The sequence below is a fragment of the Gibbsiella greigii genome, assembly GCF_039540155.1.
Taxonomy (GTDB): domain Bacteria; phylum Pseudomonadota; class Gammaproteobacteria; order Enterobacterales; family Enterobacteriaceae; genus Gibbsiella; species Gibbsiella quercinecans.
Genome location: NZ_BAABEM010000006.1, coordinates 115344 through 172822, shown reverse-complemented (window position 1 = coordinate 172822; position 57479 = coordinate 115344). Strand labels below are relative to the sequence as shown.

The following is a 57479-nucleotide window of genomic DNA, read 5'->3' as shown; positions in this document are numbered from 1 at the left end:
CCATCAGGTCGAGGTATTGGCCCTGGTGCAGCGCCTGAGCCATCAGCGCGGGCTGACGGTGATTGCCGTGTTGCACGATATCAATATGGCGGCGCGCTATTGCGATCGGCTGGTGGCGCTGCGTGCGGGCGCGATGATCGCGCAAGGGGCGCCGCTGGAACTGATGCGTGCGCCAGTGCTTGAACAGATTTACGGCATCCCGATGGGAACGCTGCCGCACCCCAGCGGCGGGGCGCCGGTGAGCTTTGTTTATTGATGGCTGATTATCCACAAGACCCTTTGCGCCGCCGCCTGTTGGCGGCGTTGGCGCTGTCTCCGCTGTTTTATGCCTTGCCGGGGCGGAGCGACACGGCACCGGATCTGGCGCGCATTGTGGCGTTGGAATGGCTGCCGGTTGAGCTGCTTTTCGCGCTGGGCGTTATGCCGATGGCGGTGGCTGATATTCCCAACTACAACCGCTGGGTGGCTTCGCCCCGCCTGCCGGCGGCGGTGGTAAACGTCGGTATGCGCACCGAGCCCAACCTGGAATTGTTACAGCAACTGCGCCCTTCGCTGCTGCTGCTTTCGCAAGGCTATGGCCCTGCGCCGCAGGCGCTGCGGCCGATCGCCCCCAGCATGGCGTTTGGCTTTAACGATGGCAGCGGCAAGCCGTTAACCGTGGGTATGCGCTCATTGCGCGAGCTGGCGCAGCGCCTGGGGCGGGAGGCGAAGGCCGAGCAACATTTGGCGCAGTTTCATGCTTTTGTGCAAGGGGCGCGCCAACGGTTACAGGCTTATACCGAACAGCCGTTGCTGCTGTTCTCGCTGCTGGACACCCGCCATGCGCTGATCATGGGGCAAAATAGCCTATTCCAGGACGTAATGGACAGATTGGGGATCCGCAATGCCTGGCAAGGGGAAACCAACTTTTGGGGCACCGCAGTAGTGGGGATTGAACGCCTGGCCGAAGTGAAGCAGGCACGCGCCATTTATCTCGATCACCATAACCCGGCGATGTTCACGCGCGTTAGCGCCACGCCGCTCTGGCAGGCATTGCCGTTCGTGCGGCAGAATCAGCTCCGGCAGGCGCCTGCGGTATGGTTTTATGGCGCTACGCTATCCGCCATGCGTTTTTGCCGTCTGTTGCAACAGGTGCAGGAGCGCCGCCAATGAGTTCACGTTTGCGTCTGTTCCCTTTAGCTGCGCTGTTGCTGCTGCTGGCTGTTTCTGCCGGCCTGACGGTTTACAACCTGTGCCAGCAACTGCCAGTGGCGCTATGGCGGCAGGGGTTCTTTGCGCCCAATGTTGATGACATTCGCCAGATGCTGTTCCACTACAGTCTGTTGCCGCGGCTTTGTGTTTCTCTGCTGGTGGGGGCGGGATTAGGGCTGGCCGGCGTGCTGTTTCAGCAGGTATTGCGTAACCCGCTGGCAGAACCGGCAACGCTGGGCGTCTCCGCCGGCGCTCAGCTTGGCCTGACGGCTGCAACGCTGTGGCTGTTGCCGGGCGGCGAGCTCACCCGGCAATTGGCGGCGATGGTCGGTGCAGTGGTGGTGGGCGTGCTGGTGTTCGGTGTGGCCTGGGGCAAGCGGATGTCGCCGGTGACGCTGATTCTGGCCGGGCTGGTGCTGGGCCTGTATTGCGGCGCGGTAAACAGCCTGCTGGCGCTGTTTAATTACGATCAACTGCAAGGCGTATTTCTGTGGGGCACCGGCGCCCTGAACCAGCAGGATTGGTCGACGGTGGCGTTTCTGCTGCCGCGCTTGCTGATCGCACTGCTGCTGGCGTTGCTGCTGCTGCGCCCGTTAACGCTGCTTGGGCTGGACGACGGCGTGGCGCGCAATCTGGGGTTGGGGCTGAACGCCGCCCGTCTGGGCGCTCTGGCGCTGGCGATTATTTTCAGCGCCATGTTGGTGAATGCCGTTGGGGTGATTGGCTTTATCGGCCTGTTTGCGCCGCTGATGGCGAAAATGCTCGGCGCGCGCCGTTTGTTGCCCCGTATGCTGCTGACGCCGCTGCTGGGTGCGTTGCTGCTGTGGCTGACCGATCAGATCATGATCTGGCTGACGCAGGTATGGCGCGAAATCCCGACCGGTTCCGCCACTGCGTTGATCGGCGCGCCCTTGCTGCTGTGGCTACTGCCGCGCTTGCGCACCCATGCGCTTCCTGCGCCAATGGTTCTGGGTAACAACGTGCAGCAAGAACGGCGACATCTGCCGCTGTGGTGCGCCGGGGGCGCAGGGCTGCTACTGGCGACGCTGGCTTTGGCATTAACGTTGGGGCAAAACGCCGCCGGCTGGCACTGGAGCCTGGGCGCCGAGTTGGAGGCGCTGTTGCCATGGCGTTGGCCGCGCCTGGCCGCGGCGTTAGCGGCGGGCATGATGTTGGCGGTAGCCGGTATGTTGATTCAGAAGTTGACCGGCAACCCGATGTCCAGCCCGGAAGTGCTGGGCGTCAGTTCCGGCGCGGCGTTCGGCGTGGTCGTCATGCTGTTCATGGTACCGGGCGATGCCTTTGCCTGGCTTTTGCCGGCCGGCAGCCTGGGGGCGGCGGCTACGTTGCTGCTCATTATGCTGGCCGCCGGCCGCGGCGGGTTTTCAACCGAGCGGATGTTGTTGGCCGGTATTGCGCTCAGCACGGCGTTTTACGCCGCCATGTATTTGCTGCTCGCCAGTGGCGATCCGCGCCTGGGTGGGCTGTTGACCTGGCTTTCCGGTTCGACCTATAGCGTGGGTACAGCGCAAGCGCTGCGCACGCTTGGGGGGGCTGTGGTGCTGATGGTGTTGGCGCCGCTGTGCCGCCGCTGGCTGGTGATTTTGCCATTGGGCAGCTCGACGGCACGTTCACTGGGGCTGGCGTTGGCGCCGGCCCGCCTGGCAATCCTGCTGCTGGCTGCAACCTTGACCGCGATGGCCACGCTGACCGTCGGGCCGTTAAGCTTTATCGGCCTGATGGCGCCGCATATGGTGCGGATGCTGGGTTTCCGCCGCGCGATGCCGCAAATGGTCACGGCCGCATTATTGGGGGGGCTGCTGATGGTGGTGGCAGACTGGTGCGGGCGGATGATGATGTTTCCGTATCAGCTCCCAACCGGGTTGCTGGCGACGTTTATTGGCGCGCCTTATTTTGTTTATCTGCTGCGTCGACAGTCGTTTTAATGGAGAAAGGGCAGGGTGCCCGTTATCACTCGGTTTAACGGCTAATAAAAAAACAGCGGGCACTTGGCCCGCCGTTTGCGTGGTTCTTTACCGCCGCCGGGTTTACTTCAAGCCCGCCGCGTCGCGCAGCTGCGCGGCTTTGTCGGTGGCTTCCCATGGGAAGTGCTCACGGCCAAAGTGGCCATAGGCCGCCGTTTCACGGTAGATAGGCTGCAGCAGGTTCATCATCTGGATCAGGCCGTATGGGCGCAGATCGAAGAATTCACGCACCAGCAGCGTCAGCTGTTCAGTCGGCACTTTTTCCGTCCCGAAGGTTTCCACCATGATGGAGGTCGGTTCCGCCACGCCGATCGCGTAGGACACCTGAATTTCACAGCGGTCCGCCAGGCCGGCAGCAACGATGTTTTTCGCTACGTAGCGCGCCGCGTAGGCCGCTGAGCGGTCAACTTTGGACGGATCCTTACCGGAGAACGCGCCGCCGCCGTGGCGAGCCATGCCGCCGTAGGTATCGACGATGATTTTACGGCCGGTCAGGCCACAGTCGCCCATTGGGCCGCCGATGACAAAACGGCCGGTCGGGTTGATGTGATATTTGGTGCTGGCGTTCAGCCATTCAGCAGGCAGGATCGGTTTGATGATCTCTTCCATCACCGCTTCTTGCAGATCTTTCTGCGCGATGTCTTCCGCGTGCTGGGTTGAAAGCACAACGGCATCGATGCCGACGATTTTGCCGTCGTCGTACTGGAAGGTGACCTGGCTTTTCGCATCTGGGCGCAGCCACGGCAGCGTGCCGTTCTTGCGCACTTCAGACTGGCGCTGCACCAGACGGTGGGCGTAAGTGATTGGGGCTGGCATCAGCACGTCGGTTTCGTTAGTGGCGTAGCCGAACATCAGGCCCTGATCGCCGGCACCCTGTTCCAGCGGATCGGTGCGGTCAACGCCCTGGTTGATATCCGGGGATTGCTTACCGATGGCGCTCAGCACGGCGCAGGAGTTGGCGTCAAAGCCCATGTCTGAATGGACGTAGCCAATTTCACGCACGGTGTTGCGGGTGATTTCTTCGATATCCACCCAGGCGCTGGTGGTGATTTCACCGCCGACCAATACCATACCGGTTTTGACGTAGGTTTCGCAGGCGACGCGCGCTTTAGGATCCTGCTCCAGGATCGCGTCAAGAACTGCATCGGAAATCTGGTCAGCAATTTTGTCAGGATGTCCTTCAGAAACGGATTCGGACGTGAAGAGGTGTTTAGCCATTGTCTTCTTTACCTTGCATGAAACGGGTTAGAAATTACTGCACAGCGCTGGAGATCCGGGCATCAAAGCTAAGGGTCTTCCGCCGATGGCGAGATGCATCCTGCAACGCCGCTCTGGCAAAGCCGTTAAGCAGTTTAACAGTTAATCAGTATAGATGGATTAACATCTGGACGTCCATTTTAGGTCAGGGTTTAGACGGATTGCCAGCAGTTTTTTGCCGGCGAAGCGATTTGCGCACCTAAAGCGGTGCTATATTCATCGCTTGAAACGGTTAGCCACATATTTTCATTTTGCATTTTACATGGCTTACCGGTATAAACAGCGCGCGCGGTTCATTTGGCGCACTGCCCGGCGCGAAGTTGTAAAATTCTGTGACCGGTCGGTAGCGAAACCATCACCAACCGTAGGTGCCGTTGCGGCGCCGCCGCTTCATCGAACGGTCACGTTCTTACACTATATATTAGAGGCTTCGTCGTTCACTGTGGGCGGCTGGCGTGGAGGTGGTTGGATTAATGATCCGTTGTTTCCTGGTTGTTGAGTTTCAACAATATCGCCGTCCTGGCGTACATGTTTCAGCACCTTCCCATCTTGTTTCTCTACCATCCACCCGATGTTACGCACATCAGGGCGCCACTCAGGATTCCCGGGCCGGCTAATCACCGCCTGAACGAATAGGGTACCTGCAGCCTTCCTGTGGGAAGTTTCCTTGCCTGATTCACGAAGTTTGAACAGGGTGTCTTACAATAATATGCATGATCAACCGATCGCCAATCGCGAACGGCAGCAGAATACGCTGTCGCCAGGCGGGTTGCCGGGTTGTTCTTGCGCAGTGTAGCTGCGATAGTAGTTGGCTATATCGCCAACATGCGAGATGAGGCGAGTAATGTCTGATGATCCGTTGGTTCACCGTCCGTCAGCGGTGGGTGAATCTCTATCTTTGCGCTCCATGCAGGAGGTTGCCATGAATGATCGTAACGCCAGCAAGATGCTGCGTACTTATAACGTCGCCTACTGGGGCAACAACTACTACGACGTCAACGAACTGGGACACATCAGCGTTTGCCCGGATCCCGACGTTCCGCAGGCCCGTGTCGATCTGGCGAAACTGGTGAAAGAACGCCAGCAAGACGGCCAGCGTTTGCCTGCGCTGTTCTGTTTCCCACAGATCCTGCAGCATCGCCTGCGTTCGATTAACGGGGCGTTTCAACGTGCGCGTGAATCATTCGGCTATGAGGGCGGCTACTTCCTGGTTTATCCGATCAAGGTCAACCAGCACCGCCGTGTGATTGAATCCCTGATCAACTCCGGTGAACCGTTGGGGCTGGAAGCGGGTTCCAAGGCGGAGCTGATGGCGGTGCTGGCGCATGCGGGCATGACCCGTTCGGTGATCGTCTGTAACGGTTATAAAGACCGTGAATATATTCGCCTGGCGCTGATCGGCGAGAAACTGGGGCACAAAGTGTACCTGGTGATTGAAAAGATGTCGGAAATCAAGCTGGTGCTAGAAGAGGCCGAGCGGCTGAACGTGGTGCCGCGGTTGGGCGTGCGCGCGCGCCTGGCGTCGCAGGGTTCCGGTAAATGGCAGTCGAGCGGTGGCGAAAAGTCCAAATTCGGCCTAGCGGCGATGCAGGTGCTGAAACTGGTTGAAACCCTGCGCGAAGCGGGCCGCCTGGATAGTCTGCAACTGCTACATTTCCATTTGGGGTCGCAGTTGGCCAACATTCGCGATATCGCCACCGGCGTGCGCGAGTCCGCGCGTTTTTACGTTGAGCTGCACAAGCTGGGCGTCAATATCCAATGCTTCGACGTTGGCGGTGGGCTGGGCGTCGATTATGAAGGCACCCGTTCGCAGTCTGATTGTTCGGTGAACTACGGCCTGAACGAATACGCCAACAACGTGATCTGGGGCATCGGCGACGCTTGTAACGAGCATGGCCTGCCGCACCCAACGGTGATCACCGAATCCGGCCGTGCCGTGACGGCGCACCATACGGTGCTGGTATCCAACGTTATTGGCGTTGAGCGTAATGAGTTCAGCGAACCGCAGCCGCCGATGGAAGATGCGCCGCGCGCCTTGGAAAGCATGTGGGAAACCTGGCTGGAACTGAACGAGCCGGAAAATCGCCGTTCGCTGCGTGAATGGTTGCACGATAGCCAGATGGATCTGCACGATGTGCACACCCAGTACGCACACGGCATGCTCGATCTGAGCAAACGCGCTTGGGCGGAGCAGATCTACCTGAATATTTGCAACAAGATCCAGCAGCAACTGGATCCGAGCAACCGCGCCCACCGGCCGATCATTGATGAGCTGCAGGAGCGGATGGCGGATAAATTCTACGTTAACTTCTCGCTGTTCCAGTCAATGCCGGATGCCTGGGGGATTGACCAACTGTTCCCGGTGCTGCCGCTGGAAGGGCTGGATAAGCCGCCGGAAGGCCGTGCCGTGCTGCTGGATATCACCTGTGACTCCGACGGCACCATCGATCACTACGTGGACGGCGACGGCGTGGCCACCACTATGCCGATGCCGCCGTACGATCCGGAAAACCCGCCGGCGCTGGGGTTCTTTATGGTGGGCGCCTATCAGGAGATCCTCGGCAACATGCACAACCTGTTTGGTGACACCGCATCGGTCGATGTCTATGTGTTCCCCGACGGCACGGTGGAAAGCGAACTCTCCGACGAAGGGGACAGCGTTGCCGATATGCTGCAGTACGTTCAGCTTGATCCTCAGGTGCTGCTGGCACGCTTCCGCGATCAGGTGAAAGAAACCGATCTGGACGGCGTACTGCAAGAAGAATTCCTGGAAGAGTTTGAAGCCGGCCTGTATGGCTATACTTATCTGGAAGATGAGTAAGCGGTTGGCTGCCGGGTTCATCTATACGATTAGCGACCTGGCGTTGCCGGTTTGCCGCACTTGAAGCCGGATGAGAATCCGGCGATAATCTGCGCTATCGGCATTACCGTAACCTATATCAAATCAATCCCTTCCTCGTCGGGTTAACGACGCGGGAGGGATTTTTTTTGCCCTTGCCTGAGCGGTTGAGCTACAGGCAATCTGTTGATCAATGAGGTTTTTTATGAGTACCTTAGGCCATCAGTTCGATAACTCTTTAGTGTCTAACGCTTTTGGTTTCCTGCGCTTCCCGCTGAATTTCATGCCCTATGACAGCGATGCGGAATGGGTGATTACCGGTATTCCTTTCGATATGGCGACCTCCGGCCGCGCTGGCGGCCGCCACGGCCCGGCGGCCATTCGCCAGGTTTCCACCAATCTGGCCTGGGAAGGCGCCCGCTGGCCGTGGGATTTTGATCTGCGCGATCGCCTGAAGGTGGTTGACTGCGGCGACGTGGTGTTCAACTTCGGCGATGCGCAGGATCTGACCGACAAACTGCAGGCGCATGCGGAAAAACTGCTGGCCGCCGGTAAGCGTATGCTGTCGTTTGGTGGCGATCACTTTGTCACTCTGCCGCTGCTGCGCGCCCATGCCAAACACTTTGGCAAAATGGCGCTGGTGCATTTTGACGCCCATACCGACACTTACGCTAACGGCAGTAAATTCGATCACGGCACCATGTTCTACCATGCGCCGAATGAAGGCCTGATTGATCCTACCCATTCCGTGCAGATCGGTATCCGTACCGAGTTCGATCGCGACAACGGTTTTACCGTGCTGGACGCCGCACAGGTTAACGATCGCAGCGTGGACGATCTGCTGGCGCAGATCAAACAGATCGTCGGGGATATGCCGGTTTATCTGACCTTCGACATCGACTGCCTGGACCCGGCGTTTGCACCGGGAACCGGCACCCCGGTGATCGGCGGCCTGACGTCCGATCGCGCGCTGAAATTGCTGCGCGGGCTGCAACCGTTGAACATTGTCGGTATGGATCTGGTGGAAGTGGCGCCGGCTTACGATCACTCGCAGATCACGGCGCTGGCGGGCGCGACTCTGGCGCTGGAAATGCTGTACCTGCAGGCGGCGAAGAAGGGCGCGTAATCCGCTTCTTCGGGGGCAGCTTGCCGCCCGTTGCATAAAAAAGCTGTTCCGCCGGTGCCGGCGGAACAGCTTTGTCGTCTTAACCCGATCGCGGTTTATTTGCCGGCGGCAATGCGTTCGCGGATATTTTGCGCGCGGGTTTCGGAAGCCGGGTGATCGTCAAACATGCTGCTTTGGCGGCCGGTTTCCAGCTTCGCCAGCTTTTCAAAACTGCTGACCAGCCCGTTCGGATCGAGCCGGCGTTTTTTCAGCAGATCGAACGAGTAGTTATCCGCTTCTATTTCCTGCTTTTGCGAGAACTGCGCATTCACCAGTTTTTCCCCCAGATCCGCCACCTGCGATTGAGATAATGATCCCACCACGCCGCCCGTGGAGGCCGCTGCGGTGCGCAAGGCGACGGTGCCATAGGCCACCTGCATCGCTTTACGGGTGTGGCCGAGCGCTACGTGGCCCATTTCATGCCCCAGCACGCCTTCGACTTCGTTATCAGTCATCATGTCCATCAGGCCGCTGTAGACGCGGATACAGCCGTTGGCCATCGCCCAGGCGTTGACGTCTTTGGTCAGATAGACCTTATAGTTGGCCGGCGTGCCGTTGATGTTATCGCCCAGCGCCGCGGCGATTTTATTCAGGCGCTGCGTATAGGGGCTGCTGGCCGGCGCGATTTGTGCCTTGCTGTCCATCTCGGCGCAGGATTTATCACTTAAGGTTTTTACGTCGCTATCGCTGAGCGTGGCGGCCTGGTAGGCCTGTGCCCCAGACTGCATCAGCGTATTGGTGTCAAGATTCTGGCAGCCGCTTAACAGGCCGGTAATACTCAACATAATCAAAGAAGTACGGAATTTCATAAGGCTATCTTCCTGTGATAGTAACAAGGGAAAAGGGCAATCTTAAATAAAACAAATTGGCAGTGAGAGCCTAGTTTACGTTGTCTGGCGCCGAAACGGCGTTATTCCGAAAAATGGGCCGATCGTGCTCATAAGTTGTGAACTGGCTCTCATTTGGCATTAGGGATTGCCGTTTTAATGCGGAGTCTGAGAAAATGGTAATCTTGACCGATTTTTTAATCCGACCTGGAGTAAAACATGTCCTCTCGTAAAGAGCTTGCCAACGCGATCCGCGCACTCAGCATGGACGCCGTGCAAAAAGCAAAATCCGGCCACCCGGGCGCGCCTATGGGGATGGCGGACATCGCCGAAGTCCTGTGGCGTGATTACCTTAACCATAACCCCGCCAACCCGCACTGGGCCGACCGCGACCGCTTCGTGCTCTCCAACGGCCACGGCTCGATGCTGATTTACAGCCTGCTGCACCTCACCGGCTACGACCTGCCGATGAGCGAGCTGGAAAACTTCCGCCAGCTGCATTCCAAAACCCCGGGGCACCCGGAATACGGCTACACCCCGGGCGTGGAAACCACCACCGGCCCGCTGGGCCAGGGCATCGCCAACGGCGTCGGCTTCGCCATCGCCGAACGCACCCTGGCGGCGCAGTTCAACCGCCCGGGCCATGACATCGTCGACCACCACACCTACGTGTTCATGGGCGACGGCTGCATGATGGAAGGTATCTCCCACGAAGTCTGCTCGCTGGCCGGCACCCTCAAGCTCGGTAAGCTGACCGCCTTCTATGATGACAACGGCATTTCCATCGACGGCCACACCGACGGCTGGTTCACCGACGACACCGCCAAACGTTTTGAAGCCTACGGCTGGCACGTGGTGCGCGGCGTGGACGGCCACGACAGCGCGGCTATCAAGGCGGCGATTGAAGAAGCCCGCCAGGTGACCGACAAGCCGTCGCTGCTGATGTGCAAGACCGTGATTGGCTTCGGCTCGCCGAACAAGGCCGGCTCGCACGATGCGCACGGCGCCCCGCTGGGTGATGCCGAAGTGGCCGCCACCCGTAAAAAACTGGGCTGGAATTATCCGCCGTTCGTTATCCCGCAGGACATCTACGCCCAGTGGGACGCCAAAGAAGCCGGCAAGGCCCGTGAAGCCGCCTGGAACGCCAAATTCGCCGCCTATGCACAAGCCTTCCCGGAACAGGCCGCCGAGTTCAAACGCCGCATGAGCGGCGAGCTGCCGGCCAACTGGCAGGCGGACGCCAAAGCCTTTGTGGAAAAACTGCAGGCCAACCCGGCCAGCATCGCCAGCCGCAAGGCCTCGCAGAATACGCTGGAAGCGTTCGGCAAGGTGCTGCCGGAATTCCTCGGCGGCTCCGCCGACCTGGCGCCGAGCAACCTGACGATGTGGTCCGGCTCCAAAGCCATCAACGAAGACCTGGCCGGCAACTACATCCACTACGGGGTGCGCGAGTTCGGCATGACCGCCATCACCAACGGCATTGCGCTGCACGGCGGCTTCCTGCCGTATTCGGCCACCTTCCTGATGTTTGTGGAATATGCCCGCAACGCGGTGCGCATGGCGGCGCTGATGAAGCTGCGTAACGTGTTTGTCTACACCCACGATTCCATCGGCCTGGGTGAAGACGGCCCGACCCACCAGCCGGTCGAGCAGTTGGCCAGCCTGCGGGTGACGCCGAACATGAGCACCTGGCGACCGTGCGACCAGGTGGAATCGGCGGTGGCCTGGCAGTACGGCATCGAGCGCAACGACGGCCCGACGGCGCTAATTTTCTCGCGCCAGAACCTGGCCCAGCAGCCGCGCACGGCGGAACAGCTGGCCAACGTATACCGCGGCGGCTACGTGCTGAAAGACAGCGACGGGCAGCCGGAGCTGATCCTGATCGCCACCGGTTCGGAAGTGGAGCTGGCGGTTGCCGCCTATGAGCAACTGACGGCGGAAGGGCGCCGGGTGCGCGTGGTTTCCATGCCGTCGACCGATGCGTTCGACAAACAGGATGCGGCCTACCGCGAAGCGGTGCTGCCGGCGGCGGTCAGCGCGCGGGTGGCGGTGGAAGCGGGTATCGCGGACTACTGGTACAAGTACGTGGGCCTGAACGGCGCGGTTGTGGGCATGACCACCTTCGGTGAGTCGGCGCCGGCGGATCTGCTGTTCAAAGAATTCGGCTTTACGGTAGAAAACGTGGTCGCCAAAGCGAAAGCATTGCTGAAATAACAGTAACGGCGGGAATGCGGCTTGCCGCATTCCCGCTTTTGGTCTTTCCTTCCTGCTGGGCAAGCACCTGTGCTCAGCGGCATATTTCTTGCCCCTTTCTTTTGCTTATCTCAGTTATCCCGGCCGTAATCGGCTACGTTCGATGACAATAAATCCGCAATGGCTTGCCCCACCTGTTGGGTAGAGGCACTGCCACGCAGATCCGGCGTGCGCGGCCCATCGGCAAGGGTTTTCTCGATTGCCGACAGGATGCCGTCGTGCGCCTGCCGGTAACGTTGGTCGCCGTTGCCGAGAAAATCGAGCATCAACGCACCGGACCAGATCATGGCGATCGGGTTGGCGATATTCCGGCCGAAAATATCCGGCGCGGAACCATGCACCGGCTCAAACAGCGAAGGCAAGTGGCGCTCCGGGTTCAGGTTGGCGGATGGCGCGATGCCGATGGTGCCGGCGCAGGCTGGGCCAAGATCGGAAAGAATGTCGCCGAACAGGTTGGAGGCCACCACCACATCGAAACGTTCCGGGTTCAGTACAAAGCGGGCGCACAGGATATCAATATGCTGTTTGTCCCAGGCGATGTCCGGGTAGTGCTGCGCCATCGCGGCGACGCGCTCATCCCAGAACGGCATAGTGACCGCCATGCCGTTGGATTTGGTGGCGGCGGTGAGCGTCTTGCGCGGGCGCCGCTGCGCCAGCTCAAACGCATATTTCAAGATGCGGTCCACCCCGTGGCGGGTAAAGACCGATTCCTGGATCACCACCTCTCGATCGGTGCCTTCGAACATGCGGCCGCCGAGCGGGGAATATTCGCCTTCGGTGTTCTCGCGCACCACGAAGAAATCGATATCTCCCGGCGCTTTATTTGCCAGCGGGCAGGGTACACCGGGAAACAGGCGGACTGGGCGCAGGTTGACGTACTGATCAAAATCACGGCGGAATTTTAGCAGGGAGCCCCACAGCGAAATATGGTCCGGCACTTTATCCGGCCAGCCTACGGCGCCGAAGTAAATCGCATCGAACCCTTTCAGTTGCTCAAACCAATCATCCGGCATCATTTGGCCGTGCTGTAGGTAGTAGTCGCAGTTGGCCCATGCAAAGGTTTCAAACTGCAGGTCAAGCGACCAGCGCTCGGCCGCCGCGTGTAGCACACGCAGGCCTTCCGGCAGCACTTCTTGCCCGATACCGTCACCTGCGATGGCCGCAATTTTGTAGGTTTTGTTCATTATAGGTCTCACTTAGGGAAAGAGGGATTGACTTCCCTACCATCCTATAATTGACTGAATGTTAATCAATCGCGCAATTGGTGAAACATAAAACACGAATCATGAATAATCTTCCTGTACTAAACGATTTGCGGGTGTTTGTGCTGGTGGCGCGCCGGGCCGGTTTTGCCGCCGCCGCAGAGGAGATGGGCGTTTCGCCGGCCTATGTCAGCAAGCGCATCGCGTTATTGGAAAATACCCTGAATGTTTCCCTGTTGCACCGTACCACGCGGCGGGTCGCCATTACCGCCGATGGTGAGCGCATCTACGAGTGGGCGCAGCGTATCCTGAACGATGTCGATCGGATGATGGATGAAGTGGCGGATCTGCGGCAGGCGCCGCAGGGCACGCTACGGATCGTCACCAGCTTTGGCTTTGGCCGGCGTTTTGTCGCGCAGGCAGTGGCCGCGCTGGCGCAGCAGTATCCCGGGCTGGAGCTGCGGCTGGATGTGTCCGAACGCCTGGTCGATTTGGCCAGCGAAGGTTACGATCTGGATATCCGCGTGGGCGATGACATTGCGCCAAATCTGGTGGCCCGCAAGCTGGCGCCTAACCACCGCGTTTTATGCGCCGCGCCCGAGTATTTGCAGCGTTACGGCACGCCAAAGGCGCTCAACGATCTCTGCGGCCGCCATTGTCTGGTGATCAAAGAGCGGGATCTTGCGTTCGGCGTTTGGCGGCTGCAAGGCCCGGCAGGGGAGGAAACGGTTAAGGTGACCGGCGCGCTGGCGTCTAACCACGGCGAAATTGTGCACCAGTGGTGTTTACAGGGGCAGGGGGTGGCGCTGCGTTCATTCTGGGATGTGAAAAACAGCATTGCTAATGGGCGGTTGGTGCAAATTCTGCCGGAGTATACTCAGCCGGCCAATATTTGGGCGGTGTATATTCCACGTTTGGCGACGTCAGCCAAGATTCGCGTCGCGCTGGCGTTCCTGCGTGATTATTTCCAGGCCAACGTGGGGGCGGTTGCGCCGCTGGCGGAGTATTTGTCGCGGCGTTGAGAAGCGGCAGGGCACGCGGCGGTGCCCTGCGTTGGCAGCTTACAGCTGCGTCAGTTTTTTCACTTCCAGGCTTTCCAACTTCCCATCCAGTTCGGCCAGGAAGGCATCGTGGTAAGGCATTGCCATGTGTTCCTTCAACGCCTGCTCTGATTTCCAGCGTTCGATAAAGACGAATGCGCCCGGCGCACCTTGTTCTTCGTGCAGATCGTATTGAATACAACCGGGCTCGGAACGGCTTGGGGCGACCATGGCGCGCACGGCTTTATCCACTGCGGCGCGGTGTTCGGGGGTGGCTTTGATTAAGGCTACAACTTTAACTTCGCTCATTGGTACTCCTTGTATGGCCATATTGCCTATGGACGGATGTCGTTAAAGATAGGGATTAAGCGCTTGTGAAAATGTGCGCTAGATCATTTTATTTTCGCAAAATACCGCTTGGTTAACCGCTTGGCTCTCGGAGCTGTTCCCTTTCAGAAAGCTTTGGTTTATCCTCGGCTGAAGCGTTTCAGTTGGAGTATATCCAAGCGAAATGCCGGAGTGAGTAGTTGCTGTGGGCAATAGGATTTTATCCATGACGCCACTTGGCGGTTCACAGCGGGCCACGCTCTCAGTATTCTATGCAGGTTAGCACGATAACCAGTCAGCGCCAGCCGGCCCGGTGAGAATACCGGCGCGGAAGGCCCTTTTTCAGGGAGCAGCATGACCATTCGCATAGCGATAAACGGCTTTGGCCGCATTGGCCGCAGCGTGTTACGCGCATTGTATGAATCAGGGAAACGCGCAGAGATTTCCGTGATTGCAATCAACGAGCTGGCCAATGCCGATGGGATGGTTCACCTGTTGAAGTTTGACTCTAGCCACGGGCGCTTTGGCTGGGATGTGCGCCAGGAATGCGACACGCTGATTGTCGGCAACGATAGCATTCGTTTGCTGCATCAGCCGGAAATCGCGCAGTTGCCCTGGGGCGAACTGGCGGTGGATGTCGTGCTGGATTGCAGCGGGGCGTATGGCAGCCGGGCAGACGGCGAGGCGCATCTTGCCGCCGGTGCGAAGAAGGTGTTGTTCGCCCACCCAGGCGGGAACGATCTGGATGCCACCGTGGTGTTTGGCGTCAATCACCAGGCGCTGCAGGCGCAGCACCGCATCGTTTCCAACGCTTCCTGTACCACCAACTGCATTATTCCGGTTATCAAGCTGTTGGATGACGCTTTCAGCATTGAATCCGGCACCGTGACCACTATCCACTCATCAATGAACGATCAGCCGGTGATAGATGCCTATCATCAGGATTTGCGGCGCACCCGTGCGGCGAGCCAGTCGATTATTCCGGTCGACACCAAGCTGGCTGCCGGCATTACCCGCATCTTCCCGCAGTTTTGCGATCGTTTTGAAGCGATTTCAGTGCGTGTGCCGACTATCAACGTAACGGCCATTGATTTAAGCGTCAGCGTGCGCTCGGCGGTGCAAGTGGCTGAGGTCAACCAGCTACTGCAAAAGGCCGCACAGGGTGCATTTCGTGGTATAGTTGACTATACGGAACTGCCGCTAGTCTCGATAGATTTTAACCATGACCCGCACAGCGCCATCGTGGATGGCACGCAAACCCGGGTCAGTGGGCAACACCTGATAAAGACGTTGGTCTGGTGTGATAACGAATGGGGCTTTGCCAACAGGATGTTGGATACAACCCGGGCAATGGCCGCAAGTGGTTTCTAGCTCGGCGGCATCGTGTTGATGCGCCGCTCAGGCAATTTTTAAAGAGAATCAACTAAGAGGGTTCACCATGTCTGTAATTAAGATGACCGATCTGGATCTGGCAGGTAAACGTGTTCTGATCCGTTCTGATCTGAACGTTCCAGTGAAAGGCGGTAAAGTGACTTCCGATGCACGTATCCGTGCTTCCCTGCCGACTATCGAAGCAGCGCTGAAACAAGGCGCTCGTGTTATGGTCACGTCCCACCTGGGCCGCCCGACCGAAGGCGAATACAACGAAGAATTCTCTCTGCTGCCGGTAGTAAACTACCTGAAAGATCATCTGAAAAACCCAGTGCGTCTGGCGAAAGATTATCTGGACGGCGTTGACGTTGCCGAAGGCGAACTGGTGGTGCTGGAAAACGTTCGCTTCAACAAAGGCGAAAAGAAAGACGACGAAGCGCTGTCTAAAAAATACGCAGCATTGTGCGACGTGTATGTGATGGATGCTTTCGGCACCGCACACCGTGCGCAGGCTTCTACCCATGGCGTGGGTAAATTCGCACCGGTTGCCTGCGCAGGCCCGCTGCTTTCTGCCGAGCTTGAAGCGCTGGGTAAAGCACTGAAAGAACCTGCTCGCCCAATGGTCGCCATCGTTGGTGGTTCTAAAGTTTCTACCAAACTGACCGTGCTGGATTCCCTGTCCAAAATTGCCGATCAGCTGATCGTGGGCGGCGGTATCGCCAACACCTTCGTTGCCGCTCAAGGGCACAACGTTGGTCAGTCTCTGTATGAAGCCGATCTGATCCCTAACGCCAAAAAACTGCTGGAAACTTGCGACATCCCGGTTCCGACCGACGTGCGTGTTGCTACGGAGTTTTCTGAAAGTGCTGCGGCAACGGTGAAACAAGTCTCTGAAATCAAAGACAACGAGCAAATTCTGGATATCGGTGACGTTTCAGCCCAGCGTCTGGCTGATATCCTGAAGAACGCCAAAACCATTCTGTGGAATGGTCCGGTTGGCGTATTCGAGTTCCCTAACTTCCGTAAGGGGACCGAAATTGTTGCGCGCGCCATCGCCGATAGCGAAGGTTTCTCTATCGCGGGTGGCGGTGATACGCTGGCGGCAATCGACCTGTTCGGCATTGCTGACAAAATCTCCTACATTTCTACCGGCGGCGGTGCGTTCCTGGAATTCGTTGAAGGGAAACAGCTGCCAGCGGTAGTGATGCTGGAAGAGCGCGCTAAGCAGTAATTCAAACAACGGGAGGCGAAAGCCGCCCGTTTGTTTTATTCCGCACCCGGCTGGGTGCGGAGTGTGAGAATCGATTTACATCCATCTACGGCCGACGAAACGGGACAACTTAACATGTCTAAAATTTTTGATTTCGTAAAACCGGGTGTCATCACGGGTGATGACGTTCAGAAAGTATTCGCAGTAGCAAAAGAAAACAACTTTGCTCTGCCAGCGGTAAACTGCGTGGGTACCGACTCCATCAACGCCGTTCTGGAAGCAGCAGCAAAAGTTCGTGCACCTGTTATCGTTCAGTTCTCTAACGGCGGCGCTGCGTTCATCGCAGGTAAAGGCGTGAAAACTGACGTTCCTCAGGGTGCTGCGATTCTGGGCGCAATCTCCGGCGCACACCATGTTCACCAGATGGCTGAACATTACGGCGTGCCGGTTATCCTGCATACCGACCACTGTGCGAAAAAACTGCTGCCTTGGATTGACGGCCTGCTGGACGCCGGTGAAAAACATTTCGCTGCAACCGGTAAACCGCTGTTCTCTTCTCACATGATCGATCTGTCTGAAGAATCCCTGGAAGAAAACATCGAAATCAGCAGCAAATACCTGGCCCGTATGGCTAAAATGGGTATGACGCTGGAAATCGAACTGGGTTGCACCGGTGGCGAAGAAGACGGTGTGGACAACAGCCACATGGACGCTTCCGCCCTGTACACTCAGCCGCAAGACGTGGCATACGCTTACGAAAAACTGAATGCGATCAGCCCACGTTTCACCATCGCGGCTTCCTTCGGTAACGTACACGGTGTGTACAAACCAGGTAACGTGAAACTGACCCCGACTATCCTGCGTGATTCTCAGGACTACGTTTCCAAAAAATACAACCTGCCGCACAACAGCCTGAACTTCGTGTTCCACGGCGGTTCTGGTTCTAGCGATGCAGAAATCAAAGAATCCGTCGGCTACGGCGTGATCAAAATGAACATCGATACCGATACCCAATGGGCAACCTGGGAAGGTATCCTGAAATACTACAAAGAAAACGAAGGCTACCTGCAGAGCCAGCTGGGCAACCCTAAAGGCGCCGATCAGCCGAACAAAAAATACTACGATCCACGCGTATGGCTGCGTGCTGCGCAGACCAGCATGGTGACCCGTCTGGAAAAAGCATTCAAAGAACTGAACGCTATCGACGTGCTGTAATCTCGGCTAACCGCTGTTATCAAGGCTCCCTTCGGGGAGCCTTTTTTTATGCTCTAGCTCAGCAGGCCCGCGCCGACGTTGATCGATAGCCCCAGAATGACCAGGTTGAAGACAAAGGAAATGACCGACTGCAGCAGGGCGACTTTGCGGACTTCCGCCGTGCCAACCGCCACATCGGCGGTTTGCGATGCCACCGCGATGGTGAAAGAGAAATAAGCGAAATCCCAATAGGTCGGTTGTTTTAGATTGCCGGGGAACAGCAACGGCAAAGGATCCTGCTGCGCGCCCTGGCGATAAAACTGATGGGCATAGTGCATGGTAAAGGCCGTCGGCAGCAGCAGCCAGGATACCACCAGCGTGGCGCCGGTCAGCGCTAAATGGAGCGTTTTCAGCGGATCGCTGACCTGCCTGGCGGTACTCAATTCAAACAATATCGCGAGAATGCTGACCAGGCAGCCGATGCTGACCAGCGCCAGCACCATGCCGGCGCTCTCATCTTGCGCGCGGGCGAGTTGGCGGATGTGCTTTGGCGTACTGACCAGCATCAGCCGCCAGAGCGACAGCAGATAGCACCAGGCCAGCACGTTCCAGCCGAGCATCAATCTTTGCAATTCATTAAGTTGACTCGGCAGCAGCAGGTAACATAGGATGCCCGCGCCGATGGAAAGCAACAGCCGCGGGCGAACCTGCCAATAGTGTTTAATCGACGATATAAAATGCATGGCGGGTGAATTCCTTCTCCTGAAAAGGCGATAGCGCTTTGTTCAGCATAGAAGAAGCGAAGCCGTTGTTTTGGTTATTTTTACCGCTTACGGTTGGCATGCTGCGGGAATGTTGGTTAACCTTAGGCGGTGGTTTCCAACTGATGCAGACGTCAGTGTATTTTTTTGCGAATTTATCCCATTAGGGAAAGTTAGGATGGCAAGAATGAAAGATCTCAACGTAGTGGATGGTATTAACAATGCCAGCAGTTGGTTGGTGAATAACCAGGATTTATTGATTCAGTATGCGGTGAACATTGTCGCCGCCATCGTTATTTTTATCATTGGTTCGATCATTGCCCGTATCGTCAGCAATGCGGTGAACCGCGTGATGAAGCTGCGGGGTATTGATGCCACCGTAACCAATTTCCTGGCGGCGATGGTGCGTTACGGTATCCTGGCATTCACCTTTATCGCCGTGCTCGGGCGCGTCGGCGTGCAGACCACGTCGGTGATTGCCGTATTGGGTGCCGCAGGTTTAGCCGTCGGTTTGGCGTTGCAGGGCTCACTGTCCAACTTTGCCGCGGGTGTGCTGCTGGTGGCTTTCCGTCCGCTGCGTGCCGGTGAGTATGTCGATCTGGGCGGCGTGGCCGGTACCGTCGATCAAGTGCAGATTTTCTCTACCACGCTGCGCACCTCAGACAATAAAACCATCGTGGTGCCGAACGGCAAAGTGATTGCCGGCAATATCATCAACTATTCCCGCGAGCCAAACCGCCGCGTGGATATCGTCGTGGGCGTTGCCTATGATGCGGATATCGATCTGGTGAAGAAGGTGCTGGGCGATGTGATCGCCGCCGATCAGCGTATCCAACACGATAAAGGGGTGACCGTGCGCCTGAATGAGATGGCGGCCTCTTCCCTGAACTTCGTGACCCGAGCCTGGACCACCAATGCCGAATACTGGAACGTGTATTTCGATCTGATGGAAAACTTCAAACGCCAATTGGATGCCCACAACATCGGTATTCCATACCCGCAGATGGATGTTCATCTGCACCGCGTTGATAACCCAACCGCCAAAGCGGAATAACGGCAAACGATCGCCAGCCGGTAGCCAGTCAGCCATCTGACTGGCTTTTTTGTTTCCGCTTTTCACACCCAGGCCAGGGCCGCCGTTTTCCGTCTGGATGCATGACGGCCATTAATTTGGCTAATTAAATATTAGAATTATCCATTTCACCTAATAATTTTATCTCCCTATGATGCTCCTGCTGCAACGCGTGCGCCACCGTCGGCGCTATTTTATAGGGGAACACCATGTTAGCCGTTTTTCTGCAGGGATTTGCCCTGAGCGCCGCGATGATCCTACCGCTCGGGCCGCAAAATGTGTTTGTCATGAATCAGGGCATCCGCCGCCAATACCACCTGATGATCGCCGCACTGTGTGCCTTCAGCGACATCATCCTGATCTGCGGCGGCATTTTTGGCGGCAGCGAATTGCTGGTGCGTTCGCCCGTTCTGCTGGCATTGGTGACCTGGGGGGGCGTCGCGTTCCTGCTGTGGTATGGTTGGAGCGCGCTGCGCACCGCGTTTAGCCGGCATATCGAATTGGCGCAAGCGGAAGAAATGCAGCAGAGCCGCTGGCGTATCGTGGTGACCATGTTGGCAGTAACCTGGCTGAATCCGCATGTTTATCTGGATACTTTCGTGGTACTGGGCAGCCTGGGCGGGCAACTGGCGGCGGATGTGCGCTCTTGGTTCGCGTTGGGCGCGGTGAGCGCTTCCATCCTGTGGTTCTTTGCCCTGGCGCTGTTAGCCGCCTGGCTGGCGCCGCTGCTGAAAACCCAACGGGCGCAGCGGGTGATTAACGTGTTGGTCGGCATGGTGATGTGGGGCATTGCGCTGAGGCTGGCCTGGCAGGGGGCTAACCTATGAGAATTTGTCACTAATCCGAGTTTAAAAACCTGGTGGTTATGCTACGGTTTAGCGGTAGTTATCGGTGATTCCTGCTGCCGTTTTACTGCGATTTGAGTCAATAGGTCCATGATAGTTTACGTTGCAGGCAAAGCGAACGCATGTAACAGGAAGCTGGAAAGATACGGACTTAGGGGGGCGCAGGCGGGGAATAACCGATGAATCAGATACCAACTGTCATTAAGGAGATACAGTGAAGCTTAAAGCATTGGCGATGGCCGCCTTGGTTGGATTAGGAACATTACCTCTGGCGCTGCAGGCAGCGGAAGTCCCGCAGGGGCCTCATGTAGTGACCTCGGGCACGTCAAGCGTCGACGCGGTGCCGGATATCGCCACGCTGGCGATTGAAGTCAACGTATCGTCCAAAGACGCCACCCAGGCGAAAAAACAGGTGGATGACCGTGTAGCGCAATATTTTGATTTTCTGCAAAAAAACGGCATAGAGAAAAAAGATATCAGCGCGGCCAATTTGCGTACGCAGCCCGAATACGATTACCTGAAAACCGGTGAATCGGTTTTGAAAGGCTACCGGGCGGTGCGCCAGGTGCAGGTAACGCTGCGCCAGTTGGATAAACTGAATGAACTGCTGGACGGTGCGTTAAAATCCGGCCTGAATGAGATCCGCGCCGTTGAGCTTGGTGTGGCAAACCCGGATGTTTACCGCGATCGGGCGCGCCAGAAGGCGATCGAAAACGCCACTCAACAGGCGGCTTCGCTGGCACAGGGCTTTAAAGCCAAGCTGGGGCCGGTTTACAGCATCCGTTATCACGTTGCCAATTATCAGCCGATGCCGGTAGCGCGTATGTATACCGCCGCCGCGGCCGCGCCGCAAAATGACGCTGCGCAAACCTACGAGCAGCAGAGCATTCACTTTGACGATCAGGTTGATGTGGTGTTCGAGCTCGATCGCGGCGCGCAGTAATCGCTGCCATATCCGCATCTGAACTCCGGCGGTGGCGCCTTGTGGCGCTACCGTTGTGTTTGCCGCAGCCAAGCCTGCCGCACGCTTTTCCCTTCTTATCTCCCGCCGTCAGATTTGGCGCAGAACCTGCCGCCCATGCGACAGCAGCGCGTCGGTGACCTTGCGCATCATGCGGCTTTCCGGGGCGAAACGGTGCCAATACAGCATCCGGCGCTGGAGCAGCCCGGGCGTCAGGTTGATCAGTTCCCCCTCTTCCAACTCTCTTTCAATCTGCAGGTGTGGGATCATACAGCAGGTAGTGCCTTGGCGAGCCAACTGCACGAAGGCTTCTGAGGAGTTGACGATATGGCAGGGAACGCTGCCCGGGGAAAGATCAAAATTCTGCTGCAGGAACGCTTGGTGCATGTCGTCGAGATGATCAAAAGCCACCGCCGGTGCTTTCAGCAACGCGGCACGGGTCACCCCGTTGGGGAAGTAGCGCTCGGCAAAGGGTTTGGACGCGACAAACAGGTAGTCCAGGGCGCCCAGTTGGTCCACCAGGCAGCTTGGTAATGGCTGGGGTTGAATACTGACGGCGCCCACCACCTCGCCGCGGCGCAGGCGCTCCTGAGTGCGGGTTTCATCTTCAACTTGCAGATTCAAACGAATAGGCGAATCCGCCAACACGGATTTCAACGCAGGCAGCAGCCAGGTGGCCAGGCTGTCGGCGTTGACCGCCAATGAAAGCAACAGCGGCGTGTCTGCTCCGTTATCGTTTCCTAGCCACTCTTCTTCCAGTAGCTCCACCTGGTGCAACAGCGCCAAGAGTTTTTGCCCCTGCTCGGTAGGGCGCGGCGGAATGGTACGAACCAGCAACGGCTGGCCGAACAGGTTTTCCAACTGTTTAATGCGCTGGGATACCGCCGATTGGGTGATGCAAAGTTTTTGTGCTGCGCGCTCAAAACCGCGCTCCCGAACCACCGCATCCAGAGCTTGCAGCGTCCGATAGTCAGGGCGTTTCATCGGAGAGGATATCCATTACGTTAAATTGATAATATTGGCACTATGCCACATTTTTAGTTTTTTTCGGGGGAAAAAAACTCGGGCCAATACCGGCCTGATGTCAAGGAAAGTGCGATGTGGGGCAAATAAGTGCGATACGGTCTGCGTGGCAGCATGCAATTTACCCTATAATACGCACACGTTTTCGTACATAGGCACAGAACATACCATGACGCAGGATGAACTGAAAAAAGCGGTGGGTTGGGCCGCTTTGGATTACGTCAAGCCAGGTACTATTGTGGGCGTGGGCACCGGCTCTACCGCCTCACACTTTATTGACGCGCTGGCTACCATGAAGAACCAGATTGAAGGCGCGGTTTCCAGCTCCGAGGCTTCCACCGTCAAGCTACAGAGCCTGGGGATCCATGTGTTCGACAGCAATGAAGTGGATTTGCTGGATATTTATGTCGATGGCGCGGACGAAATCAACGGCCATATGCAGATGATCAAAGGCGGCGGTGCGGCCTTGACCCGTGAAAAAGTGATCGCGGCGATCGCCCGGCAGTTCATCTGTATTGTCGATGCCAGCAAGCAGGTTGACGTGTTGGGCAAATTCCCGCTGCCGGTGGAAGTGATCCCGATGGCGCGTTCCTACGTGGCGCGCGAGCTGGTAAAGCTCGGCGGCCAACCAGAGTATCGCCAGAATGTTGTGACCGATAACGGCAACGTTATTTTGGATGTACACAACCTGCAGATCCTGGACGCGGTAGCGTTGGAAAACACTATCAACGGTATCCCCGGCGTCGTTACCGTTGGGTTGTTCGCCAACCGTGGCGCCGATGTCGCGTTGGTCGGCACGCCGGATGGCGTGAAAGTCGTTAAGTAATGCGTTAACGCGGGCGTGATCCAGCGCCCGCCGAAGCAGGGCATAGCCTGCGCTGATGGGGTGTTGGCTCGCAAACCTCACATAATTCTCGTTATAAAACATCTTTTCTTGAAAAACGCCAAATTTAGTGACATCTGTCACATTCTTGCGAAGAGTCGCAGTATGGTGCTGAATATTGATGCCCAGCTGGTGTTTTTATCTGTGGATGCCCGGTGTGGTTAGGGCGTTAGCCAGGAACAGGGCAATCGTTTGTATTGCCGGGCGCGTTATTTTTGTTATGTTGGAGGGCGTGCTGTTTCTAACAGCCGCTTCTGAAGTCTGAATAATTAGGGTCGGGTAAATGGCAAAAGTATCATTGGAGAAAGACAGGATTAAGTTCCTGCTGGTCGAAGGGGTTCATCAGAGCGCGGTCGATAATTTGCGTTCTGCCGGTTATACCAATATTGAATATCACAAGGGTGCTCTGGATACGGAGTCGCTGAAGGAGTCCATCCGTGATGCGCACTTCGTCGGTATTCGCTCGCGTACGCACCTGACTGAAGAAGTCTTTGCCGCCGCAGAAAAACTGGTGGCGGTGGGCTGTTTCTGTATCGGTACCAACCAGGTTGATTTGAAAGCAGCGACCAAACGCGGTATTCCGGTGTTTAACGCACCGTTCTCCAATACCCGATCCGTAGCTGAAATGGTGCTGGGCGAACTGCTGCTGATGATGCGCGGCATCCCGGCCGCCAATGCCAAAGCACACCGCGGCGTGTGGAACAAACTGGCCGTCGGCTCCCATGAAGCGCGCGGCAAAAAGTTGGGCATCATTGGCTACGGTCACATTGGTACCCAGTTGGGCATCCTGGCCGAAGGCGTGGGCATGAAGGTGTCGTTTTACGACATTGAGAGCAAGCTGCCGCTGGGCAATGCGCATCAAATCCAGCAGTTGTCTGAACTGTTGGCTAACAGCGACGTTGTCAGCCTGCACGTGCCGGAAACCCCGAGCACCCAAAATATGATCGGTAAAGCAGAACTGGCGCAGATGAAGCCGGGCGCTATGCTGATCAACGCTTCGCGCGGCACGGTGGTGGATATTCCTGCACTGTGTGAAGCGCTGGCCAGCGAGCACCTTGCCGGGGCGGCGATAGACGTCTTCCCGGAAGAGCCCGCCAGCAACAAAGAGCCGTTCCATTCACCGCTGTGTGAATTTGACAACGTGCTGCTGACGCCGCATATCGGGGGTTCCACCCAGGAAGCGCAAGAAAACATTGGTGATGAAGTCGCCGGTAAACTGGTGAAATACTCCGACAACGGTTCTACGCTGTCTGCGGTGAACTTCCCGGAAGCCTCGCTGCCGGTGCATGGCCCGCGCGCCAGCCGCCTGCTGCACATCCACGAAAACCGCCCGGGCATTCTGACGCAAATCAACAATATTTTTGCCGACGAAGGGGTGAACATCGCCGCTCAGTACCTGCAGACCAGCCCGGAAATCGGCTATGTGGTTATTGATATCGAAGCGGAAACCGAAAGCGCCGATGCTGCACTGCAGCGCATGAAGGCGATTCCGGGCACCATCCGCGCTCGCCTGCTGTACTAAACGCATGTATTGGGGTTCATTGCCCCAATATGCAGGGCATAAAACACGGGGTTGGCAATGCCAACCCCGTGTTTTTTCTTGGCGATAAACCGGGCGCCCTACTGAGCGTTGCTTACTCCTCTTCGCCAATCGGCCAGGCAAAGGTCTGTGACGGCGTGATGATCTCCGGCAGCGGAATATCCCACTGTTCGATCGGTAACGCCGCCACCTGTTGGCAATCATGCGCCAGCCCAATCGGGTAGGGGCCGGTATGCCGCCAGTTTTGCAACGTGCGATCATAGAACCCGCCGCCCATGCCCAGCCGTTGCCCATGATCGTCAAAGGCGACCAGCGGCGTCAGCATCACATCTAATTGGCCGCGTGGCAAGACGGCGCGCACGTCCAGCGCGGGTTCCTGAATATTAAAGCGATTGCGCACCAGGGGGGTATCGGCTGCATAGTGCAGGAAGAGCAGGTTGCCCGGGCTGAATGGGTGCAGCACCGGCAGGTAAACCTGTTTGCCTAACCGCCACAGCGTTTCAATCAGCGGCCTGGTGTTCAGCTCACCGTCAAATGAAAGGAACGCGGCAACGCGCTGCGCGGCCTGAATACGTGGGTGCGCGGCAATGCGCTCGCTGGCACGCAATGCATCGGCGTGTTGTTGCTGCGCGGAGAGGGCTTTGCGGCGTTGGCGTATCTGGTTGCGGATGTGTTGCCGTTGTTCGGCGAATTTGGGCTGGAAAGACATAGTACAATCTGCGTAGGTGATGGGGGGGATGGCCCATAAACGCGGGAAGGGAATCTCCGAGATGCCGTCGCAGGCTGTAACCCTTGAACCCATGGTTCAAGGTGAACGTGCCGTCGCAATCTTAAGGCTTCTCGACAAGCGAGCATGCGCACCGATCACGGAGCAACACATTCTGTTTGTACTAAATATCGGCTCAGGGGACTGGCCCGCTGACGAACATCTCAGAGAAATTTTGTACTCATTGCTGAAGCGTTAACCTTCAGCAACTTATGTTATTCGAATTGTGCATCCTGACGTTCAGAGATGCGACCTTGTTCAAGCAATGCCTGTTCAATGGTCTGTTGCAGCATACGGATGCGTTGTTCCATATTGGCCGCATAGTCACGCGTTTTCAAGCGCTCTTGTGCAAGTTCATGGCAAACGTTCAACGCTGCGATGAAAACTAGCTGCTCAGTATTTGTGACTCTAGTGCGAACTTTAAGATCTTGCAACCGTTGGTTAAGATCGTCCGCCGCCATGTTCAACGCATCTTGCTGTTCTGGCGGGCAATTGACTCTTAACGAGCGGCCAAAAATTTGAATATCTACCGGTTGTGCAGACATGCCACCTTCCTGCCTAAATTTCGCGACTGCTTCAGCTTGCCATGCCGGGTTGCCAAAGCGGGCGCCACTATATATACCTCGATACCAAGATACAACCCCTTTTCAGTACTTGGTTGTAATCTACTGTGTATGGCGCGTGCCGTCAAAACGGGCTCTGCCATATTCCTTGCGCGTGCGTTAACAAACGCTCTTGCCGCCCGTTTAACGGTTGGTCAAAGGCTGGCCGATGTTGCGCCCGCCTGACACGCAGTGATTATAACGCGTTGCTGAAGGGGCGTGCTTATCTGGTATAACCACGGACCTTGGTGGTAGCATAACACGAACTTATCCTGCCAACGATGACGAATGCGCATGTCTACACAGAATACATTTCCAAGTTACCAGTCTTTGACCGCGGCCCTCAACCAGCAGGCCGTCGCACTCACCGCCGCCGAAATGCACGGTTTGATCAGCGGTATGCTGTGTGGCGGCAACCGCGACGCCAGTTGGCAGACGCTGATGCACGATCTGACCAATGAAGGGGTGGCTTTCCCTCTGGCGCTCAGCCAGCCGTTGCAGCAGTTGTATGACGCCACCCGGGATACGCTGGACGAGGACGAATTCATGTTCCAGTTGATGATGCCCGAAGGCGAAACGGTTAGCGTGTTCGAGCGTGCCGATGCGCTGGCCGGCTGGGTCAACCATTTCCTGCTGGGCCTGGGCATGATGCAGCCGAAACTGGCGCAGGTGAAGGATGACGTAGGCGAAGCGATCGACGATCTGCGCAACATTGCTCAACTGGGCTATGACGAAGACGAAGACCAGGAAGAGCTTGAACAGTCGCTGGAGGAAGTGGTGGAGTATGTCCGTGTGGCGGCACTCCTGTGCTATGGCGAGTTCGCCCGCCGGCAGCCGACGGCGCCGGAAGTGAAAAAGCCGACGCTGCACTAAGCGCTTTGGCACCGGCCATATTGCCGTATGCTTAGAAGATACCGGGCGGCATCGCAGGAAAGCTGTTACAGGAAAACTGATTTCAGGAGAAGGTCATGACTCAGCAGGAATTCCATAATCGCCGGCAGGCGTTATTAGCGAAAATGGCTCCGGCCAGCGCGGCGGTTATTTTTGCTGCGCCGGAAGCAACCCGCAACGCAGATTCAGAATATCCTTACCGCCAGAGCAGTGATTTCTGGTACCTGACCGGTTTCAATGAGCCGGAAGCGGTGCTGATCCTGGTAAAAAGCGATGAGACGCACAATCACAGCGTCTTGTTTAACCGGGTGCGCGATTTAACGGCCGAAATCTGGTTCGGCCGCCGCCTGGGGCAGGAGGCGGCGCCGGCCAGGCTGGGTGTGGACCGGGCCTTACCCTTCGATGAAATCAACGAACACCTGTACCTGTTGCTCAATGGGCTGAACGTGGTGTACCACGCGCAGGGGGAATACGCCTATGCGGACGCCATCTTGTATGGCGCGCTGGAAAAGCTGCGCAAGGGGTTCCGCCAAAATCTGCAGGCGCCGGCCACCGTGACCGATTGGCGCCCGTGGCTGCATGACATGCGTCTGTTTAAATCACCGGAAGAAATCGGCGTGATGCGCCGTGCCGGCGAAATCACCGCGCTGGCGCATACCCGTGCGATGGAAACCTGCCGCCCGGGGATGTTTGAGTACCAACTGGAAGCGGAGATCCACCACGAATTCGCGCGCCATGGCGCGCGCTATCCTTCCTATAACACGATTGTCGGCAGCGGCGAAAATGGCTGTATTTTGCACTACACCGAAAACGCCAGCCAAATGCGTGACGGCGATCTGGTGCTGATCGATGCCGGCTGTGAATACCAGGGCTATGCCGGCGATATCACCCGCACTTTCCCGGTGAACGGTACGTTTAGCGCGGCGCAGCGCGCGGTGTACGATATCGTGTTGGCTTCGCTGTACAAGGCGTTAGCGCTGTTCCGGCCTGGCACCAGCATTCGCGAAGTCACCGAGGACGTGGTGCGCGTGATGGTCAGCGGGCTGGTTAAGCTGGGTGTGATGCACGGCGAAGTTGAGCAACTGATTGCCGACCAGGCGCACCGCCAGTTCTTTATGCACGGCCTGAGCCATTGGCTGGGGCTGGATGTGCATGACGTCGGCCATTACGGCACGCCAAGCCGTGAGCGGCTGCTGGAGCCGGGAATGGTGCTGACGGTTGAGCCGGGGTTGTATATTGCGCCGAATGCCGACGTGCCGCCGGAATATCGCGGGATTGGCATCCGCATTGAGGATGATATTTTGATCACCGCCGACGGCAACGAAAACCTGACGGCTGGCGTAGTGAAAGACGCCGATGATATAGAAGCGCTGATGGCGGCGGCCAGGGCGGTTAAATAGCATGAGCGTCATTATTGTCGGCGGCGGCATGGCCGGCGCCACCCTGGCATTGGCCATCTCTACGTTGACCCACGGGAAAGTACTGGTTGATGTGATCGAAGCGGTGCGCCCGGGCGATCGCGCGCATCCGGGGTTTGATGCACGGGCGATCGCATTGGCGCAGGGCACTTGCCAACAGCTAAGCCACATTGGTGTTTGGCCGGCGCTGCGCGATTGCGCCACGGCGATAACCCATGTGCACGTCAGCGATCGCGGCCACGCTGTCTTTGTTAATATCCGGGCGCAGGATTACCAGGTTGACGCGCTTGGCCAGGTGATCGAGCTGCATGATGCCGGCCTGCGGCTGTTCAGCCTGTTGGCAAAGGCGCCGGGGGTAACGTTACATTGCCCGGCCAAAGTGATCGATGTGCAGCGCACCGCCGAGCGCGCCGAGGTGCTGTTGGATAATCACCAGCGCCTGAGCGGCCAACTGCTGGTGGCCGCGGATGGCTCACACTCCGCGCTGGCGCAGGCTTGCCATGTACAGTGGCAGCAAAAAGACTACCCGCAGTGCGCCATCATCGCCAATATCACGACGGCGGAAGATCCGCAGGGGCGGGCTTTTGAGCGCTTTACCGGCCAGGGGCCGCTGGCGCTGTTGCCGATGTCGCAAGGGCGCAGCTCCCTGGTGTGGTGCCATGCGCAGGCGGAGCAACAGCAGGTGGCTGGCTGGGATGACGAACGCTTTCTCAACGAACTGCAGCAGGCTTTCGGCTGGCGTCTGGGGCGTATGCTCAAAGCCGGCAAGCGCCACAGTTATCCCCTGCGGCTGCTGACGGCGCGGCAACATGTCAGCCACCGGCTGGCGCTGGTGGGCAATGCCGCCCAGACGCTGCACCCAATCGCCGGGCAGGGCTTCAACCTGGGCCTGAGGGATGTGATGTCGTTGGCGGAAACGCTGGCGGAAGGGGCGGTTCTGGGAGAAGATCTGGGCGCTTATCCTCTGTTGAGCCGCTACCAACAACGGCGGCAGAAAGATCAACAGGCGACGATCGGCGTGACCGATGGGCTGATCTCGCTGTTTGCCAACCGTTATGCGCCTTTGGTGGTTGGGCGCAATTTGGGCCTGATGGCGATGGAGCAACTGCCGCCGCTGCGTGATGCGTTTGCCAAACGCACGCTGGGCTGGGTTGAACGTTAAACGACGGTTTTATCGGGCGTGGCCTGGCGTTGCGCTTGGGGTTATCGGCGCACACCCTGTGGCGCGAACGGGGTCACTGAAAGGAATTTAAGCAGCATGCAATCATTTGACGTGGTTATCGCCGGTGGCGGTATGGTAGGGCTGGCCGTTGCCTGTGGTCTGCAAGGCAGCGGTTTGCGCGTGGCGGTGCTGGAACACCGCCAGCCGGAGCATACGCCGTTGCCGGCACAGCCGGCGCTGCGCGTTTCCGCCATCAATGCCGCCAGTGAACGCCTGCTGCAGCATATCGGCGTGTGGGACGAGATTGTGCAACTACGCGCCAGCGCATACCGCGCGATGGAAGTGTGGGATCGCGATAGCTTCGGCAAAATCGCTTTTCATGCGGACGAATGTGGCTTTAGCCATCTAGGCCATATTATTGAAAATGATGTCATTCAGCAGGCCCTGTGGAAAAAAGCGCAAACGCTCCCAGAGGTCACGTTACTGACGCCTGCGGCGCTCAAACAGGTAGCCTGGGGGGAAAATGACACCTTTATCACGCTGGAAGACGGCCAAATGTTGACTGCCCGGCTGGTGGTGGGCGCGGATGGCGCTAATTCCTGGCTGCGCCAGCATGCGGATATCCCATTGACCTTCTGGGATTACCGCCACAGCGCTTTAGTGGCGACCATCCGCACGGAACTCCCGCACCAGGCCACCGCCAGGCAGGTGTTCCATGGCGACGGTATCCTGGCATTCCTGCCGTTTGACGATCCTCATCTGTGCTCGATCGTCTGGTCTGTGGCGCCGGAGGAGGCTGAACGGCTGATGCAACTGGCGCCGGCGCATTTTAACCGCGAACTGGGCATGGTGTTTGATATGCGCCTTGGCCACTGCCAGTTGGAAAGCGAACGGCAGGTCTTCCCGTTGACCGGGCGCTATGCGCGCAGCTTTGCCGCCCACCGGCTGGCGCTGGTTGGCGATGCGGCGCACACCGTGCACCCGCTGGCAGGGCAGGGCGTCAATCTGGGCTTTATGGACGCCGCCGAACTGATCGCCGAGCTTAAACGCCTGCAGCGCCAGGGCAAGGACATTGGCCAGCACCTGTATCTGCGCCGCTATGAACGCCGCCGTAAACACGGTGCGGCGGTTATGCTGGCCAGCATGCAGGGCTTCCGCGAGCTGTTTGACGGCGTTAACCCGGCGAAAAAACTGCTGCGTGACGTTGGCCTGCGGCTGGCAGACACGCTGCCCGGCCTGAAGCCGAAGCTGGTGCGCCAGGCGATGGGGCTGAATGATTTGCCGGATTGGTTATCATAGCTCATTTCTGATAGTTTGCCCCGGCACGTCCGCTGCGATGCGCCGGGGTTTATCGTTTCTCCTTCCCTAATAGTCTCTAGTTATTCTGCATACGCGCCTGTGTTAGCGGCGAAGCCATAATTTTTTCTTATATCCCTCTTCATTTGAAATAATCTAATTTTTGCCCGATTTTACCATTACTTTTTCTAATCCTTATCGGAAAAGCCAAAAGTAGAAACTCCGCTGGTTTTTCCCTGTTGTCTCTACAAAATAATAATTTTGATATTTTTATTGTGGTTTTTATGTATTAAATCGCATTTTTTTAGTGAAAAAATCGGCAAGATGATCCGGCAATTCATTGCCCATCGGCTATGTTATGAATATTTTTACTTATGGTTAATGTGGGCGTTCGGTGCTAACGTCGAAGGAAAGGTATCGTTTGCGCCGCGGCGGCGGGCCGTATTTTCAGGTGGTTTTCTGCGCGGCATTTCTGTTTGGCGAGCCGGTGTGCGTACCTCATCGTTGGCGATTGATGAGCGGCGCGCATGCTATCTCCGGCAAAGAAAGAGGGAAAAGATGGCAAAGCAAACCCCGTTGTACGATCAGCATGTGGCATGCGGCGCGCGGATGGTGGATTTCCACGGTTGGATGATGCCGCTGCATTATGGTTCCCAGCTTGATGAGCACCGTGCGGTGCGCCAGGATGCGGGCATGTTTGATGTCTCACATATGACTATTGTGGATTTGCAAGGCGCCCGGACCCGCGAATTCCTGCGTTACCTGTTAGCCAATGATGTGGCCAAACTGACCCAACCCGGCAAGGCGTTGTATACCGGGATGTTGAATGCTTCGGGCGGCGTAATTGACGATCTGATCGTGTATTTCTTTAGCGAAGACAACTTCCGCCTGGTGGTGAACTCCGCCACCCGTGAAAAAGATCTGGCCTGGATTGAAGAGCACGCCGCACCTTATGGCGTTCAACTGACGGTGCGTGACGATCTGTCATTGATCGCAATCCAGGGGCCACAGGCGCAGGCGCGCGCCGCCACGCTGTTTACCGCCGAACAGCGACAGGCGGTGGCAGGCATGAAGCCGTTTTTTGGCGTGCAGGCCGGCGATCTGTTCATTGCGACCACCGGTTACACCGGTGAGGCCGGCTATGAAGTTGCCCTGCCAAACGCGCAGGCGGCTGATTTCTGGCAGCGACTGTTGGCGGCCGGGGTGAAACCGGCCGGGCTGGGCGCGCGCGATACGCTGCGTTTGGAAGCCGGCATGAACCTGTATGGCCAGGAGATGGACGAAGGCGTTTCGCCGTTGGCGGCCAATATGGGATGGACTATCGCCTGGGAGCCGCAGGATCGCCAGTTTATCGGCCGTGACGCGCTGGAGCAGCAGCGTAGCCGCGGCACGGAACAGTTGGTGGGTTTGATCATGACGGAAAAAGGCGTATTACGTAATGGGTTGCCGGTCAGCTTTACCGATGCCAGCGGCCAGGCGCAGCAAGGGGTGATCACCAGCGGTTCTTTCTCGCCCACCCTGGGCTTCAGTATTGCGCTGGCGCGGGTGCCGCAGGGGATCGGCGAACAGGCGATTGTGCAAATCCGTAATCGTGAAGTGCCGGTGAAGGTGACCAAACCCGGGGTCGTCCGCGCCGGTAAATCACTGATTAATTAATTTGTGTTGATGCGACACCCCTGGTTTTCGGGCCGCGGCCTGGAAGTTCGGGGGCGATAATTTCTTCGAAGGAGAAGCAGGCCATGAGCAATGTGCCAACAGAATTGAAGTATGCGGCATCCCACGAATGGGTGCGTGACGAGGGCAACGGTGAATATCTGGTGGGCATTACCGAGCATGCGCAGGAACTGCTGGGCGATATGGTATTTGTCGATCTGCCGGAAGTGGGCACCGTTGTCGCGGCCGGCGATGACTGCGCGGTGGCAGAATCGGTAAAGGCCGCTTCCGACATCTATGCCCCGCTGAGCGGTGAAATTATCGCCGTGAACGCGGCATTGGACGGTTCGCCGGAACTGGTGAACAGCGATCCTTACAGCGAAGGCTGGCTGTTTCGCATTAAAGCGAGCGACAGTGCCGAGCTGGATAAACTGCTGAACGCCGACGAGTATCAGGCCTCTATCGAAGAGTAAGCCTGCGCAGCAAGCCGCCATTCCCTCCCGCTCAGGGAGGGATACGGTGAACGTATGTCCCCCAGTCCCATGTTAGCACTCAGGAATTTGGAGCAATGACCCAGACACTCAGCCAACTTGAAAACAGCGACGCGTTCATCGAACGCCATATCGGCCCTTCAGCGCAACAGCAGCAACAGATGCTGGCAACGGTGGGCGCCAGCTCGCTTGGCGCGCTGATCCAGCAGATTGTACCGGCGGATATCCAACTGCCGGGGCCGCCGGCGGTAGGGGATGCAGCCACCGAGCATCAGGCGCTGGCGGAGCTGAAGGCGATGGCGGCGCTGAATCAGTGCTACAAATCCTATATCGGCATGGGCTACAGCGCAGTGCTGACGCCGCCGGTGATCCTGCGCAACATGCTGGAAAACCCGGGCTGGTACACGGCCTATACGCCGTATCAGCCGGAAGTGTCGCAGGGCCGCCTTGAGGCGCTGCTGAATTTCCAGACGCTGACGTTGGATCTGACCGGGCTGGATCTGGCCTCGGCCTCGTTGCTGGATGAAGCCACTGCCGCCGCCGAAGCGATGGCGCTGGCCAAACGTGCCAGCAAACTGAAAGACGCCAACCGCTTCTTCGTGGCGAACGATGTGCATCCGCAAACGCTGGATGTGGTGCGCACCCGTGCGCAAACCTTCGGCTTTGAAGTGATTGTCGATCGGGCGGAGAAGGTGCTGGATCTGCAGGGGGTGTTTGGCGTGCTGTTGCAGCAGGTGGGCAGCACCGGTGAAGTGCATGACTACAGCGCCCTGTTGGCCGAGCTGAAAAACCGCAAGATCGTTACCAGCGTGGCGGCGGATATCATGGCGTTGGTGTTGCTGGCCGCGCCGGGCAAACAAGGGGCGGATGTGGTATTCGGCTCCGCCCAACGCTTTGGCGTGCCGATGGGGTACGGCGGCCCGCACGCGGCATTTTTCGCCTGCCGCGATGAATTCAAACGCGCTATGCCGGGCCGCATTATCGGCGTTTCGCGCGATGCCGCGGGCAAGACCGCGCTGCGTATGGCGATGCAGACCCGTGAACAGCATATTCGCCGAGAGAAAGCCAACTCCAATATTTGTACCTCACAGGTGCTGTTGGCCAACATCGCCAGCCTGTACGCGGTATACCATGGGCCGCAGGGGCTGCAGCGTATCGCCGGGCGCATTCACCGCCTGACGGATATTTTGGCCGCCGGGTTACAGCAGGCGGGCCTGACGCTGCGCCACTCAACCTGGTTCGATACCCTGACGGTGGAAGTGAAAGACAAGGCCGCCGTGCTGGAGCGCGCATTGGGCTTTGGTATCAACCTGCGCACCGATATCCACGGCGCGGTCGGCATTACGCTGGATGAAGCCACCAGCCGCGAAGACGTGCAAACGCTGTTTGCGGTATTGGCCGGCGACGATCACGGGTTGGACATCGCCGCGCTGGATGCGCAAGTGAGCCAGAGCAGCGCGTCGATCCCGGCGGCGATGCGGCGTACGGATCCGATCCTGACCCATCCGGTGTTCAATCGCTATCACAGCGAAACCGAGATGATGCGCTATATGCACCGCCTTGAACGTAAGGATCTGGCGCTGAATCAGGCGATGATCCCGCTGGGCTCCTGCACCATGAAGCTCAACGCGGCGGCGGAAATGATCCCGATCACCTGGCCGGAATTTGCCGAGCTGCATCCGTTCTGCCCGCCGGAACAGGCGGTGGGGTATCAACAGATGATCGGCCAGCTTTCCCGTTGGCTGGTGCAATTGACCGGTTACGATGCGCTGTGCATGCAGCCCAACTCTGGCGCGCAGGGGGAATACGCCGGCCTGCTGTCGATTCGCCGCTATCACGAAAGCCGCAATGAGGGCGGGCGCCATGTCTGCCTGATCCCAAGCTCCGCGCATGGCACTAACCCGGCCTCTGCCCATATGGCGGGGATGAGCGTGGTGGTGGTGGCCTGCGATAAAAACGGCAATATCGATCTGCACGATCTGCGCGCCAAGGCGGAGCAGGCCGGGGATACGCTCTCCTGTATTATGGTGACCTACCCGTCGACGCACGGGGTTTATGAGGAAACCATTCGTGAAGTCTGCCAGATCGTTCATCAGTATGGCGGGCAGGTTTATCTGGACGGCGCCAATATGAACGCGCAGGTCGGCATTACCACGCCGGGCTATATCGGCGCGGATGTGTCGCACCTTAACCTGCACAAAACTTTTTGTATTCCGCACGGCGGCGGCGGCCCAGGCATGGGGCCGATTGGCGTGAAGGCGCATCTGGCGCCATTTGTGCCGGGCCACAGCGTGGTGCAGATTGAAGATCAGATCACCCAGCAGGGTGCCGTATCCGCCGCGCCGTTCGGCAGCGCGTCGATCCTGCCCATTAGCTGGATGTATATCCGCATGATGGGGGCGGAAGGGTTGAAGCAGGCCAGCCAGGTGGCGATCCTGAACGCCAACTATATCGCGACCCGCCTGAAAGCGGCTTATCCGGTGCTGTATACCGGGCGCGATCATCGGGTGGCGCACGAATGTATCCTGGATCTGCGGCCGCTGAAAGAGGCGAGCGGTATCAGTGAAATGGACATCGCCAAACGCCTGATCGATTACGGCTTCCATGCGCCGACCATGTCGTTCCCGGTTGCCGGTACCTTGATGGTTGAGCCTACCGAGTCTGAAAGCCAGGAGGAGTTGGATCGCTTTATTGACGCCATGCTGGCGATCCGTGGCGAAATCGAACGGGTTATCAGCGGCGAATGGCCGTTGGCCGACAATCCGCTGGTAAACGCGCCGCACGTCCAGGAAGAATTGGTCGGCGAGTGGCAGCATGCCTACAGCCGCGAACTGGCCGTGTTCCCGTCCGCCGCGGTGCGTGAGAATAAATACTGGCCGACCGTCAAGCGCCTGGATGACGTTTACGGCGACCGCAACCTGTTCTGTTCCTGCGCGCCAATCAGCGAATACTAAGCGGTAGGCAACGGTATGAAAGCAGCGCACATGCGCTGCTTTTTTATGGCGAAAACGCTTACTTCAACCAGCCTTTGCGCTGCGCTTCCTGCAGGTGTTGCAGCAGGTAGTGCCACAGTTCCGGGTAGGTTTCGCCGATCATGGCGTTGCGCGCCACTACCTGTTCCAGGCTGATGTTATTTTCCTCCCAGCTTTGGCCGCCATTGTGCAGGTTCATCAGCATCGGCATGGTGCGATCCAGCACCAGCGCGAAACGCGCATCGGGCGTTTCGTTATCTTCATATTCTTGCCATAAGGCGGTGAAATACTCACGCTGGGCTTCCGGCAAGATGCCGAACAAGCGGCGCGCCGCCGCGACTTCCTGATCGTGAATGGCCGCACGCGCCGCCAAATCGTAAACCAGCACGTCGCCGGCATCGATCTCGACGATATCGTGTAGCAACGCCATCTGGATCACGCGTTGGATATCCACGCCTTCACCGGCGTAGGGTGCCATGCTCATTGCGGCGACGGCGAAGTGCCAGCTATGTTCAGCGGAGTTTTCATGACGCTGGCTATCAAGCACTTTGGTGCGGCGTTGGACGCCTTTCAGCTTGTCGATTTCCATCAAAAACGCAACGGTTTGGGTCATGGAGCCAAAATCTAACGCGGGTACAGCGGATGACATGAGCAACCTCAGGGTGGAGTTATGAAAGGTGAACCCGGGAATTGTAGACCACTGCCGCGGGGATTTCGACGTTTACACCGGGGATACATTTTTTCACCGTTTTATTTTTGGCTTACACGTGTACACTGGAATTATTCTCAGTTAAGCTGTTTGCGGCAATTTCGAACAGTTATTGGCGTTTCAGAGGTATCCATGATGGTAAAAGCAGGTGTCGTAAAGGCCAGGGCAGAAAAGAATGTGGTTTCAGCCTATCCCTGGGCTGAGGAAATTGCGAACAGCATCAGCCATGGCATTGGTTTTATCTTTGGTATCGTGGGGCTGGTGATGCTGCTGGTGCAGGCGGTGAACAGCGGCGCGGGCGCCACGGCCATTACCAGCTACAGCCTGTATGGCGGCAGTATGATCCTGCTGTTCCTGGCTTCCACGTTGTATCACGCTATCCCACATCAGAAGGCCAAGCACTGGCTGAAGAAATTTGATCACTGCGCCATTTATCTACTGATTGCCGGCACCTATACGCCATTCCTGTTGGTCGGGCTGGATTCCGCGTTGGCGCGGGGCCTGATGGTGGTTATCTGGAGCATTGCGCTGTTCGGTGTGATTTTCAAACTGGCGTTTGCCCACCGCTTTGAGGTGCTTTCGTTGGTCACCTATCTGACCATGGGATGGCTGTCGTTGATCGTTATCTACCAGTTGGCAACCCGCTTGGACGCCGGCGGCGTCACGCTGCTGGCGGTCGGCGGCGTGGTGTATACGTTGGGTGTGATTTTCTATGCGTCGAAGCGTATTCGTTTCGGCCACGCCATTTGGCACGGCTTTGTACTGGGCGGCTGTTTTTGCCATTTCCTGGCGATTTATCTGTACGTCTAACCACCATTTCAGGGCCGCAGGCGCGCGGCCCTGGCTGATGATTACTCTTCCACCAGTGAATACGGCAGTGGCTTGATGGCCAACTGGCTGCCGGCATCGTCGCGCACGCGCAAAACGCTGTCCGGTGCGAGATCGTTATTTAGCACGGCCTGCACCCACAGCGTGCCGTCGGCAAGCTTGCTGGCCGCCAGCACGGTGCCGGTACGGCGCCAGTTTTCACCCAGCTTCAATTCCAGATCTTCCGCCGCCGCCGGCGTGCGGCCCGCTTGGCCGGCCAGCCAGTATAACGCGCGTTTATTGGCGCCGCGGAATTTTGCGCGGGCGACCATTTCCTGCCCGGTGTAGCAGCCCTTGCTGAAGCTGATGCCGCCGGCCAGCGCCTGCAGGTTGGTAGCCTGCGGGATGAGCTGTTCGCAGTTTGGCGCGTCGATGATCGGGTAACCGGCTTCGATATCCAGCGTTAGCCATTGCTGGCTGTCATTCAGTTCGGCCTGCTCGTGCAGTTTGGCAACCAACTGCTCGGCGGTTGCCGTGCGGGTGACCAATAAAAAGCGCTCGGCCGGCAATGCGAAGTGCAGCAGCGTGGTTTCGCCTTCCTGCACCACTTGGTTCTGGGCATCCGGCAGCGTTGTGAAGACGCTGGCCAACGCCGCCCGCGCCTGGAAGCCGGCGATCCCCAACAGCACGGCATCGTTATCCGCCGCAATGGTTACTTTGGAAAACACCGCGTATTTTTTGATTTCCGCCAGCTGGTTTTCCAGCACGCTGCGGCGCACCAGATAGTTGAACCCTTCATCGCGGCGGAACAAGCGCAGGTTGCTCCACATTTTGCCTTTGGCGTCGCAATGGCCGCACAATACGTGCTGGGCGGTGAGCTTATCGATATCGGCCGTTACCTGGCCCTGAAGGTATTTTTCGGTATCGGGCCCGTTCAGCGCCACCAGCGCCCAATCTTCCAGCGAGATCAGAGTCAGGGGCAAATGGGTGGATGCAGAGGGCTGAAGGGGCGGAAAGGGGATATTGAACGCCATAAATATGTACCTGCTTAACGTTGCGCCGAAAGTATTGCCACCATGGTAAGAGAGGGAGCAGCCTTTGCAAACAGTTATTCGGCGACTGCGCTTTTTTTGCCATTTTTTTCTTTTGCCGCAGAAGCGCCTTCCCGCCGAGTATGTCAAATTGTTACTCTATACTGTACGCATGCAGTTTTGGCCCCGAGGCCCGACAATGGTTGTTTTAGGGAATTATCTTACACAAGCGTTGCCTTACAGAATGTCGTTTGAGTACAGCCCCGCTGAAAGAGGTGAGTTATAACAACATGGACATTAATAATAAAGCACGTATTCATTGGGCATGCCGCCGTGGGATGCGTGAGCTGGATATATCGATCATGCCGTTTTTCGAATACGAATACGACACGTTGAGCGATGCGGACAAGGCGCTCTTTATCCGCCTGCTTGAGAGTGATGATCCCGATCTGTTTAACTGGTTGATGAATCATGGCGCTCCGCAGGATGCTGAACTGCAGAGGATGGTGAGATTGATCCAGACGCGAAATAAAGACCGTGGCCCAGTGGCGATGTGATGTCCGTATCTCCTGGCGCACCCAGTTACTTTCGCTGCTGTTGCACGGTGCTCTTATCCTGCTGATTTTGGGTTCGCCCTGGCCGGATGGTTATGGCGCAGTCTGGCTGGCGTTGCTGACGCTGGTGGTCTTCGAATGTATTCGCAGCCAGCGGCGCATCGCGCTATGCCGTGGTGAACTGCGTCTGCAGGCCGATCGGCACGTCAGTTGGCACGGCAAGGAGTGGCTGTTGGTGAAGAAACCCTGGTTGCAGCCCTATGGGGTTATGCTGTCGCTGCGCCAGGTTCAGGGGAAAAAGCGCCGCCGTTTGTGGCTGGCTTCCGACAGTATGGATAAAGCGGAGTGGCGCCAACTGCGCCAGCGGTTAAATTTCCCGCCGGCCGGGGACGGCAAAGATCAATGGCGCAGCTAACCGGCGGCCGCGCCGCTGTGATTACAGCAAGGGCTCCATTTCCAGCAGGATTTGTTCGCACCACTGCTGCAGGCGCTCTTCGCTTAACTCGTATTGATTGACCTCGTCCAGCGCCAGGCCGACGAAATGTTGGCCGTCGGCGCTGAGCGGTTTCGGACTGGTAAACTCATAGCCTTCCGTCGGCCAAAAACCGATAAACTGCACGCCGCGCGGCGCCAGTTGGTCGTGCAGCATGCCAAGCGCATCCAGGAACCATTCGCCGTAGCCAAGCTGATCCCCCATGCCGTACAACGCCACGATTTTACCTTTCAGATCGAGCGACGCCAATTGCGACCAGATGGCCTCCCAGTCTTCCTGCAGTTCGCCGAAGTCCCAGGTGGGGATACCGAGGATCAGTACCGCGTAATCTTCCATCAGCTTCGGGGACTCGTCTTTCAGATTGTGCAGATCGACCAGGTCTTCACCCAGAATCTCACGGATTTTTTCCGCCGCCATTTCGGTGTAACAGGTGCTGGAGCCGTAAAATAAACCAATCTTCATCTTTAAACCGTTTTGTACTCTTCGTGGAATTGCAACGAGTGTACCATAAGGCATAATGCCGGGGTGTCATGGATACGAACCGAAGCCGGCGGGCGGCGTGAACAGGCCGCAGCGTGTGGCTTCTAAGAGAGGTGAGCTTGCAACAGCAAGAAAGCGCGCTGATAGAGCAATTTCTGGATGCGTTATGGCTTGAGCGCAATCTGGCGGAAAACACGCTGGCCTCTTATCGGTTGGATTTGCAGGCGCTGGCCGGTTGGCTGGCGCAGAATAACAGCAGTCTGCTACGGGCGCAGGCGGTGGATTTGCAGGCCTTCCTCGCCGATCGCATTGAGGGCGGTTATAAGGCCACCAGCTCCGCGCGCCTGTTGAGCGCCATGCGGCGCCTGTTCCAATACCTTTACCGCGAAAAGCAGCGTGTTGACGATCCTACCGCGCAGTTGGCTTCGCCGAAGCTGCCCCAGCGGCTGCCGAAAGATCTGAGTGAAGCGCAGGTCGAGGCGCTGTTGCAAGCGCCTTGTATCGATCAGCCGCTGGAGCTGCGCGACAAAGCTATGCTGGAGGTGTTATACGCCACCGGCCTGCGCGTATCCGAACTGGTGGGGTTGGCTATCAGCGATGTCAGCCTGCGTCAGGGCGTGGTGCGCGTGATCGGCAAGGGCAATAAGGAACGGCTGGTGCCGCTGGGGGAAGAGGCGGTGTACTGGGTTGAGTATTATCTTGAGCACGGCCGCCCGTGGCTGGTGAACGGGCAGGCGCTGGACGTGATGTTCCCGAGCCAGCGCTGCCAGCAGATGACCCGGCAGACGTTCTGGCATCGCATCAAACACTATGCGATCCTTGCCGGCATTGACAGCGAACGCCTGTCGCCGCATGTGCTGCGCCACGCATTTGCGACGCACCTGCTGAACCACGGGGCGGATCTCCGTGTCGTACAGATGTTATTAGGGCATAGCGATCTCTCAACCACGCAAATTTATACGCATGTAGCGACTGAACGGCTGAAACAGCTACATCAACAGCATCACCCGCGTGCCTGATGCACGGGGTTTAAAAGGATTAAAGGATGAAAAAAGGTTTAATGCTGCTCTCTGCGCTGATGGCTTCGCTCATCGGCAGCGCCCACGCTGACGACGCGGCGATCCAAAAGGCGCTTGGCGGGCTGGGCATCCAGCAGGCAGACGTGCAGCCATCGCCAGTCGCCGGTTTGAAAACCGTGCTGACCGAAAGCGGCGTGCTGTACGTTTCTGAAGACGGCAAACACATTTTGCAGGGGCCGCTGTACGACGTGAGCGGCGGCGAACCCGTGAACGTGACCAACAAACTGCTGAGCGCCCGGCTGGATGCGCTGCAGGATCAGATGATCGTTTACAAGGCCCCGCAGGAAAAACAGGTGATCACTGTGTTTACCGACATCACCTGCGGCTATTGCCACAAACTGCACCAGCAGATGAAAGAATATAACGCGCAGGGGATTACCGTGCGCTATCTGGCGTTCCCGCGCCAGGGGCTGAATTCCGAGGCGGAAAAAAACATGCAGTCCATCTGGTGCACCGCCGACAAGGCCAAGGCCTTTGACGCCGCCATGAAGGGCGATGCTATCTCGCCGGCCACTTGTAAAACCGACATCAGCAAGCACTATGCGCTCGGCGTGCAGTTCGGCATCCAGGGCACACCAGCGATCATTTTGCAAAACGGTATGATGATCCCGGGTTACCAGGGGCCAAAAGAGCTGGCCGCTATACTGAATGCGCATCAGGCCGCCATGAAAACCGGTGGTTGATCGCCGGTGATAATCAAAACCCAATTACGCCGCCGTGAGGCGGTGGATGACAGCACGTTGCCCGCCAGCCTGCACCCGTTGCTGCGCCGTTTGTACGCGCTGCGCGGCGTGAAAGGCGAGCAGGAATTGGAGCGCAGCGTTAAAGGCATGCTGCCGTGGCAGCAGTTGGACGGCATCGACGCCGCGGTCGATTTGCTGCAACAGGCGCTGGCCGATCGCCGCCGCATTATGGTGGTGGGCGATTTTGACGCCGATGGTGCTACCAGCACGGCGCTGACGGTGCTGGCGCTGCGCAGTATGGGCGGCGGCGACGTTAATTATTTGGTGCCGAACCGTTTTGATGACGGCTACGGGCTAAGCCCGGAAGTGGTTGAACAGGCGTACGCGCGCGGCGCCGAACTGATCGTCACCGTCGATAACGGCATTTCCTCCCATGCCGGGGTAGAGGTGGCGCACGCCAAAGGGATGCAGGTGCTGGTGACCGATCACCACCTGCCAGGCGACACGCTGCCGGCGGCGGAGGCGATCATCAATCCGAACCTGCACGGCTGCGCGTTCCCCTCGAAGGCGTTGGCCGGCGTTGGTGTGGCGTTTTATCTGATGCTGGCGCTGCGCGCCCGGCTGCGTGACAGCGGCTGGTTTGAACAGCGCGGGTTGGCGATGCCGAACCTGGCGGATCTGCTCGATCTGGTGGCGTTGGGCACGGTGGCGGATGTGGTGCCGCTTGATGCCAATAACCGCATTCTGGTGTATCAGGGGCTGAACCGCATTCGCGCCGGCAAGTGCCGCCCTGGTATCCGGGCGCTGCTGGAAGTGGCGAACCGCGATGCGCGCCAACTGGTTGCAAGCGATTTGGGGTTTGCCCTTGGGCCGCGCCTGAATGCCGCCGGGCGGTTGGATGATATGTCGATCGGTGTGGCGTTGCTGTTAAGCGACGACATTGCGCAAGCGCGGATGCTGGCCAACGATCTGGATGCGCTTAACCAGACGCGGCGCGAGATTGAGCAAGGTATGCAACTGGAAGCGCTACAGCTGTGCGATCAGTTGGAGCGCAGCAGCACGGCGTTGCCTTGCGGGCTGGCGATGTATCACCCGGAATGGCACCAGGGCGTGGTGGGGATTTTGGCTTCGCGCATTAAAGAACGCTTCCACCGGCCGGTGATCGCGTTTGCCCCGGCGGGGGAAGGCATCCTGAAAGGCTCCGGGCGGTCGGTTGCCGGGCTGCACATGCGCGATGCGCTGGAACGGCTGGATACGCTGCACCCGGGCCTGATGATGAAGTTCGGCGGCCACGCGATGGCGGCGGGGCTTTCGCTGGAGGCGGCGCGCTTTGACGAATTTCGCCAGCGTTTTGGCGAACTGGTCGGGGAGTGGCTTGATCCGGCGCTGCTGGAGGGCGTTGTCTGGTCTGACGGCGAGCTGAGCCAGCAAGAGCTGACGCTGGAAATGGCCGAGCTGTTACGCAGCGGCGGCCCGTGGGGGCAAGCCTTCCCGGAGCCGACGTTTGACGGCCGGTTCCGTATCCTGCAGCAGCGGCTGGTGGGCGAGAAACACCTGAAGCTGATGGTGGAGCCGCTGGGCGGCGGCCCCTTGCTCGACGGCATTGCCTTTAATATCGATACCAGCCAGTGGCCGGACAACAGCGTGCGCGAAGTGGAGCTGGCTTACCGGTTGGATGTTAATGAATTCCGCGGCAACCGCAGTGTGCAACTGCTGATCCAGCACCTGTGGCCATATTGAGCGTGGCCACGGGTGTGTTGCAGCACGCTATCTCCGGCGCTGCAAGGCCATAAGAAGGGCGCCGCCCGGCGCCCTTGCCATCACCACGAAAAAAACGCCTGCTTGCGATACCCAACATAATTCAAGTTGCGGTTAATACACCTGCAACTTGAAGTATGACGGGTATATAAACTGGCGCCCAGATCCGCTAGAATTACCGGCTCTATGCCCAATATTTCAAATTGCAGGCAGGCGGCAAACGAAAGATAAATTTGCCGGGAGCAGTTTTGAACGCAGTTGGCGGCGGCCCGGTAGGGGCGAAGAAGAAAGCCAATATGCCTGCAACTTGAAACATGATGGGGATATGGCATCCCGCCACCGACGACATCTAACGTAAGAACGTAAAAAACCATGTTTGAAATTAATCCGGTAAAAAACCGAATTCAGGACCTGTCTGAGCGGACGGCCGTTCTTAGGGGGTATCTTTGACTATGATGCCAAGCAGGAACGCCTTGAAGAAGTAAACGCCGAGCTGGAACAGCCGGACGTTTGGAACGAACCTGAGCGTGCACAGGCGCTGGGGAAAGAGCGTTCCGCACTGGAAGCGATTGTTGAAACCATCGATAGCCTGACTCAGGGCGCGGAAGACGTCACCGGCCTGCTGGAGCTGGCGGTAGAGGCTGATGATGAAGAAACCTTCAACGAAGCCGTGGCCGAGTTGGATCAACTGATCGCTAACCTTGAGAAACTTGAGTTCCGCCGCATGTTTTCCGGCGAGTACGACAGCGCGGATTGCTACCTGGATATCCAGGCCGGCTCCGGCGGCACCGAAGCCCAAGACTGGGCCAGCATGCTGCTGCGCATGTACCTGCGCTGGGCGGAATCCAAGGGCTTTAAAACCGAAGTTATCGAAGAATCCGATGGCGAAGTCGCCGGCCTGAAATCCGCCACCATCAAGATTATGGGCGATTACGCGTTTGGTTGGTTGCGTACCGAAACCGGCGTTCACCGCCTGGTGCGCAAAAGCCCGTTCGATTCCGGCGGCCGCCGCCACACCTCATTCAGTTCGGTGTTTGTTTACCCGGAAGTGGATGACGATATTGATATCGATATCAACCCGGCAGATCTGCGTATCGACGTTTACCGCGCTTCCGGCGCCGGTGGGCAGCACGTTAACAAAACCGAATCTGCGGTGCGTATTACCCACTTGCCAACCAATATCGTGGTGCAATGTCAGAACGACCGTTCTCAGCATAAAAATAAGGATCAAGCCTTCAAACAGCTGCGTGCCAAGCTGTATGAGTTTGAGATGCAAAAGAAAAATGCTGATAAACAGGCGCTGGAAGACAACAAATCCGATATCGGCTGGGGGAGCCAGATCCGCTCTTACGTGCTGGACGACTCCCGCATCAAGGATTTGCGCACCAACGTTGAAACGCGTAACACTCAGGCCGTACTTGATGGCGACCTGGATAAATTCATTGAGGCAAGTTTGAAAGCCGGGTTATGAGGAACAAAAATGTCTGAGCAACAACCACAGGGCGCTGAACACGCGTCAGAACTCAATAACGAGCTGCAGGCTCGCCGGGAAAAACTGGCGCTGCTGCGCGAGAAGGGCATTGCGTTCCCGAACGATTTCCGCCGTGACAGCATTTCTGACAAGCTGCATGCCGAATACGACGGCAAAGATAACGAAGAGCTGGAAGCGCTGGGCATCGAAGTTACCGTTGCCGGCCGCATGATGACGCGCCGTATCATGGGCAAGGCATCGTTTGTTACCTTGCAGGACGTTGGCGGCCGTATTCAGCTTTACGTTGCGCGTGACGATCTGGCCGAAGGCATTTACAACGAACAGTTTAAAAAATGGGATTTAGGCGACATTCTGGGCGCCCGCGGCAAACTGTTTAAAACCAAAACCGGCGAGCTGTCTGTGCACTGCACGGAACTGCGCCTGTTGACCAAAGCGCTGCGCCCGCTGCCGGACAAATTCCACGGCCTGGCGGACCAGGAAACCCGCTATCGCCAGCGCTACCTGGATCTGATTGCTAACGACGAATCACGCAACACGTTCAAAGTGCGTTCGCAAATCATGGCCGGCATCCGTAGCTTTATGGTTGGCCGCGGGTTTATGGAAGTAGAAACGCCGATGATGCAGGTGATCCCAGGCGGCGCATCTGCACGCCCATTCATCACCCACCACAATGCGCTGGATATCGACATGTATCTGCGTATTGCGCCGGAACTGTATCTGAAGCGTCTGGTGGTCGGCGGCTTTGAGCGCGTATTCGAAATCAACCGTAACTTCCGCAATGAAGGCGTTTCCCCACGCCACAACCCAGAGTTCACCATGATGGAACTCTATATGGCGTATGCGGATTACAAAGATTTGATCGAACTGACCGAAACCCTGTTCCGCACGCTGGCGCAAGACGTATTGGGCACGCCGCAGGTGCAGTATGGCGAAGAGGTGTTCGACTTCAGCAAGCCATTTGAAAAGCTGACCATGAAAGAGGCGATTAAAAAGTATCGCCCGGAAACCGATCTGGCCGATCTGGACGACATGGCGAAAACCGTTGCCATTGCTGAATCTATCGGCATCAACGTCGAAAAAAGCTGGGGCCTGGGCCGCGTTGTTACCGAGATCTTCGAAGAAGTGGCGGAAAGCCATCTGATTCAGCCGACCTTCATTACCGAATATCCGGCGGAAGTTTCCCCGCTGGCGCGCCGTAATGACGTTAACCCGGAAATCACCGATCGCTTTGAGTTCTTCATCGGCGGCCGTGAAATCGGCAACGGTTTCTCTGAGCTGAATGATGCGGAAGACCAGGCGCAGCGCTTTGCCGATCAGGTTGCGGCGAAGGATGCGGGCGATGACGAAGCGATGTTCTATGACGAAGATTACGTTACCGCGCTGGAGCACGGCCTGCCGCCAACCGCAGGGTTGGGTATCGGTATCGACCGTATGGTGATGCTGTTTACCAACAGCCACACCATCCGCGACGTGATTCTGTTCCCGGCGATGCGCCCAAGTAAGTAAGCGCAGCCTTTCGTCCTGGATAAAAACCGATATGGCGCGCCGTATCGGTTTTTTTATGTGCAGCCAAGCACAAGATTTGCTAACCGCCTAAATTATCGGCAGTTAAGTGTTATCTTCGCTTGCCCGGCGCAGATAACCGGTTATAATGCCAAGCGCACACCCAAGCGGGCGTAGTTCAATGGTAGAACGAGAGCTTCCCAAGCTCTATACGAGGGTTCGATTCCCTTCGCCCGCTCCAAAAAAAACCTTCCTCGAGTTCCTATTAGTTACGTTACCCTGCAAAGCAGTTACAACTTTAGCCATCCATTGTACTACGCCCACACCTGTCGCGTGTGTGGTCAGTGGTATACCGGGAGCAAACCACCACGCTGGCAGTCGTTCCATCGTTTATACTGCGATAGCCTAATATGAACAACAGATGCCTTTACCAAGGCTTAAAACCTCTCCCAAACAGCGGCGCTTACGATGACCCTAGCGCGGGATAAACAGGCGATATGATGGGATTCCTAACCCGTCTGGGAAAGGGGCTGGCTCTACTCCATTTAGTGTATACGATAATGCACACCTGACTCACTGATTGTTACCGCTGAAAATCTGATGCTACGCCTAACGGCGCTGATCGATGGGTGTACCTATCACGGCGCTTCATGGCTTTTATTGTCTAGATGCTGACCGCTTGATGAAGAAGAGCAGCAGACAATTCTTATGTTGAGATTGGGGCGACGCGCTATGATTAGTAAAGTTTATCTTTGAGGTGATCAGGTATGGATACAGTAGAGGAACTCAACGGCACGTATTTTTACGGGGGGCTGATCAACCTTTCAGCGGGGGCGCTGTTCTTTTGGATCATGGTGGATGTGACCGCTGAGCATTTCACCGGGGCAAAAGACGTTATAGCGGCGGCCGCTGTTTATAGTGGACAGAACACGATTCCAGTGCGGGGCAAATTTGCCAAGGCAACGCCGGGAACCAGCTATGCATCTAAATACTCTCGAAAACTGCTAAACCGGTACATGCTGCCGTTCCAGCTTCCGACATGGATACAGTCACCCGTAAACCCGTTCAAAGTTAAGCGGATTATGACCTTTAAACTAGGCACCTTTGTAGGGCGGAGTATTCCTGTTATCGGCTGGATGGTTTTGGCGGTAGACGTGGCACAAATCAGTTACGAGTCAATGGTACGCTATAACCGGATTGTTAAGCCGGAGGATAGGGTATGGTAGACAAACACGCAGAGATAGAGCGGGCTGTCTGGGAATTAGTCGGAGAGTATAACGGGCGACGGCTTTTCACGTTTAAACCGTACCCGCTCAAGCTTGATACTGATCTAAATGAAGACTTCCGAATGGATCCGCTTGATGCTTACGAGCTAATGGAGCGGTACGTAGAAAAGTTCAACGTTGAGCCGTCAGATATCGATTTTGGAAAGTATTTCCCCGAGGATTTCAGTAAAAATCACCCACCGCTAACCGTAGGTATGCTGATTGAATCCGCCAAGGCTGGTCGCTGGCTTTATGATTGACCGGATCATTACCTGATTCATGGGGGACAATCCCCCATCCCAGCGTCGCAGAGGCGACGTTAGCGCCAAGCGCTAACCCGCGTTAAAGCGGGATGCAACCAGCCTGCATACACCAGCTAATGACCAACAACGACAAACGCGACGGCCTGCAATCACATTCGTTGCTACTCCTGTGAAAATCTGATGCTACACCTAACGGCGCTGATCGATGGATGTACCCATCACGTCACTTTATGGGGAGTATCGCTAGTTTTTTGGGGGGATTACCGTCACATTATGCTTCTTGCTCATCAATACGCTCATAAGGCTCTGCCTTGATACGCTGAGTGACGTCTGGTGTTTCACAGGCGGCTACATCAAATAATCAGTCAAGACCGATAATTCTAAACAAATCGTCACTGAAGCGAGATTTTAACTTTACTCAAATAATTGAATGACTATAATGAGCTAAAATTAAAACAGGAGAAATGTGTTGGACAGTCACCCTTACTTAAACATCAAGGCAAGCTGACGCTATTTCCCCTGCGCTGCTTGCCAAAACGGCGGGCAGCAATCTCCTTATACAGACGATTGCATCCCATAAATATAAACACAGCATGGCTGTGAGGATAATCGTCATGTTCATGTTTAAAAATACATTATTCCCTCCGCCTTCAACACGACGTTAATCGCCTCTCCGGCGACAATTTGTCGTGTGCTTAATAAAGCACGTACTTAATTCTTCCAGCAAAAATGGAGGAACGTATGTTGATGTATCCTTATATCGTAAACTTACTCGCAGCGATGTTATTGGGTGCGCTGATTGGCGCCGAAAGGCAATGGCGCCAGCGTATGGCTGGTCTACGCACTAATGCGTTGGTCGCAACCGGCGCAGCGGTTTTTATTCTGAGTTCAATTTCAACATCGCCGGATAGTTCGGGGCGTATTGCGGCGCAGGTAGTCTCAGGAATTGGCTTCCTTGGCGCGGGCGTCATCATGCGTGAAGGCATGAACGTACGCGGCTTGAATACTGCCGCCACGCTGTGGTGCTCTGCGGCGATTGGCGTGCTGTGCGGGTTGGGCCAGTTCTGGCAAGCGGCGGCGGCAACGCTGATAATCTTATGCGCTAATATTTTGCTGCGCGAAGCGGCACAGCGTATTAATCAGATCCCCTGTGCGACAGAAGAAGAGAAGTGCTACGTCCTGAATATCATCTGTAATAGCGAACATGAAAACGCAATTCGTCAGTTATTACTGAATATCAGTAAAGAGATGGCGCTCGGCTTGCAGGGGCTGGCCTCAATTGCAGCGAAAGAACAAGGGCATAAAGAAATCCGCATCGAGCTGGTCGGCAATGCCGATTTTCGCAAGGCTCGAGACCTTATTATGGCAAGAATTGGCGGTCAAGAAAATATTACATCAGTCCGCTGGCGCGTCGAGGGGAGTTAATCTCCTTGATATTCTACTATTGGAATGCGTTACATAAGGAGGGAATTATGGATGTTCCCAGGAAATTAAAGATATAAACGCTTAATAGCGTAAAGATAAATTATGCATAAATATTTTATGCAGGGATAACAACGTCTTTAATTTGAGGATAAATCATGACTGACATGAAAATAGAACACCGGAAAGTAAACCGGTCTGCGTCAGAAAATGATAAACAGCATAAAAAAAGCTTCGCCATTGAAACTGAGGCTTTTAACAGCCCAGACCATACGCTGGCGCGGCTAAACAGTAGTCGCCAGGGGCTAACAACTGAGGATGCGCTTGAACGGCTGGAGGAATATGGCCGTAATGAAGTGGCGCATGAGCAGGCTCCCCCTGCGCTAATCCAACTTTTGCAGGCATTCAATAACCCGTTTATTTATGTCCTGATGGCGCTGGCTACCGTTAGCTTCGTTACCGATTACTGGCTACCGCTGCGTAACGGTGAAGAGACCGATCTGACAGGGATTATCATCATTGTGACGATGGTCAGCCTGAGCGGGTTATTGCGTTTCTGGCAGGAATTTCGTACCAACAAAGCGGCGCATGCGTTGAAATCAATGGTCCGCACCACGGCGACGGTGCTGCGGCGCGGCCCCGGCGATGTCGGCCCTGTGCAGGAAGAAATTGCGATTGAAGCGCTGGTGCCAGGGGACATCATCTTCCTGGCGGCGGGCGACCTGGTTCCGGCGGACGTTCGCTTGCTGGAGTCCCGGGACCTGTTTGTCAGCCAGTCGATACTCAGCGGAGAGTCGCTGCCGGTTGAAAAGTATGACGTGATGGCCAGCGTTTCCGGCAAAGGCAGCGACCGGCTTCCTGAGCCAAACAAGAGCAATAGCCTGCTTGAGATGGGCAATATCTGCCTGATGGGAACCAACGTGACCAGCGGCAGGGCGCAGGCGGTGGTCGTGGCTACCGGAAACCGCACCTGGTTTGGCTCGCTGGCGAAGTCGATCGTTGGCACGCGTACCCAGACGGCGTTCGATCGCGGGGTGAACAGCGTTAGCTGGTTGTTGATTCGTTTTATGCTGGTGATGGTACCGATTGTGCTGCTGATTAACGGCTTCAGCAAAGGCGACTGGGTAGAGGCATCGTTGTTTGCCCTAGCGGTAGCGGTTGGCCTGACGCCGGAGATGCTGCCGATGATCGTCAGCTCAAACCTGGCGAAAGGCGCTATCGCGATGTCGCGGCGCAAAGTGATCGTCAAACGCCTGAATGCGATTCAGAACTTTGGCGCCATGGACGTGTTGTGTACCGATAAAACCGGCACGCTGACTCAGGACAATATCATTCTTGAGCATCATCTTGACGTGAGCGGTACCGAGAGCGACCGGGTGCTGACGCTGGCATGGCTCAACAGCAGCAGCCAGAGTGGGGCGCGCAACCTGATGGATAGAGCGGTGCTGCGTTTTGGCGAGGGGCGGATTGCACCATCGACGAAAGAGCGCTTTGTGAAGCTTGATGAACTGCCGTTCGACTTTGTGCGCCGTCGGGTGTCGGTCTCCGTGGAAGATGTACGCCACGGCGATAAGAGCCTGATCTGCAAGGGCGCGGTCGAAGAGATGCTGATGGTGGCGACCCACCTGCGCGAAGGCGACAACGTGGTCGCGCTGGATGAAACCCGCCGCGATCAGCTGTTAGCTAAAACCGAGGACTATAACGCTCAGGGGTTCCGCGTACTGCTGGTGGCGAGCCGCAAACTGGATGACTCAGCCTTGATAACCCCGCTCAGCACCGCCGACGAGCAGGGGCTGACGGTCGAAGGGATGCTGACCTTCCTTGATCCGCCGAAAGAGAGCGCTGGAAAAGCGATTACTGCGCTACGCGATAACGGCGTGGCGGTGAAAGTCCTGACTGGCGATAATCCGGTGGTTACGGCGCGCATTTGCCTTGAAGTGGGCATTGATGCCCACGGCATCCTGACCGGGGCGCAGATTGAAGCGATGTCGGATCGCGAACTGGAGCGCGAAGTGGAAACACGTTCGGTGTTCGCTAAGCTGACGCCGCTACAGAAGTCACGCATTTTGAAAACGTTGCAGAAAAATGGTCATACCGTCGGCTTCCTCGGCGATGGCATCAACGATGCCCCGGCGTTGCGCGATGCGGACGTGGGGATATCCGTCGACAGCGCGGCGGATATCCCCAAAGAAGCATCCGATATCATCCTGCTGGAAAAGGATCTGATGGTGCTGGAAGAGGGGGTGATCAAAGGACGTGAGACCTTCGGCAATATCATTAAGTACCTGAACATGACCGCCAGCTCTAACTTCGGCAACGTCTTTTCGGTGCTGGTGGCCAGCGCGTTTATTCCGTTCCTGCCGATGCTGGCGATCCATCTGCTGATCCAGAACCTGATGTACGATCTCTCTCAGCTCTCGTTGCCGTGGGATAAGATGGACAAAGAGTTTCTGCGCAAACCGCGCAAGTGGGATGCCAAAAACATCGGCCGCTTTATGCTGTGGATTGGCCCCACGTCGTCCATTTTTGATATCACCACCTTTGCGCTGATGTGGTACGTGTTTGCGGCGAATAACGTCGAAGCGCAGGCGCTGTTCCAGTCCGGGTGGTTTATTGAAGGGCTGCTGTCGCAGACGCTGGTGGTGCATATGCTGAGAACGCAGAAAATTCCGTTTATCCAGAGCTGTGCGACGCTGCCGGTATTGCTCACCACTGCGCTGATTATGGCGATAGGGATCTACATTCCGTTCTCGCCGCTGGGAGCGGTGGTCGGGCTGGAGCCGTTGCCGCTGAGCTACTTCCCATGGCTGGTTGCGACGCTGCTCAGTTACTGCCTGGTGGCGCAGGGAATGAAGCGTTTCTATATCAAACGTTTCGGCCAGTGGTTCTGATGATAAGGAGGCGCAGAGATGAATCGTTCTCCGGACACCATCATCGCGCTGATATTTTTCCTGATGGGGTTGCTGGTGCTGCTGTGGGCTATCTGGCAAATCCTGTGCTGAAAAGGGGGGCTCGATGCGTAAAGGATCGCTGGATAACATCTTTATTCAGGTTGTGATTATTGCGGCCATCATTATTCTACTGACTATCTGGATAAGATAAGAGGAGCCCGGGCCTGTGGCCCGGGATTTCAAGTCGTGATGTGATGGGTATCCCTCCTGCGGGAGCTTGTACCGCATTCCGTGTAAATGCCTTTTTTCCGTAGTGGCCGTCCTGGCGGTCAACGAACTGGGTAATAAATCGGCATACCCCCATGTTGGCGCCGCGGTAAGCGGCTATGCCTTATTGCCTTGCCGGCGGTGAGCGGCCAGCAGCAGTTTCAGCATGGTTTCGGCGGCGGGCGATAAAGGGCGCGAGCCATGGGTGACTGCGTAATGTTTCACTTCCCAACGCGGCGTGCCCGGCACTTCCTGCAAGGGGAGCTCAGGGCGCAGCCGTTCAGCATAGTGGGTTGGCAGAATGCCGACATATTGCCCGGTGGCAATCAGCATCGCTACGGCCTCAATCCCATTCGCTTCCGGGCCACGCCGGTAACCCAGGCGGGCAATGCTCTCTTCAACAAAAGCCTGCTGACGACGGAAAACCACAGGGCGTTTTTCACCCGGTAATTCGGAAGCGATGAAATAAAGTTGATGGCTTTCACTGTACAACTCAATATAACGTAAAGATATGACCTTCTGGTGTTCCATAATACCTTTAACCGCAATATCCAGCTTGCGGTCGAGCAATGCCTGAATAAGCTGCGGCGCCGTCAGAGTATGCAACGATAAATTTACCAGCGGGGCTATGTGGTGTAATTCTTTTAGTGCCAGATGTAAAAAACTGCCGGGATTACCAATAGTATTATCAGAAAAACCTATGGATAAATCACCGGAGATAATTTCACGGCTGGCATCAATGGCCGGGAAAATACGATCGAGCGCATCCAGCGCCTCTTGGGCGTAAACCAGCGCGGCCTTGCCCGCTTCGGTGAGCTCGAAGCCCTGCGGGCCGCGGCTACAGAGTTTGGCCCCCAGCGTTTCCTCAACGGATTTAATCTGCCGGCTGATGGTGGTTTTCGTCATGTTCAGTTTATTTTCCGCCGCGGAAAAACCGCCGGCCTGCGCCGCCACGCAAAATATTCGCAGCGCTCTTAAATCACGTTCATTCAGTACTCGGGGCTTCATGGTTGTTTTTCCTGCAACGATGATTGCATAAAAAGTCTATTTTCGGTGCGGGCGAGCATTAATACAATCGCCGGTAACACATTTGCCACACCAGGGAAATATACCATGTCAGAAATATTGACCGTTGCACCAAAAACAAATCATAAATCTCTGTTATTTTCTGAATTAGCGTTGGATCTGGATAACCTGCAGGCGCATTTTGCCGTATTAGGCATGCCATATGGCGCGGCTTATACCCCGCAGGACTACAATAATGATCAAACCAATGCGCCAACGGCGATCCGCCAGGCCTCCGATCGGGTGATCCGCAGCCCGGAACGTTATGATTTTGATATTGATGGCCCGCTATTACAGGGGCGGAAGGATGTGCGCTTTGTCGATTGTGGTGATGTGCCTGCCGATCTGAACGAACCGCGCGGCCACTTTAAACGCGCCGAGCTGGCAACGCGCAAAATCCTGGCGGCGGGCGCCATTCCTATCGTGCTGGGCGGCGATCACGGTATTACTAACCCCATTCTGCGCGCTTTTGACGAGCAGGGGCCTATCACCATTATTCACCTGGATGCGCATCTTGATTGGCGCGACGAGGTGAACGGCGTTAAGGACGGGCTCTCCAGCCCGATGCGCCGGGCTTCGGAACTGTCGTATGTGAAACAGATTATTCAGATCGGCATGCGTGCATCGGGCAGTGCGCGCCAGGAAGAGGCAGACTATGCGCGGCAATGGGGCGCCGAAATCATTACCGCTTATGAATTACATGATATCGGTATGGACGCGGTGCTGGCGCGGATCCCTGATGGGGGGCGCTATTACCTGACTATCGATGCTGATGGCCTCGATCCCTCCTGTATGCCAGCCGTGGCCGGGCCGGCACCTGGTGGCGTTACCTTCGTTCAGGCACGGAAATTGATACATGGGCTGGTGAAGAAAGGCCGCGTGGTGGGAATGGACTTTGTGGAAATTCAGCCAGCCAAAGATATTCACCAACACTCCTGCATGATCGCTGGCCGTTTGATCCTCAATTTCATCGGAGCTGCGATCCGCGCTGGCTATTGTGATACCGCTCGTTAATTAACCGGGGAAATGCTGATGAAACTGAAAACATTACTGATCACGCTTTGTATGCCAGCGATCCTGTATTTCGGCAACAGTATGGCCGCCGAGCCGATACGCGTCGCCATCGATCCTACCTTCCCGCCGATGGAATACATGCAGCAGGGGAAACGCGTCGGCTTTGATATCGATCTGGCCGAAGCGCTGGCGGAAAAACTGGGTCGCCCGCTGGAATATACCGATATGGATTTTAAAGCGATGGTGCCTTCGGTGCTGGCCGGCCGTTCCGATATAATCTTATCGGCGATTTACATTACGGATGACCGCAAAAAAGTCGTCGACTTTACCGAACCTTATTTTTCCGCCGGTTTGGTCATTTTAGTCAATAAAGACAACACCAGCATTAAAGGCCCGGCCGATCTTGCCGGCAAACGGGTCGCGGTTCAGGTAGGCACCAAATCGGTGAGCGTATTGAACAGCGAGTACCCGACGGCGAAGCTAATTGAGGTGGAAAAGAATGAGGAGATGTTTAACTCACTGACTTCCGGCCGGGCAGATGCAGTGGTTACCGGCAAGCCGGCTGCGCTGTTGTTCGCGAAAGTGCGCGGCACCAGCAAAGTGTTGGCGGAACCTGTCACGCATGAAGATTATGGCATTGCCGTCAGCAAACGTGAACCGGAGCTGCGCGCGGCGCTGAATAAAGCACTGGAACAAATTCGCGCAGACGGGAGTTGGCAGCGTATTTACGATAAGTGGTTTGGCGCCGCCGGTAACTAAGGGAGCATCGCGAATATGCTCACTTTTGATTTTTCACCCGCTCTGGCAGGTTGGCGAGAGTTGCTCGCAGGCGCACTAGTGACGATAGAAGTGACGCTATGCGCCATGCTGTTGAGCTGTATCCTCGGCACGCTAATCGGCCTGGCGCGCGTTAATCCCGCGCGTAAAGCCTTGTGGCTGGCCGGTAACACCTATGTCGTGTTGGTCCGCGGCACGCCGTTGCTGGTGCAACTGTTTATCCTCTATTTCGGCCTGCCTTACTTCGGCATTGTGATCCCGGCCTTCGTTTGCGGGGTGATTGGCATGGGCTGTTACTCTGCGGCCTATGTGTCTGAACTGGTGCGCGGCGCCATTTTGTCTATCGATCGCGGCCAGATGGAGGCGGGGCGTTCGATGGGGATGTCATCCGGGCAGGCGATGCGTTGGGTCATTATGCCGCAAGCGCTGGTGCGGATGGTGCCGCCGATGGCGAACGAGTTTATCGCGCTGACCAAAAATTCGGCCCTGGTGTCATTGGTGACCATTCACGATGTGATGCATGAGGGGCAGAAGATTATCAGCGTTTCTTACCGCTCGCTGGAGGTTTATATCGTGATTGCCTTTATCTATCTGATATTGACCAGCGCCACGATGCTGGCGTTACGGCAACTGGAGCGCAAGCTGCGCGCCGGGGGGATGGTGCAATGAGCCAGGGTATTATTCAGGTTAGCGATCTGCACAAATCCTTTGGCGCCAACCGCATTCTTAATGGCATCAGCCTTGAGGTGAAACGCGGTGAGGTGGTGGTGATTATCGGGCCGAGTGGCTCCGGGAAAAGCACTTTTTTGCGTTGTTGCAATGGTCTTGAGCAGGCGGAGAGCGGCTCGATTCGTATTTGCGGCGAGCGGTTGCTGGACAAGGGCATCATGCTGGAGGATATACGGCTGAATGCGTTACGAACGCATGTGGGCATGGTATTCCAGTCGTTTAATTTATTTCCCCACCTGACGATTTTACAAAACGTGGCTATTGGCCCACGCAAAATCTTGCAGCAGCCAAAAGCGCACGCCGAGCAGTTGGCGATGCAATTGTTGGATAAAGTTGGTTTGGGGCATAAAGCGGATGCGATGCCGGCCAGCCTTTCCGGTGGGCAGAAGCAGCGCGTCGCCATCGCGCGTGCGCTGGCATTGCAGCCAGAGGTGATGCTGTTTGATGAACCTACCTCCGCGCTGGATCCGGAGTTGGTTGATGAAGTGTTGGCTGTCATGAAGCAGTTAGCGCGCGAAGGGATGACCATGCTGGTGGTGACTCACGAGATGAGCTTCGCCAGAGAGATGGCGGATACGCTGGTGGTGATGGAGGAAGGGCGCATTGTGGAAGCGGGGCCGGCCGCGGCGATTTTCGCTCGCCCGGCGCACGCCAGAACACAGGCATTGCTTAGAAAAATCAGTTGAAGGGCGCTAGAAGATGACCAATATGCGTGGGATCGATCGGGTTAACCGTGCCTTTACCGGAATCGCCACCTTTCTGCGCGTCGATTACTGTGATGATCTCGCGCAGCTAGAGGCGCAGATGGCGGTATTTGGCGTACCGCTGGATGAAGCCTCGCCTTTTATGCCGGGATCGCGCATGGCACCGCGCAGTATCCGCGAACATTCGATGCGGTTTTCCCCCAGCGGCTTTTACGATATCGCCCGCCAGCAACATTTTCTCGCCAATGAAATTACCAGTGGAAAAATTCAAGATGTGGGGGATGTGGATATTCTGC

The 57479-nt window shown here is 56.8% G+C and carries 54 protein-coding genes, 1 tRNA gene and 1 other RNA gene (2 of these 56 cut by a window edge); 43 read left to right on the top strand and 13 right to left on the bottom strand.

Translation table 11 applies throughout. The annotated features are described in order from the left end of the window. The 3 genes in view from fhuC to fhuB are tightly spaced (each overlapping or abutting the next) and all read left to right on the top strand, a layout consistent with a single transcriptional unit that may run on beyond the window. Window positions 1-256: the 3' portion of an ATP-binding cassette domain-containing protein gene (fhuC, locus tag AC559G_RS04065; RefSeq protein ID WP_498911493.1), read on the top strand. The gene continues 539 nt to the left of window position 1, outside the view; the window shows 256 of its 795 coding nt (coding positions 540-795); its start codon lies beyond the left edge, outside the window; its stop codon occupies window positions 254-256. Further along, window positions 256-1152, top strand: coding sequence for a TroA family protein (gene fhuD / locus AC559G_RS04060; protein WP_498911491.1), 897 nt, complete (start codon window positions 256-258; stop codon window positions 1150-1152). Before fhuC ends, fhuD begins: the two co-directional genes overlap by 1 nt. After that, the gene (fhuB, locus tag AC559G_RS04055) at window positions 1149-3137 is read left to right on the top strand and encodes an iron ABC transporter permease (RefSeq protein ID WP_498911489.1); all 1989 of its coding nucleotides are present in this window, start codon (window positions 1149-1151) and stop codon (window positions 3135-3137) included. The genes fhuD and fhuB overlap by 4 nt, the downstream gene beginning before the upstream one ends. Before the next feature lie 102 nt (window positions 3138-3239). Here the strand turns inward: fhuB and metK are convergent, their stop codons facing one another. After that, on the bottom strand, window positions 3240-4394 hold the full coding sequence (metK, locus tag AC559G_RS04050) for a methionine adenosyltransferase (RefSeq protein ID WP_438599753.1): 1155 nt from the start codon (window positions 4392-4394) through the stop codon (window positions 3240-3242). A 512-nt stretch (window positions 4395-4906) separates the two neighbouring features. Here metK and yqgG point away from each other — a divergent pair. The 3 genes from yqgG (at window position 4907) to speB (ending at window position 8398) form a co-directional block, all read left to right on the top strand. After that, the gene (gene yqgG / locus AC559G_RS04045; RefSeq protein ID WP_498911487.1) at window positions 4907-5050 is read left to right on the top strand and encodes a small protein YqgG; all 144 of its coding nucleotides are present in this window, start codon (window positions 4907-4909) and stop codon (window positions 5048-5050) included. Window positions 5051-5265: 215 nt separating this feature from the next. After that, entirely contained in the window at window positions 5266-7254 is a 1989-nt protein-coding gene (speA, locus tag AC559G_RS04040; RefSeq protein ID WP_498911485.1) for a biosynthetic arginine decarboxylase, read from the top strand. 223 nt (window positions 7255-7477) lie between these two features. Next, on the top strand, window positions 7478-8398 hold the full coding sequence (speB, locus tag AC559G_RS04035; protein ID WP_279024826.1) for an agmatinase: 921 nt from the start codon (window positions 7478-7480) through the stop codon (window positions 8396-8398). 95 nt (window positions 8399-8493) lie between these two features. Here speB and loiP read toward each other — a convergent pair whose 3' ends face one another. Beyond that, window positions 8494-9246, bottom strand: coding sequence for a M48 family metallopeptidase (loiP, locus tag AC559G_RS04030; protein WP_498911483.1), 753 nt, complete (start codon window positions 9244-9246; stop codon window positions 8494-8496). Window positions 9247-9483: 237 nt separating this feature from the next. Between loiP and tkt the strand changes: the two genes are divergently transcribed. Then, on the top strand, window positions 9484-11478 hold the full coding sequence (tkt, locus tag AC559G_RS04025; RefSeq protein ID WP_498911481.1) for a transketolase family protein: 1995 nt from the start codon (window positions 9484-9486) through the stop codon (window positions 11476-11478). A gap of 110 nt (window positions 11479-11588) precedes the next feature. On the opposite strand, the gene AC559G_RS04020 is transcribed toward tkt, so the two are convergent. Next, window positions 11589-12701: an isocitrate/isopropylmalate dehydrogenase family protein gene (locus AC559G_RS04020; RefSeq protein ID WP_498911479.1), complete on the bottom strand. Its 1113-nt coding sequence runs from the start codon at window positions 12699-12701 to the stop codon at window positions 11589-11591. A 101-nt stretch (window positions 12702-12802) separates the two neighbouring features. Between AC559G_RS04020 and AC559G_RS04015 the strand changes: the two genes are divergently transcribed. Further along, window positions 12803-13741 carry a LysR substrate-binding domain-containing protein gene (locus tag AC559G_RS04015; RefSeq protein ID WP_498911477.1) on the top strand — a complete coding sequence of 313 codons (939 nt, stop codon included), beginning with the start codon at window positions 12803-12805 and terminating at the stop codon, window positions 13739-13741. Between the two features lie 39 nt (window positions 13742-13780). Here the strand turns inward: AC559G_RS04015 and AC559G_RS04010 are convergent, their stop codons facing one another. Next, window positions 13781-14068 (bottom strand): putative quinol monooxygenase, encoded by a 288-nt coding sequence (locus AC559G_RS04010; protein WP_438597642.1) that lies wholly within the window; start codon window positions 14066-14068, stop codon window positions 13781-13783. A gap of 372 nt (window positions 14069-14440) precedes the next feature. Between AC559G_RS04010 and epd the strand changes: the two genes are divergently transcribed. The 3 genes from epd to fbaA all read left to right on the top strand — a co-directional run bounded on the left by epd (window position 14441) and on the right by fbaA (window position 17882). Continuing rightward, window positions 14441-15457: an erythrose-4-phosphate dehydrogenase gene (gene epd, locus AC559G_RS04005; protein WP_498911475.1), complete on the top strand. Its 1017-nt coding sequence runs from the start codon at window positions 14441-14443 to the stop codon at window positions 15455-15457. Window positions 15458-15524: 67 nt separating this feature from the next. Further along, entirely contained in the window at window positions 15525-16688 is a 1164-nt protein-coding gene (gene pgk / locus AC559G_RS04000; RefSeq protein ID WP_438597644.1) for a phosphoglycerate kinase, read from the top strand. A gap of 114 nt (window positions 16689-16802) precedes the next feature. Next, window positions 16803-17882 (top strand): class II fructose-bisphosphate aldolase, encoded by a 1080-nt coding sequence (fbaA, locus tag AC559G_RS03995; RefSeq protein ID WP_438597645.1) that lies wholly within the window; start codon window positions 16803-16805, stop codon window positions 17880-17882. A gap of 53 nt (window positions 17883-17935) precedes the next feature. On the opposite strand, the gene AC559G_RS03990 is transcribed toward fbaA, so the two are convergent. Further along, the gene (locus tag AC559G_RS03990; RefSeq protein ID WP_438597646.1) at window positions 17936-18604 is read right to left on the bottom strand and encodes a DUF1345 domain-containing protein; all 669 of its coding nucleotides are present in this window, start codon (window positions 18602-18604) and stop codon (window positions 17936-17938) included. Between the two features lie 205 nt (window positions 18605-18809). Here AC559G_RS03990 and mscS point away from each other — a divergent pair, with 205 nt between their 5' ends. The 3 genes from mscS to AC559G_RS03975 all read left to right on the top strand — a co-directional run bounded on the left by mscS (window position 18810) and on the right by AC559G_RS03975 (window position 21482). Then, window positions 18810-19676, top strand: a complete 867-nt coding sequence (gene mscS / locus AC559G_RS03985) for a small-conductance mechanosensitive channel MscS (protein ID WP_438597654.1) — start codon at window positions 18810-18812, stop codon at window positions 19674-19676. Between the two features lie 227 nt (window positions 19677-19903). After that, on the top strand, window positions 19904-20521 hold the full coding sequence (argO, locus tag AC559G_RS03980; RefSeq protein WP_416260877.1) for an arginine exporter ArgO: 618 nt from the start codon (window positions 19904-19906) through the stop codon (window positions 20519-20521). A 232-nt stretch (window positions 20522-20753) separates the two neighbouring features. Further along, complete coding sequence (locus tag AC559G_RS03975) at window positions 20754-21482, top strand: oxidative stress defense protein (RefSeq protein ID WP_498911472.1); 729 nt, start codon at window positions 20754-20756, stop codon at window positions 21480-21482. Window positions 21483-21590: 108 nt separating this feature from the next. Here the strand turns inward: AC559G_RS03975 and AC559G_RS03970 are convergent, their stop codons facing one another. After that, window positions 21591-22484 carry a LysR family transcriptional regulator ArgP gene (locus tag AC559G_RS03970; protein WP_095847336.1) on the bottom strand — a complete coding sequence of 298 codons (894 nt, stop codon included), beginning with the start codon at window positions 22482-22484 and terminating at the stop codon, window positions 21591-21593. Between the two features lie 208 nt (window positions 22485-22692). Here AC559G_RS03970 and rpiA point away from each other — a divergent pair, with 208 nt between their 5' ends. After that, window positions 22693-23349 (top strand): ribose-5-phosphate isomerase A, encoded by a 657-nt coding sequence (rpiA, locus tag AC559G_RS03965; RefSeq protein WP_498911470.1) that lies wholly within the window; start codon window positions 22693-22695, stop codon window positions 23347-23349. 340 nt (window positions 23350-23689) lie between these two features. Beyond that, on the top strand, window positions 23690-24928 hold the full coding sequence (serA, locus tag AC559G_RS03960) for a phosphoglycerate dehydrogenase (RefSeq protein ID WP_498911468.1): 1239 nt from the start codon (window positions 23690-23692) through the stop codon (window positions 24926-24928). A gap of 112 nt (window positions 24929-25040) precedes the next feature. Here the strand turns inward: serA and AC559G_RS03955 are convergent, their stop codons facing one another. From AC559G_RS03955 to zapA, 3 genes are all read right to left on the bottom strand, one after another. After that, entirely contained in the window at window positions 25041-25655 is a 615-nt protein-coding gene (locus tag AC559G_RS03955) for a 5-formyltetrahydrofolate cyclo-ligase family protein (protein ID WP_498911466.1), read from the bottom strand. Window positions 25656-25704: 49 nt separating this feature from the next. Further along, a non-coding RNA gene (ssrS, locus tag AC559G_RS03950) (6S RNA) lies at window positions 25705-25886 on the bottom strand. A 41-nt stretch (window positions 25887-25927) separates the two neighbouring features. After that, a complete protein-coding gene (zapA, locus tag AC559G_RS03945; RefSeq protein WP_095847340.1) occupies window positions 25928-26257 on the bottom strand; it encodes a cell division protein ZapA in 330 nt (109 codons plus the stop codon). Window positions 26258-26608: 351 nt separating this feature from the next. Here zapA and AC559G_RS03940 point away from each other — a divergent pair, with 351 nt between their 5' ends. The 7 genes from AC559G_RS03940 (at window position 26609) to gcvP (ending at window position 36179) form a co-directional block, all read left to right on the top strand. Then, entirely contained in the window at window positions 26609-27187 is a 579-nt protein-coding gene (locus tag AC559G_RS03940) for a YecA/YgfB family protein (protein ID WP_438597651.1), read from the top strand. A gap of 95 nt (window positions 27188-27282) precedes the next feature. Continuing rightward, on the top strand, window positions 27283-28605 hold the full coding sequence (gene pepP, locus AC559G_RS03935) for a Xaa-Pro aminopeptidase (RefSeq protein WP_498911463.1): 1323 nt from the start codon (window positions 27283-27285) through the stop codon (window positions 28603-28605). Between the two features lies 1 nt (window position 28606). Further along, on the top strand, window positions 28607-29785 hold the full coding sequence (ubiH, locus tag AC559G_RS03930) for a 2-octaprenyl-6-methoxyphenyl hydroxylase (protein ID WP_498911461.1): 1179 nt from the start codon (window positions 28607-28609) through the stop codon (window positions 29783-29785). Between the two features lie 96 nt (window positions 29786-29881). Beyond that, window positions 29882-31084: a 2-octaprenylphenol hydroxylase gene (gene ubiI / locus AC559G_RS03925; RefSeq protein ID WP_498911459.1), complete on the top strand. Its 1203-nt coding sequence runs from the start codon at window positions 29882-29884 to the stop codon at window positions 31082-31084. A gap of 555 nt (window positions 31085-31639) precedes the next feature. Next, window positions 31640-32737 (top strand): glycine cleavage system aminomethyltransferase GcvT, encoded by a 1098-nt coding sequence (gcvT, locus tag AC559G_RS03920; RefSeq protein WP_498911457.1) that lies wholly within the window; start codon window positions 31640-31642, stop codon window positions 32735-32737. 83 nt (window positions 32738-32820) lie between these two features. Next, window positions 32821-33207 (top strand): glycine cleavage system protein GcvH, encoded by a 387-nt coding sequence (gcvH, locus tag AC559G_RS03915; RefSeq protein ID WP_121555189.1) that lies wholly within the window; start codon window positions 32821-32823, stop codon window positions 33205-33207. A 95-nt stretch (window positions 33208-33302) separates the two neighbouring features. Further along, entirely contained in the window at window positions 33303-36179 is a 2877-nt protein-coding gene (gene gcvP, locus AC559G_RS03910) for an aminomethyl-transferring glycine dehydrogenase (RefSeq protein WP_498911455.1), read from the top strand. Window positions 36180-36237: 58 nt separating this feature from the next. Here gcvP and AC559G_RS03905 read toward each other — a convergent pair whose 3' ends face one another. Next, complete coding sequence (locus AC559G_RS03905; protein ID WP_498911453.1) at window positions 36238-36846, bottom strand: HD domain-containing protein; 609 nt, start codon at window positions 36844-36846, stop codon at window positions 36238-36240. A 195-nt stretch (window positions 36847-37041) separates the two neighbouring features. Here AC559G_RS03905 and trhA point away from each other — a divergent pair, with 195 nt between their 5' ends. Next, a complete protein-coding gene (gene trhA / locus AC559G_RS03900) occupies window positions 37042-37716 on the top strand; it encodes a PAQR family membrane homeostasis protein TrhA (protein ID WP_462616355.1) in 675 nt (224 codons plus the stop codon). A 41-nt stretch (window positions 37717-37757) separates the two neighbouring features. On the opposite strand, the gene ygfZ is transcribed toward trhA, so the two are convergent. Next, window positions 37758-38747: a tRNA-modifying protein YgfZ gene (gene ygfZ / locus AC559G_RS03895; RefSeq protein WP_498911451.1), complete on the bottom strand. Its 990-nt coding sequence runs from the start codon at window positions 38745-38747 to the stop codon at window positions 37758-37760. A 287-nt stretch (window positions 38748-39034) separates the two neighbouring features. Here ygfZ and sdhE point away from each other — a divergent pair, with 287 nt between their 5' ends. Together sdhE and AC559G_RS03885 are read left to right on the top strand one after the other, a co-directional pair. Then, window positions 39035-39301 carry an FAD assembly factor SdhE gene (gene sdhE, locus AC559G_RS03890; RefSeq protein WP_095849067.1) on the top strand — a complete coding sequence of 89 codons (267 nt, stop codon included), beginning with the start codon at window positions 39035-39037 and terminating at the stop codon, window positions 39299-39301. After that, window positions 39282-39713 carry a protein YgfX gene (locus AC559G_RS03885; protein WP_498911448.1) on the top strand — a complete coding sequence of 144 codons (432 nt, stop codon included), beginning with the start codon at window positions 39282-39284 and terminating at the stop codon, window positions 39711-39713. The genes sdhE and AC559G_RS03885 overlap by 20 nt, the downstream gene beginning before the upstream one ends. A 21-nt stretch (window positions 39714-39734) precedes the next feature. Here the strand turns inward: AC559G_RS03885 and fldB are convergent, their stop codons facing one another. Next, window positions 39735-40253 carry a flavodoxin FldB gene (gene fldB, locus AC559G_RS03880; protein ID WP_498911446.1) on the bottom strand — a complete coding sequence of 173 codons (519 nt, stop codon included), beginning with the start codon at window positions 40251-40253 and terminating at the stop codon, window positions 39735-39737. 137 nt (window positions 40254-40390) lie between these two features. On the opposite strand from fldB, the gene xerD reads away from it, so the two are divergent. From xerD to mgtU, 12 genes are all read left to right on the top strand, one after another. Next, window positions 40391-41290: a site-specific tyrosine recombinase XerD gene (gene xerD / locus AC559G_RS03875; protein WP_438599391.1), complete on the top strand. Its 900-nt coding sequence runs from the start codon at window positions 40391-40393 to the stop codon at window positions 41288-41290. Between the two features lie 26 nt (window positions 41291-41316). Further along, on the top strand, window positions 41317-42033 hold the full coding sequence (dsbC, locus tag AC559G_RS03870) for a bifunctional protein-disulfide isomerase/oxidoreductase DsbC (protein WP_498911444.1): 717 nt from the start codon (window positions 41317-41319) through the stop codon (window positions 42031-42033). A gap of 6 nt (window positions 42034-42039) precedes the next feature. Then, a complete protein-coding gene (recJ, locus tag AC559G_RS03865) occupies window positions 42040-43773 on the top strand; it encodes a single-stranded-DNA-specific exonuclease RecJ (RefSeq protein ID WP_498911442.1) in 1734 nt (577 codons plus the stop codon). A gap of 390 nt (window positions 43774-44163) precedes the next feature. After that, window positions 44164-45262 (top strand): peptide chain release factor 2 gene (prfB, locus tag AC559G_RS03860; RefSeq protein WP_438599388.1). Its coding sequence is split into 2 segments (ribosomal slippage): window positions 44164-44238 and window positions 44240-45262, totalling 1098 coding nucleotides; the frame shifts between segments, so codons are not numbered across the junction. 9 nt (window positions 45263-45271) lie between these two features. Beyond that, a complete protein-coding gene (lysS, locus tag AC559G_RS03855; RefSeq protein WP_498911439.1) occupies window positions 45272-46789 on the top strand; it encodes a lysine--tRNA ligase in 1518 nt (505 codons plus the stop codon). A 164-nt stretch (window positions 46790-46953) separates the two neighbouring features. Then, window positions 46954-47027: transfer RNA gene (locus tag AC559G_RS03850), tRNA-Gly, on the top strand. Window positions 47028-47553: 526 nt separating this feature from the next. Then, on the top strand, window positions 47554-48012 hold the full coding sequence (locus AC559G_RS03845) for an STM2901 family protein (protein WP_462614343.1): 459 nt from the start codon (window positions 47554-47556) through the stop codon (window positions 48010-48012). Next, a complete protein-coding gene (locus AC559G_RS03840) occupies window positions 48006-48311 on the top strand; it encodes a DUF1493 family protein (RefSeq protein WP_462614342.1) in 306 nt (101 codons plus the stop codon). Before AC559G_RS03845 ends, AC559G_RS03840 begins: the two co-directional genes overlap by 7 nt. A 732-nt stretch (window positions 48312-49043) precedes the next feature. Continuing rightward, a complete protein-coding gene (locus AC559G_RS03835) occupies window positions 49044-49739 on the top strand; it encodes an MgtC family protein (RefSeq protein WP_498911436.1) in 696 nt (231 codons plus the stop codon). Between the two features lie 155 nt (window positions 49740-49894). Next, a complete protein-coding gene (gene mgtA, locus AC559G_RS03830; RefSeq protein WP_498911434.1) occupies window positions 49895-52627 on the top strand; it encodes a magnesium-translocating P-type ATPase in 2733 nt (910 codons plus the stop codon). Between the two features lie 18 nt (window positions 52628-52645). Beyond that, on the top strand, window positions 52646-52738 hold the full coding sequence (gene mgtR / locus AC559G_RS03825; protein ID WP_095847375.1) for a protein MgtR: 93 nt from the start codon (window positions 52646-52648) through the stop codon (window positions 52736-52738). A gap of 13 nt (window positions 52739-52751) precedes the next feature. Next, window positions 52752-52838, top strand: a complete 87-nt coding sequence (gene mgtU / locus AC559G_RS03820) for a magnesium transporter protection protein MgtU (RefSeq protein WP_498911946.1) — start codon at window positions 52752-52754, stop codon at window positions 52836-52838. Between the two features lie 173 nt (window positions 52839-53011). On the opposite strand, the gene AC559G_RS03815 is transcribed toward mgtU, so the two are convergent. Then, window positions 53012-53902 (bottom strand): LysR family transcriptional regulator, encoded by an 891-nt coding sequence (locus AC559G_RS03815; RefSeq protein WP_438599381.1) that lies wholly within the window; start codon window positions 53900-53902, stop codon window positions 53012-53014. Between the two features lie 105 nt (window positions 53903-54007). Here AC559G_RS03815 and AC559G_RS03810 point away from each other — a divergent pair, with 105 nt between their 5' ends. The 5 genes in view from AC559G_RS03810 to AC559G_RS03790 are tightly spaced (at most 18 nt apart) and all read left to right on the top strand, a layout consistent with a single transcriptional unit that may run on beyond the window. Next, a complete protein-coding gene (locus AC559G_RS03810; RefSeq protein ID WP_498911432.1) occupies window positions 54008-54973 on the top strand; it encodes an agmatinase in 966 nt (321 codons plus the stop codon). An 18-nt stretch (window positions 54974-54991) separates the two neighbouring features. Further along, complete coding sequence (locus AC559G_RS03805; RefSeq protein ID WP_498911430.1) at window positions 54992-55732, top strand: transporter substrate-binding domain-containing protein; 741 nt, start codon at window positions 54992-54994, stop codon at window positions 55730-55732. Window positions 55733-55747: 15 nt separating this feature from the next. After that, on the top strand, window positions 55748-56419 hold the full coding sequence (locus AC559G_RS03800; protein ID WP_095847378.1) for an amino acid ABC transporter permease: 672 nt from the start codon (window positions 55748-55750) through the stop codon (window positions 56417-56419). Continuing rightward, on the top strand, window positions 56416-57165 hold the full coding sequence (locus tag AC559G_RS03795) for an amino acid ABC transporter ATP-binding protein (RefSeq protein ID WP_498911427.1): 750 nt from the start codon (window positions 56416-56418) through the stop codon (window positions 57163-57165). Before AC559G_RS03800 ends, AC559G_RS03795 begins: the two co-directional genes overlap by 4 nt. A gap of 13 nt (window positions 57166-57178) precedes the next feature. Further along, a protein-coding gene (locus AC559G_RS03790) for an arginase family protein (RefSeq protein ID WP_498911425.1) crosses the window boundary here: on the top strand, window positions 57179-57479 show its 5' end (the start). The gene runs 644 nt beyond the window's last position; the window shows 301 of its 945 coding nt (coding positions 1-301); it begins with the start codon at window positions 57179-57181; its stop codon lies off the right edge, out of view.

Coding starts and splice junctions, on each gene's coding strand:
- AC559G_RS04015 (WP_498911477.1), top strand. CDS start 12,803: ATGAATAATCTTCCTGTACTAAACGATTTGCGGGTGTTTGTGCTGGTG.
- tkt (WP_498911481.1), top strand. CDS start 9,484: ATGTCCTCTCGTAAAGAGCTTGCCAACGCGATCCGCGCACTCAGCATG.
- ubiH (WP_498911461.1), top strand. CDS start 28,607: ATGAGCGTCATTATTGTCGGCGGCGGCATGGCCGGCGCCACCCTGGCA.
- metK (WP_438599753.1), bottom strand. CDS start 4,394: ATGGCTAAACACCTCTTCACGTCCGAATCCGTTTCTGAAGGACATCCT.
- speB (WP_279024826.1), top strand. CDS start 7,478: ATGAGTACCTTAGGCCATCAGTTCGATAACTCTTTAGTGTCTAACGCT.
- pepP (WP_498911463.1), top strand. CDS start 27,283: ATGACTCAGCAGGAATTCCATAATCGCCGGCAGGCGTTATTAGCGAAA.
- AC559G_RS03800 (WP_095847378.1), top strand. CDS start 55,748: ATGCTCACTTTTGATTTTTCACCCGCTCTGGCAGGTTGGCGAGAGTTG.
- mgtU (WP_498911946.1), top strand. CDS start 52,752: ATGCGTAAAGGATCGCTGGATAACATCTTTATTCAGGTTGTGATTATT.
- AC559G_RS03805 (WP_498911430.1), top strand. CDS start 54,992: ATGAAACTGAAAACATTACTGATCACGCTTTGTATGCCAGCGATCCTG.
- lysS (WP_498911439.1), top strand. CDS start 45,272: ATGTCTGAGCAACAACCACAGGGCGCTGAACACGCGTCAGAACTCAAT.
- epd (WP_498911475.1), top strand. CDS start 14,441: ATGACCATTCGCATAGCGATAAACGGCTTTGGCCGCATTGGCCGCAGC.
- fhuD (WP_498911491.1), top strand. CDS start 256: ATGGCTGATTATCCACAAGACCCTTTGCGCCGCCGCCTGTTGGCGGCG.
- AC559G_RS03990 (WP_438597646.1), bottom strand. CDS start 18,604: ATGCATTTTATATCGTCGATTAAACACTATTGGCAGGTTCGCCCGCGG.
- mgtA (WP_498911434.1), top strand. CDS start 49,895: ATGACTGACATGAAAATAGAACACCGGAAAGTAAACCGGTCTGCGTCA.
- serA (WP_498911468.1), top strand. CDS start 23,690: ATGGCAAAAGTATCATTGGAGAAAGACAGGATTAAGTTCCTGCTGGTC.
- yqgG (WP_498911487.1), top strand. CDS start 4,907: ATGATCCGTTGTTTCCTGGTTGTTGAGTTTCAACAATATCGCCGTCCT.
- AC559G_RS03845 (WP_462614343.1), top strand. CDS start 47,554: ATGGATACAGTAGAGGAACTCAACGGCACGTATTTTTACGGGGGGCTG.
- AC559G_RS04020 (WP_498911479.1), bottom strand. CDS start 12,701: ATGAACAAAACCTACAAAATTGCGGCCATCGCAGGTGACGGTATCGGG.
- loiP (WP_498911483.1), bottom strand. CDS start 9,246: ATGAAATTCCGTACTTCTTTGATTATGTTGAGTATTACCGGCCTGTTA.
- argO (WP_416260877.1), top strand. CDS start 19,904: ATGTTAGCCGTTTTTCTGCAGGGATTTGCCCTGAGCGCCGCGATGATC.
- gcvH (WP_121555189.1), top strand. CDS start 32,821: ATGAGCAATGTGCCAACAGAATTGAAGTATGCGGCATCCCACGAATGG.
- gcvP (WP_498911455.1), top strand. CDS start 33,303: ATGACCCAGACACTCAGCCAACTTGAAAACAGCGACGCGTTCATCGAA.
- fhuB (WP_498911489.1), top strand. CDS start 1,149: ATGAGTTCACGTTTGCGTCTGTTCCCTTTAGCTGCGCTGTTGCTGCTG.
- AC559G_RS03795 (WP_498911427.1), top strand. CDS start 56,416: ATGAGCCAGGGTATTATTCAGGTTAGCGATCTGCACAAATCCTTTGGC.
- AC559G_RS03940 (WP_438597651.1), top strand. CDS start 26,609: ATGTCTACACAGAATACATTTCCAAGTTACCAGTCTTTGACCGCGGCC.
- rpiA (WP_498911470.1), top strand. CDS start 22,693: ATGACGCAGGATGAACTGAAAAAAGCGGTGGGTTGGGCCGCTTTGGAT.
- gcvT (WP_498911457.1), top strand. CDS start 31,640: ATGGCAAAGCAAACCCCGTTGTACGATCAGCATGTGGCATGCGGCGCG.
- fldB (WP_498911446.1), bottom strand. CDS start 40,253: ATGAAGATTGGTTTATTTTACGGCTCCAGCACCTGTTACACCGAAATG.
- ygfZ (WP_498911451.1), bottom strand. CDS start 38,747: ATGGCGTTCAATATCCCCTTTCCGCCCCTTCAGCCCTCTGCATCCACC.
- AC559G_RS03840 (WP_462614342.1), top strand. CDS start 48,006: ATGGTAGACAAACACGCAGAGATAGAGCGGGCTGTCTGGGAATTAGTC.
- sdhE (WP_095849067.1), top strand. CDS start 39,035: ATGGACATTAATAATAAAGCACGTATTCATTGGGCATGCCGCCGTGGG.
- mgtR (WP_095847375.1), top strand. CDS start 52,646: ATGAATCGTTCTCCGGACACCATCATCGCGCTGATATTTTTCCTGATG.
- ubiI (WP_498911459.1), top strand. CDS start 29,882: ATGCAATCATTTGACGTGGTTATCGCCGGTGGCGGTATGGTAGGGCTG.
- AC559G_RS03970 (WP_095847336.1), bottom strand. CDS start 22,484: ATGAAACGCCCTGACTATCGGACGCTGCAAGCTCTGGATGCGGTGGTT.
- AC559G_RS03810 (WP_498911432.1), top strand. CDS start 54,008: ATGTCAGAAATATTGACCGTTGCACCAAAAACAAATCATAAATCTCTG.
- AC559G_RS03955 (WP_498911466.1), bottom strand. CDS start 25,655: ATGTCTTTCCAGCCCAAATTCGCCGAACAACGGCAACACATCCGCAAC.
- AC559G_RS04010 (WP_438597642.1), bottom strand. CDS start 14,068: ATGAGCGAAGTTAAAGTTGTAGCCTTAATCAAAGCCACCCCCGAACAC.
- speA (WP_498911485.1), top strand. CDS start 5,266: ATGAGGCGAGTAATGTCTGATGATCCGTTGGTTCACCGTCCGTCAGCG.
- AC559G_RS03905 (WP_498911453.1), bottom strand. CDS start 36,846: ATGTCATCCGCTGTACCCGCGTTAGATTTTGGCTCCATGACCCAAACC.
- dsbC (WP_498911444.1), top strand. CDS start 41,317: ATGAAAAAAGGTTTAATGCTGCTCTCTGCGCTGATGGCTTCGCTCATC.
- fbaA (WP_438597645.1), top strand. CDS start 16,803: ATGTCTAAAATTTTTGATTTCGTAAAACCGGGTGTCATCACGGGTGAT.
- trhA (WP_462616355.1), top strand. CDS start 37,042: ATGGTAAAAGCAGGTGTCGTAAAGGCCAGGGCAGAAAAGAATGTGGTT.
- AC559G_RS03815 (WP_438599381.1), bottom strand. CDS start 53,902: ATGAAGCCCCGAGTACTGAATGAACGTGATTTAAGAGCGCTGCGAATA.
- AC559G_RS03835 (WP_498911436.1), top strand. CDS start 49,044: ATGGAGGAACGTATGTTGATGTATCCTTATATCGTAAACTTACTCGCA.
- zapA (WP_095847340.1), bottom strand. CDS start 26,257: ATGTCTGCACAACCGGTAGATATTCAAATTTTTGGCCGCTCGTTAAGA.
- mscS (WP_438597654.1), top strand. CDS start 18,810: ATGAAAGATCTCAACGTAGTGGATGGTATTAACAATGCCAGCAGTTGG.
- pgk (WP_438597644.1), top strand. CDS start 15,525: ATGTCTGTAATTAAGATGACCGATCTGGATCTGGCAGGTAAACGTGTT.